The organism is Streptomyces sp. NPDC058646, assembly GCF_042716875.1.
Classification (GTDB): domain Bacteria; phylum Actinomycetota; class Actinomycetes; order Streptomycetales; family Streptomycetaceae; genus Streptomyces.
The window spans coordinates 1-55,507 of sequence record NZ_JBHXRK010000022.1 but is presented as its reverse complement, the minus strand read 5'-3'; the positions used below and the strand labels follow the sequence as shown (position 1 = coordinate 55,507).

The window sequence follows — 55,507 nt, the reverse complement described above, 5'->3', positions numbered from 1 at the left end:
TGCCGTACCGGCCGGCGTCCAGCCCGAGGACGCGCGCGGCACGGTCCGTCACCATCGAGAAGGCGGTGGGGAGATCGGCGGCGCCGGTGAGCTGGGCCGCGTACAGGCCGACGAGTGCGGTCTGGAGCGGGTTGCCGGTGCCGAGGGCGTTCCAGGGGTCCATCACGTCGTCGTGGCCGAAGGCCACGTTGACGCCCGCCGCCAGCATCTCCTTGACCTGGGTCAGACCGCGCCGCTTGGGGTAGGCGTCGAAGCGTCCCTGCAGGTTGAGGTTGGCGAAGGGGTTGGACACCAGGCTGATACCGGAACGGGCCAGCAGGCGCTGGAGTTTGAAGCTGTACGCGCCGTTGTAGGAGCCCATGGCCGTCGTGTGGGAGGCCGTCGCCCGCCCGCGCAGACCCGAACGCAGCGCGAGGGTGGCCAGCACCTCCACGAACCGGGACTGCTCGTCGTCGATCTCGTCGCAGTGCGCGTCCACGCGCAGCCCGAACTCCTCGGCCAGCGCGAAGGCGATGTGCAGCGAGGCGACGCCGTCCTCGCGGGTGTCCTCGAAGTGCGGGATCGCGCCGACGACGTCGGCGCCCCGCACGAGCGCCTCCCGCAACAGCGCCTTCCCGTCGGGGAAGGAGACGATGCCCTCCTGCGGGAAGGCCACGATCTGGAGGGTCATGAACTCCCGTACCCGGTCGCGCACTTCGAGCAGCGCGTCGAGCGCCGTGAGGGAGGGGTCGGTGATGTCGCAGTGCGTACGCACGTGCAGCACGCCCTGCGCCGCCTGCCAGCGCAGCACCTCGGTGGCCCGCGCGACCACGTCCTCGCGGGTCAGGGTCCGCTTGCGCTCGCTCCAGCAGGCGATGCCCTCCCAGAGCGTCCCGGAGGCGTTGGGCCGCGGCTGACCGGCGGTGAGGGCCGTGTCCAGGTGGATGTGCGGCTCGACGAAGGGCGGCGCGAGGAGGGAGCCGTGCGCCTCGATGAGGGTGCCGGTGGCGGGCGGCTCCTTCTGGTCGTCGTGCGGAAGGACCCGCGCGATGCGGCCGTCCTCCCCGACCTCGACGTCGGACAGGCCGTGCGCGTCGGCGGCGGCGTGCTGGTCGGTCGGCAGCCGGGCGCCCCGGACGATCATCCGCATGCCGTCCAGCGTAAGGGGTGCGGCGCCGGCCGGCCCGGATCGGACGGCGTGTCCGGTGCCGCGGTCAGCCGCGCTTCGCCTGGGCCTTCTGCTGCATGCCCCTGGCCTTCGCGGAGACCGGCTGGACGTCCCTGACCGCTGCCTCGGCGCGCACCTCGGCCGCCGTGTTCTTCGCGATCGCGCGCTCGGAGTCCTGGTGGCGGTGGTGACCGGTACGGGCCTTCTCGGCCATGACCCCTCCCTCCTGAGCACGGAAGGGGGTACGGGATCCCCTGTGCGCGCGTCCCGAGCGATCGGCATCCCGGTCCGTCCGGCAAGAATGGGGGAATGACCAGCGACAGCGATGTGAGCACCGGCGACACCCCCGAGATGCCCCAGTGGGAGAAGCGGTTCCGGGCGCCGCGCGTCGGGCTGCCCGAGTGGGCGCAGGACGCCCCGGACCGGTCGCTCTTCGTCTCCAACGCGACCGGCACCTACGAGATCTACGCCTGGGACCGTGCCACCGGCTCCCAGCGGCAGGCCACCGACCGCCCCAACGGCACCACCGACGGCACCCTCTCCCCGGACGGGGAGTGGATCTGGTGGTTCTCCGACACGGACGGCGACGAGTTCGGCACCTGGCTGCGGCAGCCCTTCGCGGGCGGGCCCGACGAGCCGGCCACCCCGGGCCTGGAGCCCTCGTACCCCGCCGGGCTGGCCATCGGCCGGGACGGGACGGCGGTCGTGGGGCGCTCCACCGACGAGGAGGGCTCGACGGTCCACGTGGTGCGGCCGGACGGATCCGCACCGACCGTGATCTACCGGCACCGGGAGTCTGCGGGCGTCGGCGACCTGTCCCGCGACGGGACGCTCGTCGCCGTCGAGCACACCGAGCACGGGGACGCCATGCACTCCGCGCTGCGCGTGCTGACCCTCGGCGGCGCCACGGTCGCCGAGCTGGACGACACCCGGGGCGGTACCGAGGAGCTGGGCCTGGCGGTCCTGGGCTTCGCGCCCGTCGCCGGTGACACCCGGCTGCTGGTCGGCCACCAGCGCCGGGGCCGCTGGGAGCCGATGGTGTGGGACGTGGCCACCGGGGCGCAGGAGGAGCTGGCCGTCGACCTGCCGGGCGACGTCAGCGCCGAGTGGTACCCGGACGGCTCCGCGCTGCTGATCGTGCACGGCTTCGAGGCGCGCAGCGAACTGTGGCGCTACGACCTGGCCGGGCGGGAGCTGGTCCGCGTGGACACCCCGCCCGGAACGGTCTCGGGGGCGACGGCGCGGCCCGACGGGACGGTGGAGTACCAGTGGTCCTCGGCCTCCGAGCCCTCCTCGGTACGGTCCACCGCGGGCGGGACCGTCCTGGACCCGCCCGGCTTCCGCCCGCCCGGCTCGGTTCCGGTGGAGGACGTGTGGGTGGAGGGCCCCGGCGGGCGGATCCACGCGCTCGCGCAGCGGCCGGCCGGCCACGGTGACGGCCCCTTCCCGACCGTCTTCGAGATCCACGGCGGGCCGACCTGGCACGACAGCGACGCCTTCGCGGCGGACCCGGCGGCCTGGCTGGACCACGGCTTCGCGGTCGTCCGGGTCAACTACCGCGGTTCGACGGGCTACGGCCGGGCCTGGACGGACGCCCTCAAGCACCGGGTCGGGCTGATCGAGCTGGAGGACATCGCGGCGGTCCGGGAGTGGGCGGTGGACTCCGGCCTCGCCGACCCGGCGCGGCTGGTCCTCTCGGGCGGCTCCTGGGGCGGGTACCTGACGCTGCTGGGCCTCGGGACCCAGCCGGACGCCTGGGCCGTGGGCCTGGCCGCCGTACCGGTCGCGGACTACGTGGCGGCCTACCACGACGAGATGGAGGCCCTGAAGGCCCTGGACCGGACGCTCTTCGGCGGTACCCCGGAGGAGGTTCCGGAGCGCTTCGAGGCGTCCTCGCCGCTGACGTACGTGGACGCGGTGACGGCGCCCGTGCACATCGCGGCGGGCGTCAACGACCCGCGCTGCCCGATCCGGCAGATCGAGAACTACGTGGACCGGCTCGCGGCGCGCGGCGCGGTGCACGAGGTGTACCGGTACGACGCCGGGCACGGCTCGCTGGTGGTGGAGGAGCGGATCAAGCAGGTCCGGATGGAGCTGGAGTTCGCGCTGAAGCACCTGCCCGCGCGGCTCTCCGGCTGACCCTGCGGGACACCGTCCGGTGCACCCCCCGTACCGTGGTGGGGTGCACCGGTTTCTCCTGACCCCGCGCTGGTGGGGGATCAACGTCTTCGTCGCGCTCGCCGTCCCCTTCTGCCTGTTCATGGGGTCCTGGCAGCTCGGCCGTTTCGAGGACCGCGTGGACAGCCACCGGGAGGCGAGCGCCGGGCGGCCCGCGGCCGAGGCGGCCGCTCCGCTGGACTCGCTCCTCCCGGTGGACAAGAAGACCTCCGGACGGCTGGCGTCCGCCTCCGGGGAGTACGGCGACCAGCTGCTGGTCCCCGAGCGGCGGCTGGACGGCGCGTCCGGCTTCTACGTCCTGACCCTGCTGAAGACCGACTCCGGCAAGGCCGTGCCGGTGGTCCGCGGCTGGCTGCCGGGGACCGCGGACCCGGCGAAGGCACCGGCCGCGCCGGCCGGCCGGGTCGAGGTCACGGGGGCCCTCCAGGCCTCGGAGAACTCCGGCACCAAGGGCGTGCACGCGGAAGGCGGCCTGCCGGCCGGGCAGCTCGGGGTGATCGGGGCGGCCTCGCTGGTCAACCTCGTCCCGTACGACCTGTACGACGCCTGGCTGACGGTGCAGACCCCGGCGGACGGCATGGTCCCGGTGCCCGCCCAGGCACCGGTCAACACCGGGCTGGACCTGAAGGCCTTCCAGAACCTCGGCTACACCGGCGAATGGTTCGTCTTCGTCGCCTTCGTGCTCTTCATGTGGTTCCGGCTCTACCGGCGCGAGGTCGAGATGATCCGCGACACGGAGGCCGGCCTGGTCCCGGCCGAAGCGGCCGGCGCGGCGGACACGGCTCCGGCGGACACGGCAGGTGCTGCGGGAACGGCCGGGGCGGCCGCTCCCCGCTCCTGAGCCGCCTGACCTGAGCCCGCCCCGAGGGCAGGACGGCTCCTACGGCCTCGGCTCGTCGACCGGGATCGCCCCCGTGCGGTACACGGTCCCGCCGCAGGCCTCGGGAATCGTGGCCTGTGTGGTCGGAGACCCCGTCTGAGGTGTGTGGGACACCGCGACACCGGCCGGCTCCGGGGTCGTCGCCGCGCTCTGCGGCTCCACGGCCGCCGCAGTCCCCTCCGCCCCGGCACCCGAGGTGCCTGCCGACCCGTCCTGCGGCGGTTCCGCCCCGCCGCCCGCGCTCTGCGCGGGACAGGGCTCCGCCGGCGGCACCCACGCGAAGCGGACCTCGTACGCCGTGTTGGGCTCCAGCGTCAGCACCCGCGCCTCCACCGACGGGTCGGGCAGCAGACCGCTCGCCGGATCGCCCGCGGTGTGGCCGACCACCGCGACGCCGGCGCCCTGCTGGGACGGGGCGCCGTCCAGGGCCGCGGCGCGCACCGTGTCCGGGCCGGTGACGGTACAGCCCTTCGCCGAGACGTTGGTGACCTTGAAACTCCCGTACACCCTGCCGTCGGCCTCCGGGGCGCGGGCCGAGCCCACCACCCCCAGCTGCTCGGCTCCGCACCCGGGCACCCCCGGGGCCGCCACCGGGGGCATCGGGCCCGAACCGGCGGCCGGGCCCGTTGCGGCTCCGGTGCCCGACGGGCCCGCGCTCGTGCCCCCGGACGGGGAACCGCCGGCCGTGGGCGTCGGCTGCCCGGTGGTGCCGCCCGCCTCCGGGGTGGCGCCCGCCGACCTGGAGGACCTCGGCTGCGCCCCGGCCCCGCTGCGGTGCGGCGCGGACTCCCCGCCGCCCGCCTCGGCCCGGGGCTGCTCGCCGTGGCCCGCCATGGCCGAGTGCGCGGTGCTCCCGCCCTCGGCGCCCGTGGCGCGCAGGGCCACCGGGATCGCGGCCCCGGCCAGCAGCACGACCGTCGCGGCGCCCACGTAGGCCTGCCGCTTGAGGGTCCGGCGCGCCGGGACCGCGCACCGCAGCCGCTCCAGCGCGTCCTGCGAGGGCTCCAGGCCCCCCACGGCTCCGTGCAGCAGGCCCCGCAGCTCCTGCTCCTCGTGCGTCCCGTTCGGCGGGGTGTGGTCGTCCATCATGACTGCGCAGCCTCCATCGCCACCCGCAGCGCGGCAATGCCCCGCGAACCGTACGCCTTCACCGAGCCGATCGATATGCCGAGCGTCTCGGCGACCTGGGCCTCGGTCATGTCCGCGAAGTAGCGCAGCACCAGTACCTCGCGCTGACGCCGCTGGAGCCCCCGCATCGCCTTGATCAGGTCGTCGCGCTCCAGCTGGTCGTACGCCCCCTCCTCGGCGCTCGCCATGTCCGGCATCGGCTTCGACAGCAGTTTGAGGCCGAGGATGCGGCGGCGCAGCGCGGAACGGGAGAGGTTGACCACGGTCTGGCGCAGGTACGCCAGGGTCTTGTCGCGGTCGCGGACCCGGCTCCGCGCCGAGTGGACGCGGATGAACGCCTCCTGGACCACGTCCTCGCAGGAGGCGGTGTCGTCGAGGAGCAGGGCCGCCAGTCCCAGCAGCGAGCGGTAGTGCGCCTGGTAGGTCTCGGTGAGGTGGTCGACGGTCGTACCGGCCACGACGGCCGCCTCCGCCCCGCTCCCGCCGGCCCGCTCCGTCCCGCCGGCTGCCGCCGCGTCCGCGCCGCCGCCCTCGCGGGGGGCGGGCACACGGCCGCCCCGCGGCGGTACGGAGGACCGTAGCAGCACCTCGGAGGGCCCGGCGGGCGGGACGGGAACGATCACCGGAAGACCGCCACCGGGCGTACGGGATCCCCGGCGCGACGGGACGGTGCCGGTGCGTGCCGGTACGACGGGGATATCGAGGAGTGCCTCAGCCACGCCTGTAGGACACGCGTGCCCCCGTCAGGGTTGTACGCGCGAGGCCGTCTCACCGGCACAGTCCCCGACGCCCTCATGCGTACCCGCTCTTCCCGAGTGCCCCGTCCATCGAGACGGCATCCGGGCCATCACCTTGATCAAGGGATCGGAACCGATCCTACAAAGCGAATTACGCAAATTCACCTGCGACCAGTTCGGCGATCCGTGTCGCGTTCAGGGCGGCGCCCGTACGGAGGTTGTCGGCGCACGCGAAGAACTCCAGCGAGCGGGGGTCGTCGAGCGAGGCCCGCACCCGCCCCACCCAGGCCGGATCCGTCCCGGCGGCGTCCACCGGCGTCGGGAACTCCCCGGCGGAGGGGTCGTCCACGAGCACCACGCCGGGCGCGGCCTCCAGGATCTCCCGGGCGTGCGCGGCGTCCACCTCGCGCTCGAACCGGGCCCGCACCGTCGCCGAATGCCCGGTCACCACCGGCACCTGGACACAGGTCACCGCCACCGGGAGCCGCTCCAGCTGGAGGATCCGGCGCGTCTGCGCCCGTACGGCCAGCTCGTGCGAGGACCAGCCGTCCTCGCGCAGCTCGCCGGACCACGGCACCACGTTGAGGGCCAGCGGGGCCGCGAAGGGACCGGTGTCCTCGCCCACGGCGCGGCGCACGTCTCCGGTCTGCTCCCCGAGGGAGGTCCCGGCGACCACCGACAGCTGGCGGCGCAGCGAGGTGGATCCGGCCCGGCCGGCGGCGCTCGCGGCCTGGTACGTGGAGACGGCCAGCTCGGCCAGGGAGTACTCGGCGTGCAGCGCGCCCAGGGCGGCGATCACCGCCGCGGTCACGCAGTCGGGGCCCGCGACGATGCCGCGCGGCCGGATCCGTACGGCGTGTCCGTTGACCTCGGGCACCACCAGCGGGACCTCGGGGTCCTCCCGGAAGGCGGCGGACTGGTCCACGACCACGGCCCCGCGGGCGGTCACGACTGGAGCCCACCGGGCCGAGACCCCGGCCGGGGTCAGGAAGACCACGACGTCCCCCGCCCCGATGCCCTCGAAGGCGTCCTCCGAGAGGGCGAGCACCTCGCTCTCCTGCCCGCGGACGGCCAGCATGCGGCCGGCCGACCGCGGGGAGGCGATCAGGCGTATGTCGCCCCAGACGTCCGCGCGCTGGGACAGGATCTGGAGCAGGACGGAGCCGACAGCTCCGGTCGCCCCGACCACGGCGAGCGCCGGGCCGGAGGACCGGGACGCGGTCATCGTCCGGTGCCTCCGTAGACGACCGCCTCGTCGCTGTCGGAGTCGAGGCCGAAGGCCGTGTGCACGGCGCGGACGGCCTCGTTGACGTCGTCCTGGCGGGTCACGACGGAGATGCGGATCTCGGAGGTGGAGATCAGCTCGATGTTGACGCCCGCGTCGGACAGCGCCTGGAAGAACGAGGCGGTGACGCCCGGGTTCGTCTTCATGCCGGCGCCGACCAGGGAGATCTTGCCGATCTGGTCGTCGTAGCGCAGGGAGTCGAAGCCGATCTGGCCCTTCGCCTTCTCCAGGGCGTCGATGGCCTTGTGGCCCTCGGTCTTGGGGAGGGTGAAGGAGATGTCGGTGAGGCCCGTGGAGGCCGCCGAGACGTTCTGCACGATCATGTCGATGTTGATCTCGGCGTCCGCGATGGCGCGGAAGATCGCCGCGGCCTCACCCGGCTTGTCCGGGACGCCGACGACCGTGATCTTGGCTTCGGAGACGTCGTGAGCGACTCCGGAGATGATGGCGTGCTCCACCTGCTCGTCCCCTTGCGGATTCTCGTTGCTGACCCAGGTGCCCGGCAGTCCCGAGAAGGACGAGCGGACGTGGATCGGAATGTTGTATCGGCGTGCGTACTCGACACAGCGGTGCAGCAGCACCTTGGAACCGGAGGCGGCCAGCTCCAGCATGTCCTCGGAGGAGATCCAGTCGATCTTCTTCGCCTTCTTCACGACGCGGGGGTCCGCGGTGAAGACGCCGTCGACGTCGGTGTAGATCTCGCAGACCTCGGCGTCGAGCGCCGCGGCGAGGGCGACGGCGGTCGTGTCCGAGCCGCCGCGGCCGAGCGTGGTGATGTCCTTGGAGTCCGCGGACACGCCCTGGAAACCGGCGACGATGGCGATGTTGCCCTCGTCCAGCGCGGTGCGGATACGGCCCGGCGTGACATCGATGATGCGCGCCTTGTTGTGGACCGAGTCGGTGATCACGCCCGCCTGGCTGCCGGTGAACGACTGGGCCTCGTGGCCCAGGTTTTTGATCGCCATGGCCAGCAGGGCCATGGAGATCCGCTCTCCGGCGGTCAGCAGCATGTCGAATTCGCGTCCGGCAGGCATCGGGGACACCTGCTCGGCGAGATCGATCAGCTCGTCCGTCGTGTCGCCCATCGCGGAAACCACGACGACCACCTGGTGGCCGTTCTTCTTGGCATCCACGATCCTCTTGGCGACGCGCTTGATGCCTTCGGCATCGGCTACGGAGGAGCCTCCGTACTTCTGCACGACAAGGCCCACGTGCGCTCCTCGCTCAGTCCGTCTCATTGCTGGTGCAGTCTAACGAGCGGCCGGGATCCGACCGCTTCGTACCACATCATGAGACGAAAAGATCACAGCGTACGTTCCCTCAGCGGCGGCCGAGACCACCCAGTTCCTCGGCCATCACCTGCCCGGCCTGCTCGGCCAGATCCTCCTCCGTCAGGTCCTCGTCCGTGTCCAGACCGTCCAGCGCGGCGAGCGGCTGGTCCAGGCGGACGTGGGCGATCAGCGACTGGAGGGCGCGCAGGGTCGCCGAGGCCGTCGGGCCCCAGTTGGTGAAGTACGAGAACTGCCACCACCACAGCGCCTCCGTGACCCGGCCCGCGTGGTGGTGGATGAGCCCGTGCCGCAGGTCGGCCACCACGTCGGCCAGGTCGTCGGAGATCCGGTGGGCGACCGGGGCCTTGCGCGGCTCGTACGGGTCGAAGACCTCGGAGTAGACGTCGACCGGCTCCAGCATGACCGCGAACCGCTCGCGCAGGTCGTCCACGTCGGGCTCCGGGCCCAGGTCCGGCTCGTAGCGCTCGTCCGGGAGGACGTCCTGGTACGCCCCGAGCCGGCCGCCCGCCAGCAGCAGCTGGGAGACCTCCAGCAGGAGGAAGGGCACCGCACTGTCCGGGTCCTCGCCCTTGGCCACCTCGGCGACCGCGACGATGAACGACTCGATCTGGTCCGCGATCGAGGCGGCGAAGTCGTCCGGGTCCTGTCCCAGGGCGTGCAGCGTTGCGTCAGACATCGAGAAGTCGCCTTCCTTCAAAGGCCCGCCCGAGCGTGACCTCGTCCGCGTACTCCAGATCTCCCCCGACGGGGAGCCCGCTGGCCAGGCGGGTGACCTTCAGGCCCATGGGCTTGATCATGCGGGCGAGGTAGGTGGCGGTCGCCTCGCCCTCCAGGTTCGGGTCGGTGGCCAGGATCAGCTCGGTCACCTCGCCGTCGGCCAGGCGCGCCAGCAGCTCGCGGATGCGCAGGTCGTCCGGACCGACGCCCTCGATCGGGCTGATCGCACCGCCCAGGACGTGGTACTTGCCCCGGAACTCGCGGGTCCGTTCGATGGCCACGACGTCCTTGGGCTCCTCCACGACACAGATGACGGTCGTGTCGCGGCGCGGGTCGCGGCAGATGCCGCACCGCTCCTCCTGCGCCACGTTCCCGCAGACCGCGCAGAACCGGACCTTGTCCTTCACCTCGAGCAGCGCGTGCGCGAGGCGGCGGACGTCGGTGGGCTCGGCCTGCAGGATGTGGAAGGCGATCCGCTGCGCGCTCTTGGGCCCGACGCCGGGCAGCCTGCCCAGTTCGTCGATCAGGTCCTGGACCACGCCTTCGTACAACGGACTGCCTTCTTTCGTTCTGGTCGGTCGAGCGGATCGGTCGTGACGGGGGGCTGCGGGTCGTGGCGGGCTGTCGGACTAGAAGGGGAGACCGGGGATCCCGGTACCCCCACCCAGGCCCTGGGCCAGCGGGCCCAGCTTCTGCTGCTGGAGCGCCTGCGCGTTATCGTTGGCCGCCTGGACCGCCGCGACCACCAGGTCGGCGAGGGTCTCGGTGTCCTCCGGGTCCACGGCCTTCGGGTCGATCACCAGCGCCCGCAGCTCACCGGAGCCGGTGACGGTCGCCTTGACCAGGCCGCCGCCGGCCTGGCCCTCCACCTCGGCCCGCGCGAGGTCCTCCTGGGCCGCTGCGAGGTCCTGCTGCATCTTCTGGGCCTGCTGGAGCAGCTGCTGCATGTTGGGCTGGCCACCACCGGGAATCACAGGGCACTCACTCCATACCTTCGGAAGCTCTTGGTCAATCCGAGCCTACGTGCTCCCCGCTCGCTGCGCCCTACGCCGTGAGGACCAACTCTTTCGAGTGAGAGACGGGGCGTGCGCGTACCTGCTGGAGACCTCCTTGCGGGCGGAAATCCCGGGATTCGTCGTCCACCGCACGTCATTCGAAGGTAGGAAGAGCATGCGCACCATTGCGCACACGCGCACCACCACACGTCAGCGCAGGCAGAGGGAGCGCCGGGTGAGCCAGCCGGAGATGCAGCCCGAGGGGCCACCCCGGGATCCCCGGGAAGAGGGCGGCGGGCCTATGGCGGCGGGCGACCTGACCGGGCGGCCCTTCCCCCTCGGGGACTGGGGCGAGCCCGCCGAGCGGCTCGACGAGCTCTACCGCAGGGTCGAGGCCGATGCGCTGCGCACCGCCGAGTGGTACCTGTCCGACCGGGCCCGCAAGCGCCGCGGCGCCCGCGTCCTGCGGGCCACGGCGGCCGCCGGCGCGGTCACGGGCGCCGCGCTGCCCCTGCTGGAACTGACCGGCTCGGTGCCCGGCGCGGCCGCGTACGGGTACCTCGCGCTGCTGCTCGGCGCGGCGGCGCTCGCCTGCGACCGGTTCTTCGGCCTGACCTCCGGGTGGATGCGGAACGTGGCGACCGCGCAGGCGGTGCAGCGCCGGCTCCAGACCCTGCAGTTCGACTGGGCCTCGGAGAACGTCCGCGAGGTGCTGGGGCCCACCGAGGGCACGGCGAGCGAGGCCGCCGAGCGCTGCCTGACCGTGCTGCGACGCTTCTCGGAGGACATCACCGAGCTGGTGCGTTCGGAGACCGCGGACTGGATGGTGGAGTTCCGCGCCGGGCCCGCGCCGTTGGTGATGCAGTCCCTGGGCGGCTCGGCGACCCGCGCCGACGCGGGCGTGCCGCCGGCCCGCTTCCCGCTCCCGCCCGGCACCCGCCCGAACATGCCCCGCCAGCGCCCGCCGGAGCAGCCTCGGTAGCCTCCGGCGGGCCCGGCGCGGTACGGATCGTACGGATCGTACGGATCGTACGGATCGTACGGAGGGGACGATCGTACGGTTCGTGCGATGCGCAGCGGATTCAGCTGAAGATGATCATCGAGCCCTGCCCGAGGCTCCGCGTCGCGGCCGCGTGCAGCCCGAGCCAGACGTGCCGCTCCCGGGCGAAGGGGCTGTCGTCGTACGGGGCCGGCCCGGCGGGCTCCTCCAGCGAGGTCGGCCGGCCCGGCGCCGCCGGGGCGGCCGGCGGGTTCCCCGGGTCGATCCCGATGGACGGGGCCACGAACGCCAGCTCCCGCAGCAGCCCCTGCGCGGACCCCAGCGGCCCGCCCCCGGCCAGCAGCTCCTCGTTCGCCAGCGGAGCCGGGAAGTCCAGCGGGACGTAAGCCCCGGCGTGGTCGTAGTGCCACACCAGGTGGGACTGCTGGGCCGTCGGTTCGAACATCTCCAGCAGCTGCTCGTAGTCCCCGCCCAGCTCGTCCACCGGGGTCACCGGCAGGCCGCAGATCTGGAGCAGGTACGCCCGCCGCAGGAAATGCAGGGCGTCGTAGTCGAAGCCGGCGACCGGGGCGACGTCCCCGCTCAGGCCCGGCATGTAGGCGAAGACGGGCACGGACGGCAGTCCGGCCTGGCCCAGCGCCTTGTCGTACGAGGCGATCTCTTCCGCGAAGGGGTTGTCGGGGCTGTGGCACAGCACGTCGACAAGGGGGACCAGCCACAGGTCACAGGCCATGCGGCCTCCGATCAGTCGTTGCCGCCGATCGGGCAAGCGTAATGCTCCGGACACGCTCCGCGAAGGGGTGCGCAGAACCCGGGGCCCGGGACGGTCCCGCGAACCCGGCCTGACCGGCCGTGCACCGCTTAGAGTGCGGCGGCCCAGTCCAGTCCGTGCTGGTTGTAGTCGTGCACGAGGCGGCGCACCTCGTCGGCGTCCGCCAGCGTCACGGCGTCCACCAGTTCGCCGTGGCGGTCCCACAGGGCCGCCCGCAGCTGCGGCTCGCGCTGGAGGTGCGGGACGGCGAAGACCCAGCACTGCACCCGGATGCGGTGCAGGAACTCCGAGATGTACGTGTTGCCGACCAGCCCGCTCAGCTCCCGCCAGAAGCGGAGGTCGTAGCCGATCAGCACTTCGAGCGAACCGCTGTGCGCGGCCCGCCGGGCCTCCTCGGCCCGGCGGCGCACCGACACCAGCATCTCGCCGGCCCCGGGCGCGGCACCGCGCTCGGCCAGCCGCCGGAAGATGCCGTCCACCACCAGCGAGCGGGCCTCGACCATGCCCCGGAAGTCGTCGACGGAGTAGACCTTCACCCGGAAGCCCCGGTGCTGGACCGATTCGAGCAGGCCCTGGGCGGAGAGGTCCACGAGTGCCTCGCGCACGGGGGTGGCGGAGACCTCGTACTGCTCGGCGATCTGCTTGACCGTGAATTCGGTGCCCGGTGGCAGACGTCCCGCGAGCACCTCGTCACGCAGCGCGTCCGCGATCTGCTGGCGAAGTGTGTTGCGGGTGACAGCTCCGCTGCCTGGCATAGGGGTCGGTCTCCTGTCGTAGGACTCCCGACACCTTAGGCCAGGGCGCAAGGCCGAAACCGAGCGGTTGGTGGCCGTTATGCGGATTAAACGCCCGTTATACGGACGAGAACCGGCCACCACCCGCTCTCCCTGCCCGGCTGCCCGGCCCGTCGGCTAACCGGCCGCGGTGTGCCGGTCGGCGACCGTCAGCGCCTCGTCCAGGAGGGCCAGCCCCTCCTTGGCCTCCGCCTCGGTGATGGTGCACGGCGGGACGACGTGGGTGCGGTTCATGTTGACGAAGGGCCACAGGCCGGACGCCTTGCAGGCCGCCGCGAATTCGGCCATCGGCGTGTTGTCGGCGCCGGAGGCGTTGTACGGCACCAGCGGCTCCCGCGTCTCCTTGTCCCGTACGAGTTCCAGGGCCCAGAAGGCACCCAGGCCCCGGACCTCGCCGACGGAGGGGTGCCGCTCGGCGATCTCGGCGAGCGCCGGGCCGATGACGTTCTCGCCGAGGTGGGCGGCGTGGTCGACGACGCCCTCCTCCTCCATGGTGGTGATCGTGGCGACGGCGGCGGCGCAGGCCAGGGGGTGGCCTGAGTACGTGAGCCCGCCGGGGTAGGGGCGCGTGGCGAAGGTCTCGGCCACGGCGCCCGAGATCGCGACGCCGCCGAGCGGCACGTACCCGCTGTTGACGCCCTTGGCGAAGGTGATCAGGTCGGGGGTGACCCCCCAGTGGTCGGCGGCGAACCACCTGCCGGTGCGCCCGAAGCCCGACATGACCTCGTCGAGGACGAAGACGATGCCGTGGCGGTCGCACAGCTCGCGGACGCCCGCGAGGTAGCCGGGGGGCGGGGTCATGATCCCGGCGGTGCCGGGCACGCTCTCCAGGATGATCGCCGCGATGGTCTGCGGCCCCTCGAAGGCGATGGTGTCGGCGAGGTGCGCGAGGGCGCGGTCGCACTCCTCGGCCTCGCTGGTGGCGTGGAAGGCGGAGCGGTAGAGGTACGGGCCCCAGAAGTGCACGACGCCGGCGGCGGCCGTGTCGGAGGGCCAGCGGCGCGGGTCACCGGTCAGGTTGATGGCCGCGGCGGTGGCGCCGTGGTACGAGCGGTAGGTGGACAGCACCTTCTGGCGGCCGGTGTGCAGCCGCGCCATGCGGACGGCGTTCTCGACGGCCTCGGCGCCGCCGTTGGTGAAGAAGATCTTGTCCAGGTCACCGGGGGTCCGCTCGGCGATGAGGCGTGCGGCCTCGGAGCGGACGTCGACGGCGAAGCCGGGCGCGAGGGTGCACAGCCGGCCGGCCTGCTCCTGGATCGCGGCGACGACCTTGGGGTGCTGGTGGCCGATGTTGGTGTTCACCAGCTGGGAGGAGAAGTCGAGGAAGCGCTTGCCTCCGTAGTCCCAGAAGTACGCCCCCTCGGCCCCGGCGACGGCGAGCGGATCGATCAGGGCCTGGGCGGACCAGGAGTGGAAGACGTGCTGTCGGTCGGCTTCTTTGACTGCGGCGCCGGCGAGCGGGTCGGCGTGCGGGGGGACATGAGGGGTCATGCCGCCACGCTAGAAGTGCGCAGGCGGGGCGGGACATCGGCGGACTGTCTGCGGCTGGGGCGCCGGTCTCGGCAGTCTGTCTCGCCGCCGGGACCGTGCCACGGCTCCGCGGCCCCATCCCTCCAGGCATTGACAGCACACTGTCGAAATGACAGTCTCTTGTCATAGGCGCTGGATGCTGGATCCGACCGCCGACCCCGGAGGCGAGCACCATGAGCGAGACCCTGCGGCACGAGACCCCGAGCAAGCCCGTTCACCTCGCCGTGTACGACACGTACGCGGACTGGGAGACCGGCCACACCACCGCGCACCTGACCCAGCGCGGCCACCGGATCCGCACGGTCGGGCCCACCGCGGATCAGCCCGTCACCACCATGGGCGGCGTCCGGATCCAGCCCGACCTGGCCCTCGCCGACCTGCGGCCCGAGGACTCCTCGCTGCTGATCCTCACCGGCGCCTCGCTGTGGGACAGCGGTGACGACCTCGCGCCCTTCGCGGCGAAGGCCCGCGAGTTCCTGGCCGCGGGGGTCCCGGTCGCGGCGATCTGCGGGGCGACCGCCGGGCTGGCCCGGGAGGGCCTCCTGGACGGCCGGGCCCACACCAGCGGCGCCTCCTTCTACCTCGCGGCGCAGCCGGGGTACGCGGGCGCCGGGGACTACGTCGAGACCGACGCCGTGACGGACGGCGACCTGATCACGGCGGGCCCGACGGAACCGGTGGCCTTCGCCCGCGAGGTCTTCGCCCGGCTCGGCGTCTACAAGCCGGACGTGCTGGACGCGTGGTACCGGCTGTTCCACGACTCGGACGCGAGCGCGTACCCGGTCCTCATGGCGGCCGCGGAGTCGGGCGATGCCTGAGCCCCGGCCACAGGGGGCGGAGACGGGCAGCGCCGGGGCGGGGGCGCCGGCTGGGGCGGAGGGCCTGGCCGGAGCGGGGGCAGGAGCCCGGGCCGAGGCCGGAGCGGGGGCAGGCCGGGCGGGCGTCCAGGCCGAGGCCGGAACGGCGGCGCCGGCTGGGGCGGGAACCGGGGCCGGAGCGGGGGCGCCGGCTCGGGCGGGAGCCGAGGCCGGAGCGGGGGCCGCAGCCGGGGCGGGGGCCGCGGTCGGTGCCGGTGGGGGCGGCGCCCCGGAAGGTGGCGGCGGGGGCGGGGCGGAGGCGGCGGGGTTGTCCGTGCGGGCCCGGCAGGACCTGCTGAGCCGTACCGCGCTCGGGGTCTTCCGGCTGAACGGCCAGTTCCTCTCCGTCTCGGAGGAGCTGGCCCGGCCGGCCGGGCTGACGGCCGCCTGGTGGCAGGTCCTGGGCGCGGTCCTGCGGGAGCCGCTGCCGGTGGCGGGCATCGCCCGTTCCATGGGCATCACCCGCCAGAGCGTCCAGCGCGTGGCGGACCTGCTGGCCGCCAAGGGCCTGGCGGAGTACGTCCCGAACCCGGCGCACCGCCGCGCGAAGCTGCTCCGCCCGACCGACGCCGGCCGCGCGGCCGTCGCCCGCATCGGCCCCGGCCACGCCTCGCTGGCCACCCGCCTCGCGGCGGAGCTGGGCGACGACGGCCTCGCCGAGACCGTCCGCGTCCTGGAACGCCTGGCCCGGGTCCTGGACACCCTGCCCCCGACGGAGCCCTGACCCGGGCACCCTGCCGCACACCCGCCCCGGCGGGCGCGCCGGGCCGGACGCGCCGGAGCAACCACCGGGGGCGGTGCCGTCCTCCCCCGCGGGGGCCGTGGGCCCCCAGGGGGAGGACCGCCCGGCATGGAACAGCTGCACCCGCGGGATCCATACCGCATCGGCCCGTACCGCCTGCTGTCCCGGCTCGGGGCGGGCGGCACGGGCCAGGCGTACCTGGCGCGTGCCGACCGCGGCCGCACCGTCGCCGTCAAGCTCGTCCACCACGACCTCGCCGCCCGCGAGGAGTTCCGCGTCCGCTTCCGCCAGGAGGTCGCCGCGGCCCGGCGCGTCACCGGTGCGTGGACCGCCCCGGTCCTCGACGCCGACACCGAGGCGGAGATCCCCTGGTTCGCGACCGGCTACGTGGCCGGTCCGCGCCAGCGCCAGGCCGTGGCCCGGGACTTCGGGCCGCTCCCGGCCCGCTCCGTACGGATCCTGGCCGCGGGCCTCGCGTACGCCCTCCGGGACATCCACCGCGCGGGCCTGGTCCACGGCGACCTGAAACCCTCCGGGGGCCTGCTCCACCCCGACGGCCCCCGCGTCATCGACTTCGGCATCGCCCGTGCCGCCGCCGGGCCCGACCCGGCCCCGGTCCGGCCCGGTGAACTCGCCGGCCCGCCCGGCGCCGCGGCCTCCGAGCAGGCCCGCGGCGAGCCGGTCACCGCCGCGTACGACGTCTTCCGCCTCGGCGAGGTCCTGGCGTACGCGGCCACCGGCCGGCTGCCCTTCGGCGACGGCGCCGGCAACGGCGACGAGGGACGGCCCGGCGGCCCGGCGGCGCTCCCGCTCCGCAGCACCGGAGCGGAACCCGACCTGGCCGGCGTACCGGACGGGCTGCGCGAGCTCGTCCGGGACTGCCTGCACACGGATCCCGCCGCGCGGCCGGAACCCGCCGAGGTGCTCGCGCGGGTCGGCGTGAGCGGGGCCGTGACCGGCGGAAGGACCCCGGAACCGTGGCTTCCGGCGGTACTGACGGCCCAGCTCGGGCGCCAGGCCGCACAGTTGCCGGACCGTGAGGACGAAGTCCCGGACCGCTTACCTCCCGAGGCGCGGGTGCCGCCCGCGCCTCCTGTGGCGCAGGCACCACCCCTGCCCCTGACGCCTCCCGCACCGCGCACGGCCCCGCCGGCGGCCTTCGCCCCGACCGCGGCCGTCCCCCCGGCGGAACGTGCGGACCGGACGCGGACCGCGTCCACCGTGTCCCTCCTCGCGGTGGCCGTGGTCGTCGCCGTCGCGGCGGGCGGCTCGGTGTACGCGGTGATGAACGGATCCTGGCAGCTCACCCTCGCCCCCGGCGCGGCCGGCGACCGGGTGATGACCCTCAGCGTCCGGGACCCCGCCTATGCCTGCACGGGGAAGGCCCCGCTGCGCAGCGCCCCCGACCCAGTGGAACTGGAGCCCTCCACGGTCACCTCCGGCAACCCGCCCACCTGCGGCCCGGGCAGCTGGAGCCGGCTGCGCCTGCTGCCCGCCGGCACCCTCCGGCGGGAGCCGGCGGGCGCCCCCGGAGCCGCGCTCACCTTCCGGAAGCAGTGACCGAGCCGTTTGTGTCGAAGTCAATAAGCCTGCAGGCAAAGCTTGTTGCGTGTCACGGCTCCGTCGGACACTGCGGCACATGGAGCCGTTGAAGCTAGTGGCACGACTGTGGGAGCGGATCGAGGCACGCGACTGGGACGGCGTGGCCGGGCTCATCGCCGAGGACGCGGTCATCGAATGGCCCGTGAGCGGTGAACGGATCGTGGGGCGGGCCAACTTCATCGCCGTGAACAGCAGCGACGACGGCTACTCGGACGAGAGGTCCGTGGAGCTCCTGCGCATCGTGGCGGACGGGGACCTCGTCGTGACCGAGGTGGAGATGCCCCAGGACCACGTCCTCTACCGGGCGGTCTCCCTGTGGACGGTGCGGGACGGGGAGGTCGTCGCGGCGCGGGAGTACTGGACCAGCCCGGGTCAGGACCCGGCGCCGCGCTGGCGGGCGGGCTACGTCGAGCCCCTGCCGGTGGACTGAACCCGCTCCGCATCCCGTAACTCTCGCGTATCCCCCGTCATACCTCAGAGCTACGCGCGAACACGGCTCCTCAGCGTGACGCCGACCACGGTCCCGGATTTCTAACTTCGGAGGCAGAGAAGAGCACCGACCGCTCTTCCGGCCGACCGGGGGACAGAGATGACGACGGGGACGACGGGGACGACGGGGACGACGGAGACGGCGAGGACCGGGGGCAGGCAGGGCAGGACGGGCACGAGGGGCACCCCGGACACGGCAAGGCCTGCGGGAGGGGCCGCCCGGTCCGCAGGTACGGCGCCGGGCACGGCCGGCACAGACGGCATCCCCGGGGCCGGCGGTGGCCGCCTGCGTCGCACCCTGCTGGCCGGGCTCGTCGCCGCGGCCGTCGTCGTCCCCGTGTCCGCCGCCGCCTCCCCCGCCGTCCCCGCCCCCGCGGCCGCGACGTTCGCCGAGGGCACCGGCGCCACCGGCCGGTACGCGGCCAACCTCGCGCATCTCGCCGAGGCGGCCCGGATGGCCCAGGACGCCGGGCGCACCGGCCGCGCCGCCAGGCTGCACGCCATGGAGGCGGACGGTACGGCGCAGTTCCTCGCCTTCGACGGACGCGGAAGGGGCCGGGCCGTCGAGGTGTTCGGCGATCTGGAGAGCGCCGACCGGGTCACCGTCCTCGTGCCCGGCTCCGACACCACCCTGGACACCTACCAGCGGTTCCGTGCCGGAGCCGTCGCCCTCCAGCAGCGGCTCCAGGCCGAACACCCGCGCTCCGCCGTGGTCGCCTGGCTCGGGTACGACACCCCCGGCACGATCAGCACGACCGTCCTGACCACCGCCCGCGGGGCGGAGGGCGCCGCCGAACTGGGGCCCTTCCTGGACCGGCTGGCGGCCTGGGCAGCGCCGGGCGCCCGCCTGTCCCTGCTGTGCCACTCCTACGGCTCCGTGGTCTGCGCCCGCACCGCCACCGGCTCCGCGGTCACCGACATGGTCCTCTACGGCAGCCCCGGCACGGGATCCGGCTCCGTCCGCGAGCTGCCGACCGCCGCCCGCGTCTGGGCCGGGCGCGGCAGCGGCGACTGGATATCCGGGGTCCCGCACGTCCGGGTCGGCGGCGTCGGCCTGGGCGCCGACCCCGTCGACCCCGCCTTCGGTGCCCGGGCCTTCGACGCGGGCACCGCCGGGCACAGCGGCTACCTCGACCCGGGCAGCGATTCCCTCGACAGCCTGGCCGCCGTCGTCCTCGGCACCACGCCCGCCCGGGAGGTCCCCCGTGTCTGAGCCCCGCCTGCGCTGGGCCGCCCTCGCGGACCGCATCGACTCGGCCACCCCGGCCGGCCGGGACCGGGCCGTGGACGGCCTGCGGGCCGCGGCGATCCTCGGTGTCGTACTCGGCCACTGGCTGGTCACCGCCCTGACCACCGCGGACGGCGGGCTGAGCGGCAGCAGCCCGCTGACGCACATGCCCTGGCTGGCCCCGGTGTCCTGGGTGTTCCAGACGCTGGCCGTGTTCTTCCTCGTCGGCGGCCACGTCGCCGCCCAGGGGTACGCCTCGGCGCGGGCCCGCGGGGTCACGTACGGCACGTGGGTCGGACGGCGGCTGCACCGGTTGTTCCGGCCGGTCGCCGCGATCCTCACCCTCTGGGCGCTCGTGGCCGCAGGGATGCTGCTGGGCGGAGTGGGGACGGACACCGTCCGGACACTGGTCCAGCTGGTGCTCTCGCCTCTGTGGTTCCTGCTGGTGTACGCCGCGCTCACCGCCGCGACGCCGCTCGTGGCCCGCCTCTCGCCCTGGTGGCCCCTGGCGGTGGTCGCAGGCGTCGACTTCGGGCGCTTCGTCCTCGGCTGGCCCGAGTGGACCGGCTGGGTCGATGTGGCCGCCGGCTGGCTCGTCCCCTTCACCCTGGGCGCCGCCTGGTCGCGTGGGGCGTTCGCCCGGCGGGGACCGGCCCTCCTGCTGCTCGGCGCGGGCTCCGTCGCCACCGCCGCACTGATCCTCTGGGCCGGGTACCCGGCCTCCATGGTGGGTGTCCCCGGGGCCTCCGTGTCGAACCTGAACCCGCCGACGCTCGCCGCGGTCGCCTTCGGCCTGGCCCAGTGCGGGCTGGCCCTGACCCTGCGGGATCCGCTGGCCCGGGCCCTGCGCCGGCCGGCCGCCTGGGCGGCGGTGGCCCTGGTGAACCTGTCCGCGATGACGCTCTTCCTCTGGCACCAGACCGCGATGATGGCCGTCACCGCCCTCGGCCTGCTGGCCCCCGCCGATCTGCCCGGGCTGCACACCGTGCCCGATTCGGTGGGCTGGACGGCCGCCCGGCTGCTGTGGCTGCCGGTGTTCGCCGCGGCGCTCGCGGTCTGCTGGGCCGCCTTCCGGACCTACGAGCAGGGCGGGCGCGCCGAGCGCTCCCGCACGACCGCGGGCCCTGCCGCACTGCCCCGGGCGCGGAGGGCACCCGCCCAGGAGATCACCCATGTCTAGCCTTGAGCACGTGAACGAGCAGAGCCGACTCCCCGACCGGGCCCCCGCGAGCCGGGGGCAGGTGCTGCGCGCCACGGCCAGGGAGCTGCTCACCCTGCGGAAGGATCCGCTGCCTCCGATGTCCCGGCCGCGGTGGCTGGCCCGGCTGCCGCACGTGTTCGTCGTGTACGCCGCCGCGTTCTTCGGCTTCCTCACCGCGGAGCAGCTCGGCGACCACTACCACGTCAGCGGTGCGGGCACATGGCCGCCGGCCGCGCTGACGGGGGTGTCCATCACGCTCGCGATGTTCCGTCCGATCGCCGCCTGGTGGCTGGGGCTGTTCGCGGCGGGCCTCGGCGCCTGGGAGATGTACGACCACGTCGGCCACGGCCAGACCTGGCCGTGGACCCCCGGCGGGATCTTCGGCTTCGCCGTCGTGATCCTGCTGCTGGCCCTGCGGGTGCCGCCCCGGGTCACCGTCGCGGTCGTCTCCGTCTCCCTCGCCTGCACCGGCCTGGCCGAGGCGCTGTTCCGGCCGGACCGCAGCGCCAGCACCGTGACCGGGGCCGTCCTCCTCTACGGCTTCGTCGGCCTCCTCGGCTACGCACTGCGCGCCCTGCGCCTGGCCCGCGGCGAACTGGTCGAGCAGGAGACCCTCACCGAGGAGGAGCGGGCCCGGCGCACCCTGCTGGAGGAGCGCAGCCGGATCGCCCGCGAGCTCCACGACGTGGTCGCGCACCACATGTCGGTGATCTCCATCCAGGCGCAGGTCGCCCCGCACCTGGCGGTGGAGCCGTCGGAGGAGCTGCTGGAGAACCTGGCGGGCATCCGCGCCAACGCCCTGGAGGCGCTCACGGAACTGCGCCGGGTGCTGGGCGTGCTGCGCTCCGAGCAGCCGGACGATCCGGCGGCTCCGCAGCATCCCCAGCCCACCCTCGCCGAGCTGGACGGTCTCGTGGACAACGTCCGGGGGGCCGGGCTGGCGGTCACCGTGGAGGTGGCCGGCATCCGGCGGCCGCTGACCCCGGGCGTGGAGCTCACCGCGTACCGCATCGTCCAGGAGGCGTTGAGCAACTGCCTGCGCCATGCGCCCGGTTCACGGGTGGAGGTCGGCATCGCCTACGGTCCCAGGGACCTGCACCTGTGCGTCGCCAACACCGCGCCGACCCGCCCCGTCACGCCTTCCCAGGGCGCCGGGCACGGGCTGCTGGGGATGCGGGAGCGGGCGGGCATGCTGGGGGGCGAACTGGCCGCCGGCCCCGTCCCCGGCGGCGGGTACGAGGTGAGCGCCGTCCTCCCCATGGACCCGCCGGTGCTGTCCGGCAGTACCTCCACCGAACCGAAGAAGGACCGATGAGCGCCAGCGCCACCCCCGTCAAAGTCGTGATCGCCGACGACCAGATGATGGTGCGGCAGGGTTTCACCGTGCTGCTCAACGCCCAGCCCGACATCGAGGTGGTCGGCCAGGCGGTGGACGGCGCCGACGCCGTGGCGAAGGTGGCCGAGCTGGAACCGGACGTGGTGCTGATGGACATCCGCATGCCCGGCATGGGCGGGATCGAGGCCACGTCCCTCATCACGGCGGCCCCCGACGCCGCGGTGAAGGTGCTGGTGCTCACCACCTTCGACCTCGACGAGTACGTGTACGAGGCACTGCGCGCCGGAGCTTCCGGCTTCCTCCTCAAGGACGCCTCGGCCGATCAGCTCGCGGAGGCGGTGCGGGTGGTGGCGGCCGGGGAGGCGCTGCTCTCGCCGAACATCACCAAGCGGCTGATCACGGAGTTCTCCCGGATGGGAGCGCCGCGGCCGCCTTCGCGGGCGCGCATCGACCTGCTGACCGAGCGGGAGACCGAGGTCCTGTCGCTGATCGCCCAGGGCCTGTCGAACGCGGAGATCTCGCAGCACCTGGTGCTGGCCGAGCAGACGGTGAAGACCCATGTGAGCCGGATCCTGGTGAAGCTGGGCCTGCGGGACCGCACGCAGGCGGCGGTGTTCGCGTACGAGACGGGTCTGATCCGCCCGACGGGCTACTGATCCCCCTGCGTAGTACTTGAGGGGGACCCCGGGAGATCCCCATCAGCGGCGACGCGGGTGAGGGGGCGGCGGACCTACGGTTCTCCGTATGACCGAGACAACCACCGGGGGCACAGCCCGGCCGCCCGAGCTCCGCATCGCCTCGGGCTTCTTCCAGGACCTCCGCGCCGACCTGATCACCGATGCCTTCGCCTACCGGCCGCTGCCGCCGGTCCGGGTGACCGGGCGGCTCGCCCGGTGGATCCCCGGAGGGAACAGGCCGGAGGCGGGGTACTTCCCGCACTTCGTCGTGGTCCTGCTGGCCCTGCTGACGCTGTTCTCCGGCATGACGATCAGTGAGGGCGTCTCTCACAGCCTGTCCTTGCTGCTGGCGCTGATGGCCGCGGCGCCCGTCCTGATGACCCTGGTCCGGCCGGTGGGGGCGTTCTGGGTCATGCTGGCGGTGACGCTGCCGCCGGCCGTGGTGCAGAGCAGCGGCATGAACTGGCCCTGGGTGCCCAGCACGTTCGTGGCCCATCTCTCCGTCGTGACCATCGTGGCCATGCGGAGCCGGCCCCGGGTCGCCGCGTGGCTGTGGCTGGTCACCGTCCTCACCGGGACGGTGCTGCCGGTCATGATCGGCCGGGACGTCGAGCTCGCCCCGATGGCCTTCCTGACGGCGGTGTCGCTGCTGGCGGTCACGGTCCGCAACACGCGCAAGCAGGCGCGGCAGGAGGTCACGGCCCTGCAGGAGGTCACGGTCGTCGAGCGCGACAGGCGGACGCTGCTGGAGGAGCGGACCACCATCGCCCGGGAGCTGCACGACGTGGTGGCGCACCACATGTCGGTGGTCGCGATCCAGGCGGAGGCGGCCCCGTACCGGGTGAAGAACCCGCCGCCGGAGCTGGAGGCGGCCTTCGCCACCATCCGGGAGAACGCGGTGGCGGCCCTGACGGAGCTGCGCCGGGTGCTGGGCGTGGTCCGCTCCGCGGACTACGAGGCCCCGGAGGCCCCGCAGCCGACGCTGGCCTCGCTGGACGGGCTGCTGGCCAATGTGCGCGAGGCCGGGCTGCAGGTGGACAAGACGGTCACCGGGGCGGTGCGGGAGCTGCCGCCGGGCGTTGAGCTGTCGGCGTACCGGATCATCCAGGAGGCCCTCAGCAACACGCTGCGGCACGCACCCGGCTCCGCGGCCGCGGTGGAAGTGTCGTACGTGCTCGGCGGCCTGGGGATACGCGTCGTCAACGAGGCGGCGACCGGGGACGTGCGGCCCTCGCCGGGGGCGGGACACGGGATCACCGGCATGCGGGAGCGGGTGGCCATGCTGGAGGGGGAGATGACGGCCGGGGAGACCGCGGCGGGGGGCTACGAGGTGGCGGTGTTCATACCGGTGGCCGTCCGTCCGCAGCGGACGGCCGAGGAGGAACCGGCATGACGATCAGAGTGCTGATCGTCGACGATCAGATGATGGTCCGGGAGGGTTTCTCCGTCCTGCTGAACGCGATGGACGGCATCGAGGTGGTGGGCGAGGCGGTCGACGGACGGGCAGCCGTCGCGCAGGTGGCGGCGCTGCGGCCGGACGTGGTGCTGATGGACATCCGGATGCCGGTGATGAACGGCCTGGAGGCGACGCGGGAGATCGTGGCCGCCGACACGGACGCGAAGGTGCTGGTCCTGACGACCTTCGACCTCGACGAGTACGTGTACCAGGCGCTGCGGGCCGGGGCCTCCGGCTTCCTGCTCAAGGACGCCTCGGCCCGTCAGCTCGCCGACGGGGTGCGGGTGGTGGCGGCCGGGGAGGCGTTGCTGGCCCCCTCGGTGACCAAGCGGCTGATCGTGGAGTTCTCCAAGCTCTCCGAGGCGCCGAGGCCGGCCGATCCGGCGGTCGTGGGGGAACTGACGGAGCGGGAGACGGAGGTGCTGGTGCTGATCGCCCAGGGCCTGTCCAATGCGGAGATGGCCGACCGGCTGATCGTCGCGGAGTCCACGATCAAGACCCATGTGAGCCGGATCCTGGTCAAGTTGGGCCTGCGCGACCGCACCCAGGCGGCGGTGTTCGCCTACGAGACCCGCCTGGTGACCCCGGCCTGAACCCGGTCTGAACCCGGCCTGGTCGGCGAGACACCGCCTAGAGTTCCGGGATGGGCTTTGATCCGTGGGATGCCTCGTTCGTCGCCGATCCGTATCCGGCGTACCGGGAGTTGCGCGAGCGGGGGCGGGCGGTGTGGTGGGAGGCGACCGGCCAGTGGCTGGTGCCGCATTACGCCGACGTGAGTGCGCTGCTGCGGGACCGGAGGCTGGGCCGGACGTATCTGCACCGGTTCTCGCACGAGGAGTTCGGACGGGAGGCTCCGCCGAAGGAGCACGAGCCCTTCCACCTGCTCAACGGCAACGGCCTGCTGGACCTGGAGGACCCCGCCCACGCGCGGGTGCGGCGACTGGTGGCGAAGGCTTTCACGCCCCGGACGGTGGAGCGGCTCGTGCCGGCCGTGGAGCGGCTGGCCCGTCAGCTGGTGGGGCGGCTGCGCGCGGACGGCGGCGGGGATCTGCTGACGGCCGTCGCCGAGCCCCTGCCGGTGGCCGTGATCGCGGAGCTGCTGGGGGTGCCGGAGGCGGACCGGGGCCTGCTGCGTCCCTGGTCCGCCGACATCTGCGGCATGTTCGAGCTCCGGCCGGACGAGGAGACGGCGCGGCGCGCGGTACGGGCGAGCGTCGAGTTCAGCGCCTACCTGAGGGGGCTGATCACCGAACGGCGCAGCCGCCCCGGCGAGGACCTGATCTCCGCGCTGATCGCCGCGCACGACGAGGACGGCCGCCTCAGCGAGCAGGAGATGATCTCCACCTGCGTCCTGCTGCTGAACGCCGGACACGAGGCCACGGTCAACACCACCGTCAACGGATGGTGGGCCCTGTTCCGCAATCCCGGGCAGCTCGCGGCCCTGCGCGCGCACCCCGGAGGGCCGCCTCCGGAAAAGTTGTCCACAGCTGTGGATGAACTCATGCGTTACGACACGCCGCTGCAGATGTTCGAGCGCTGGGTGCTCGACGACATCCGGATCGGGGACACGCTCGTCCCGCGCGGGGCGGAGGTCGCGCTGCTCTTCGGCTCCGCGAACCGGGACCCCGCACGGTTCCCGGACCCCGACACGCTGGAGCTGGGGCGGACCGACAATCCGCATCTGAGCTTCGGCGCCGGGATCCACTACTGCCTGGGCGCTCCGCTGGCGCGACGGGAGCTGGAGGCGTCCTTCGGGGCCCTGCTGGCGGACGGCGTCCCCCCGCTGCGGCTCGTCGAGGAACCCCGCTGGCAGGAGGGCTACGTCATCCGGGGCCTGGAGCGGCTGCTCGTCGAGTTCTGACCCGCCAGGACACCCCCCGGGGGTGTCCTGGTCCGCCCCGCCGCCGACCGCGGCCCAGGCGTCGGAGGCCCGGGAGCCACAGGACGGCGCCCGTCGGACCGGCCGGGTCAGCACGGCCGCCACGACCGCAGCCCGGCAGAACGCCGCAGCAGGCACAGCGGCAGCCCGCAGTGCCGCCCGTCATCCGGTGCCGTGCCCGGAAAGGCGCACCGGGTCCGGGCCCCGGCACGGCACCTCGCCGCGTGGGCGGCCCACGTACGTCCAGTACGGGCCGCGGCCCTCCGCCGTGCGATGCACCGCACCGGACGCCGCGGCCCGGCAAGCCCTTCCGGACACGGCACCCGCGCGAGGCCCTCAGGGCGCCCCGGGCCCGGTCCCTCCTGTGGCGCCGTCGCCGCGGCCGGGCCTCACCGCGGCAGGGTGAGCGTCCACGCGCCCGGGCGCAGGGTCCACGTACGCCGCCGGACCGGGCCCGTCATCGCGGCGTCGGCCCGGTAGCGGAAGTCCGCCCCCGACACCGTCACCGACCTGGCCCGGGCCCGGACGGCCGAGCCGGTCCCGCCGGGCCGCACCACGACCTCGGCCAGTCCACCGGTGTCCCGCGCGGTCACCGAGACGTCCTCCACCGGCCGGTCCACGTCCGCCAGCACCACCCCGTCCGCCTCCACCCGCAGCCGGTGGCCGCCGCCGCCCGGCCCCGGCGGGCGGACGAGCGTACGGACCAGCGAGCGGTAGGCGCTCCACACCGACGGCCCCGGACGCCCGTCCGGCCGCCCCGCCCCCCGCACCGGCGGGATCCGCAGCGCCCCCAGCACGACCCCGTCGCTGTCGTCGACCAGCAGGTCGCAGGCGCGGACCGTCCCGTCCAGCACCGCCCGCGCCGCCGCCACCGCCGACAGCGGCACGCCCAGGGAGCACGCCAGCCCCAGCGAGCCCGCGGACCCGACCGGGATCAGCGCCAGGGGCCCCTCGGCGAGCCCCCGCTCCCGGTGCAGCAGCCCGACGGCCCGCACCAGGGCCCGGTCGTCGCCCACGATCACCAGCCGCCGATGACCCCGGCGGGCGAGGGCCCGCGCGAATTCCTCCTGCGAGTCCGGGAGGCAGATTTTCGCCGCCGCTCCCGCTGACAACACATCCTTCGCGATCCGCACGGACTCGCCGTCAAGACGGCGGGCGACCGGGTCGACGAGCACGAGAAGGCCGCCTACCGGCGCGCCCGCATGGCTCATGGTGGGCTCTGGAGCCGACACCTCGGTCCTTCCTCGGGTAGCATCTTTGTGCAAGAGGCCCTTGCGCTATTGCGCCAGGGCCTTCGTCTATTCCGGGGTACCGGTCCGACGGCTCAGCCTGCGGTGTACATCGTCGTACGCCCCCTGACCTTGGACATGCCCCATCCGGAAGAGGTGTACGCCTGTGCCCGCTCTTGTGCTGCTCGGAGCTCAGTGGGGTGACGAGGGCAAGGGAAAGGCCACCGACCTGCTCGGTGGATCCGTTGATTATGTGGTGCGCTACCAGGGCGGCAACAACGCCGGCCACACGGTCGTCGTAGGCGACCAGAAGTACGCGCTGCACCTTCTCCCCTCCGGCATCCTCTCCCCCGGATGCACCCCGGTCATCGGTAACGGCGTCGTCGTCGACCCGGCTGTCCTGCTCTCCGAGCTGCGCGGCCTGAACGAGCGCGGCATCGACACCTCCAAGCTGCTCATCAGCGGCAACGCGCACTTGATCACGCCGTACAACGTCACCCTCGACAAGGTCGGCGAGCGTTTCCTCGGCAAGCGCAAGATCGGTACGACCGGCCGCGGCATCGGCCCGACGTACGCGGACAAGATCAACCGCGTCGGCATCCGCGTCCAGGACCTCTACGACGAGTCGATCCTCACCCAGAAGGTCGAAGCGGCGCTGGAGGGCAAGAACCAGCTCCTCGCGAAGCTGTACAACCGCCGCGCGATCGAGGCCTCCGCGATCGTCGAGGAGATGCTCCAGTACGCGGACCAGATCAAGGGCTACGTCGCCGACACCACCCTGATCCTCAACAACGCGCTCGACGAGGACAAGGTCGTGCTCTTCGAGGGCGGCCAGGGCACCCTGCTCGACGTCGACCACGGCACGTACCCCTTCGTCACCTCCTCGAACCCGACCGCCGGCGGCGCCTGCACCGGCACCGGCGTGGGCCCGACGAAGATCAGCCGCGTCATCGGCATCCTCAAGGCCTACACGACCCGCGTCGGCGCCGGCCCGTTCCCGACGGAGCTGTTCGACGAGGACGGCGAGGCCCTGCGCCGCATCGGTGGCGAGCGCGGTGTCACCACCGGCCGCGACCGCCGCTGCGGCTGGTTCGACGCCCCGATCGCCCGCTACGCGACCCGCGTGAACGGCCTGACGGACTTCTTCCTCACCAAGCTGGACGTGCTGACCGGCTGGGAGGAGATCCCGGTCTGCGTCGCGTACGAGATCGACGGCAAGCGCGTCGAGGAGCTCCCCTACTCGCAGTCGGACTTCCACCACGCGAAGCCAATCTACGAGACCCTCCCCGGCTGGTCCGAGGACATCACCAAGGCCAAGACCTTCGCGGACCTCCCGAAGAACGCCCAGGCGTACGTCAAGGCCCTCGAGGAGATGTCGGGCGCCCCGATCTCGGCGATCGGCGTCGGCCCCGGCCGCACCGAGACGATCGAGATCAACTCGTTCCTCTAGGAACCGGCGGTGCACCGGTGGGGCGGCGGACGAACCGCCGCCCCACCGGCGTACCCGGGCCGATCCGGCCGGGCCTGCCTAAGCCTGCCGCGTCCAGCGCTGCGAGGCCTTTCCGGCGCAGGTCATCGTGTAGAGGCCGGTGCCCATGTACGGGTCGAGGCAGCCGCCGCCGAACTCGCTCCGCAGGCTGCCGTCCCCGCCCGCGCGCCACAGCCTGCCGATGTCCTGGGCGCAGTCGCCGACGAACACGGCCTGGCCGAGCCCGTTGGAGTACAGGCACTGGCCGGACTGCTGGTTGACGAGCTTGAAGCTGCCGTCGGACCTGCCCTGGACCGTCCATCGGGTGGAGGCGTCCCCGCACGCCCCGTGGCTCGCGGCGCCGAAGACCTGGCTGACGCACTGGCCGTTGTCGCCGTTGCGGTAGCGGTACGTGCCGGAGGCCGGGGGCGGGGTGGCCGGGGGCTTGCCCGGAGCGGGTGTGGTGGCCGGGCGGCTCGGGGCGCCTGAGGTGCCGGGCCCAGGGCCGGCGGAGCCGCCGCCCGCGCCCGCGCCGGGCTGCGTACCGGTCCCGGTCCCGCCCCCGCCGACGGCACCCGGCCCGGCCGCGGCGCCGCCGGCCGCCGGGCCGGACCCGTCCTGGCCGCCGCTCGCCGCGGCTCCGCCGTCCTGCACGGGCTGCTCCCCGGCCGGCGGCGGGCTCGCCGGGGCCGAGGAGGCCGAGGGGCTCCCGCCCGCCGTCACCGGAGCCGGCGCGCCGGGCGAGGCTGGCGAGGCGGACGGGTCGGCCTTCGCCTCGGCCCGGGGCGGTGGCACGAACGGCAGGTGCTGGATGGCCAGGGTCGTGCCCCCGCCGACCACCACGACGGGGACGACGGCGAGGAAGATCCGGGTACGGCGCCGCCGCTCCGGCCGGCCCGGCCCGTCGGGGCGGGACGCGGCCCCGGCCTCCGGCGCCGTCACCGCGGCCGGTCCGGGAGCCACCGGTCCGGAAGCCGCCGCCGGGACGGAGGCCGCGGACGGGACGGAAGCCGCGGACGGTCCGGGAGTCTCCTCCGCTTCTGTTGCCGCCCCCGCGAGGGGGAGCGTCGGCACGTCGACCTCCTGCACCCGCGCGGCGAAGGCGGCCCGCTCCGCCAGCCTCTCGGATATCGCGCCGGGCCACAGCGGAGCGGTGAACGGGCCTCGCTCCGTGACCCGTTCGACGAGTTCGGCAGCGGTGGGACGGCCCTCGGGGTCCTTGTCGAGGCAGGCCGAGACGAGCTCGGCGAGGTCCGGGTCCAGCTCCCGCAGCGGCGCCAGGTCGGCCTCTTCGTGGACGATGCGGTACAGCACGCCGTGCCCCGACTCGTCGCCGAAGGGCGGCCGGCCGCAGGCCGCGTACGCAAGGACCGAACCCAGTGCGAAGACGTCGGTGGCGCCGCTCAGCCCTTTGGTCCCCGAGGCCTGTTCGGGCGCCATGTAGGCGGGGGTGCCGACGACCATGCCGGTCCTGGTCAGCCGGCTCTGCTCGGCGGCCCGGGCGACGCCGAAGTCGATCAGGGTGAGACCGTCGAGGGTCAGCATGGCGTTGGACGGCTTCAGGTCCCGGTGCACCATGTCCAGCGCGTGCACCGCCACCAGACCGGCCGCCGCCTCGCGCAGCAGCAGCCACAGCGCGTCCGCGGGCAGGGGTCCGCCGTGCAGTTCGACGGCTTCCTTCAGCGTGATCCCGGGAACGTACGCGGTGGCGAACCACGGCGGCCGGGCGGCACGGTCGCCGGCGAGCAGCGGCGCGGTCGCGCCCTCGGGCAGCCGGGCCAGATTGTCCAGCTCGTGCCCGAAGCGCCGCAGGAAGTCCTTGTCCTCGCCGACCACGGAGGCCAGCAGCTGCTTGACGGCGACGTACCGGCCGTCCTGCACCCCGAGGTACACCCGCCCCATGCCGCCTGCCCCGAGCCGCCCGGCCAGCGGTATCGGCCCGACCTGACGCGGATCCTCCGCCTCCAGCGGCTCGGCCCCGCTCCCCCTCAGCTCCCACACGTCAGCCCCGTCAGCGTCGGAAGTATTCCCCGGAAATCCACCCGATGCCCCTGACACGACAACGCGGCCCCGCAGCCGTCCCGTTGGGCCTCGGCAGGCGGCTACCAGGCGAGCTGCGCGATCTCCTCCGCGACCACCGCGCACGCGTCCGCCGCCGGGTCGATGAGGGGGAAGTGCCCCACCCCGTCCAGCAGCGTCAGGCCGACCGTCTCCCCCGCCTTGGCGGCTGCGGCCACGTACGACTCCGCCACCCGCGGCGGGACCACGATGTCCTCGCGGCCGTGCACCACCGCGGTGGCGATGCCCGTCGGGAGCAGGGCCGCCGGGTCCGCGTACGGGAGCCGGTCCTGCCAGTGCGCGGCCCCGCCCAGCAGCTGTTCGCAGGCGCCCCCGCAGACGTCCAGTTCCTGGGCCACCGCGAAGTCCGCGATGGGGGCCAGCGCCACGACGCCGCGCAGCGGAGGCGGGGAGGCCAGCCGCCACGGGGAGCCGTACGGGAGCACGTGCCGGGCGGCCGCCCACAGCGCGAGCTGGCCGCCGGCCGAGTGGCCGGTCACGACGAGGCGTCGGACGTCGGCCTGCGGCAGTACCGAGGCGGCCAGCTCGGGCAGCGCGTCCAGCGCGGCGGCGACGTCGTCCAGGGTCTCCGGCCAGCGCCCGGCGACCGGCCCCCCGGCGTCCTGGTGCGGGAGCGAACTGCCGCGCCGGTACTCGACGTTGGCGACGGCAAAACCTTGCCGCGCCAGGAATCCGGCCAGCGGGGTGGCGTGCTGCCGGTCGTACGGGGCCCGCCAGGCGCCGCCGTGCAGGAGCACCACCAGGGGCGCCTGCCCCGGGGTTTCGCCGCACGGGGCGTAGAAGTCGACGAGCTGGTCGGGGTGTTCTCCGTAGGCGGCGCTCGCGTCCGGGGCGACGGCCGGATGGGAGAAGGCCGATGCGGCCTCGGCGGCGTCCCGTTCCACTGCGGCGGGGTCCGTCATCGGCTCAACCTCTCGGTAACGCGTGGGACAGCGGGGGCAGATGTTCCGGTGTTTCAGCAGAGCGGGACCGTATCAGTCCGGAACGGGCCGTTCCGTGCGAGCCCCCGGATATACCGGAGCGGGCGGAGCCTCAGCCCCGCCCGCCCGGTGATGTGACGTTTCGCTACCGGGTCACCCGAAAACGTGACCCAGGGTGCGCGCGGCACGCTCCGCGTCGGCGAATCCGACGTACAGCGGGGTGAAGCCGAAGCGCAGGACGTCAGGTGCCCGGAAGTCGCCGACGACACCGCGGGAGATCAGCTCCCGCATGACCTCGCGGGCGTTCTCCGTGCGCAGCGAGACCTGGCTGCCGCGCCGGGCGTGCTCGGCCGGGGTGACCGACTCGACGAGGCCCTGCGGGACGTACGCCGCCACGCAGTCGAGGAAGAAGTCGGTCAGGGCGAGCGACTTGGCCCGCACCGCCTCGACCCGGACCCCGTCCCAGGCGTCGAGTGCCGCCTCCAGGGCCAGCATGGACAGGATGTCGGGGGTGCCGACCCGGCCCCGCCGCGCCCCGTCGGCCGGGTGGTAGTCCGGGGTCATGGCGAAGGGGTCGGCGTGGCCGTTCCACCCCGGCAGGGGGGAGTCGAAGGCCGCCTGGTGGCGTTCGGCGATGTACAGGTACGCCGGGGAGCCGGGTCCGCCGTTCAGGTACTTGTACGTGCAGCCGACCGCCAGGTCCACGGCGTGCGCGTCGAGTCCGACGGGCAGTGCCCCCGCCGAGTGGCAGAGGTCCCAGACGATCACGGCGCCCGCCGCGCGGGCGGCGGCGGTGAGGCCCGGCAGGTCGTGGAGGCGGCCGGTGCGGTAGTCGACGTGGTTCAGGAGCACGACGGCCGTGTCCGGGCCGAGGGCCGCGAGGACGTCCGCCGGATCGGTGGGAACCGCCGTCAGGCCGGTCATCCGGGCCGCCGAGCGGGCGATGTAGCCGTCGGTCGGGAAGGTGGCGGCGTCGACCAGCAGCCGGGTACGGCCGGGCCCGGCCAGCCGGGCGGCGCCGACCAGGGCCTTGAACAGGTTGACGCTGGTGGAGTCGCCGACCACCACCTGGCCGGGGGCCGCGCCGAGCAGCGGGGCGATCTTGTCGCCGATCCGCTCGGGGGCGGTCCACCACTCGCTCTCGTCCCAGGAGCGGATGAGCAGCTCGCCCCACTGGCGCGTGACCACGTCGGCGGTGGCGGCGGCGACGCCGGCCGGGAGTGCGCCGAGGGAGTTGCCGTCCAGGTAGACGACGCCGTCGGGCAGGGTGAAGCGCTCGCGGAGCTTGCCGAGCTCGTCGGCGGCGTCGAGCGCGGCGGCGCGCGCCGCCAGGTCGGGTATCGCGGTCGACTCAGACATGGCTGCGCGCCGTCCAGAGCTCCGGGAAGACGTTCTTCGTCGCGCGCTTCTCCAGCCACGCCACCCCGGCGGAGCCTCCGGTGCCGGTCTTCGCGCCCATCGCACGGCGGGTGGCCACCAGGTGGTCGTTGCGCCAGCGCCAGACGAGCTCGGCGACGTCCGTGAGGACCTCGCCGAGGCGGTGCAGGTCGGCCTCGGCGTCCGGGTCGGCGTACAGGGCCGTCCAGACGGCCTCGACCTCCGGGGAGGGCTCGTAGCGCTGGGCGAGGTCGCGGTCCAGGACGGCGGCCGGGACCGCGAGGCCGCGGCGCGCGAGCAGGCGCAGGACCTCGTCGTAGAGGCTGGGCTCGTGGAGGGCCTTCTCCAGTTCCGCGTGGACGCGCGGGGCGCCGCGGTGCGGGACCAGCATGGAGGCCGACTTGTCGCCGAGCAGGAACTCCATCCGCCGGTACATGGCCGACTGGAACCCGGACCCCTCGCCGAGGGCGGCGCGGTAGGAGTTGAACTGTCCGGGGGTGAGCTGCGCCAGCGGGCGCCAGGAGGCGTTGAGGGCCTCCAGTTCACGGAGGGATCGTTTCAGCGCGTCCATCGCCACCGGGATGCGGTCCTCGCGCAGTGCGCGGGCGGCGGTCTCCCACTCGTGGACGATGACGGTGAACCACAGCTCCATGACCTGGGTCGTGACCAGGAAGACCATCTCGCCCGGGTCGTCCGAGCGCAGCTGCTGGAGGTGGGTGAGGACGTCCGCCTGGACGTAGTCCTCGTACGGGGTGGTGCCGGCGAAGTCGAGGTTCGGGGTGGCCGAACCGTCTCCGGAGGCATCAAGGGCGTGCGACATCGCTGTCTCCTCGACACGTGCTTCCGGGTAGCGGTCCGCTCCTTCCGGTGAGGTGAGTGGAGCCCCGGTCCCCTGCCCGCATCATAGGACCCCGGTGCGCCGGCGCTCCAGCGGGGAGTGGGGCAGGTCACATACCGGCCGCGCACCCCCCGCCGGGCGGCTCAGGCGTTCAGCGCGTCCGCGGCGGTCTCGGACGAGTCGCGCAGGAAGGTCGAGCAGCGCTCGTACTCCTCCTTCTCGCCGATGGCCCCGGCAGCGCGGGCCAGGGCGTGCAGGGCGCGCAGGAAACCGCGGTTCGGCTCGTGCTCCCACGGCACCGGGCCGTGCCCCTTCCAGCCGGCGCGGCGCAGCGCGTCCAGACCGCGGTGGTAGCCGGTGCGCGCGTAGGCGTAGGACTCGACGGTGCGTCCGCCCGCGAAGGCCTCGTCGGCGAGCGTGGCCCAGGCGAGCGAGGAGGTGGGGTGCGCGGCGGCCACCTCGGCGGCGGGGGTGCCCGCGGCGAGCGCCTCGCGGCCCGGCTCGTCGGGCAGATGGGTGGGGGCGGGGCCCCCGAGCAGGTTCTGGTGAATGGACATGCACCCAGTCTGGGGTATCGCGGGACCTGCCGGAGGGCGCCCCGGCACCCTCGCCGGGGCGGGAGCCACGACGACTGCATGCGGGAAAGGCCGCAGGGCCCGGTCCGCCGTCGTGGGACGGGGACCGGGCCCTGCGGGGACGCGCCCGGCTGACTACTTCAGCTTCGTACCGGTCGAGCGCAGGTTCGCGCACGCCTCGGTGACGCGCGCGGCCATGCCGGCCTCGGCCGCCTTGCCCCAGGTGCGGGGGTCGTACTTGGACTTGGTGCCGACCTCTCCGTCGACCTTCAGCACCGCGTCGTAGTTGCGGAACATGTGGTCCACGACCGGGCGGGTGAAGGCGTACTGGGTGTCGGTGTCGAGGTTCATCTTCACGACGCCGTTCTCCAGCGCGGTGGCGATCTCCTCGGCCGTGGAGCCCGACCCGCCGTGGAAGACGAAGTCGAACGGGGAGACCTTGCCGAACTTCTCGGCGACACCGGCCTGGAGGTCCTTGAGGAGCTCGGGGCGCAGGACGACGTTGCCCGGCTTGTAGACGCCGTGGACGTTGCCGAAGGAGGCGGCCAGCAGGTAGCGGCCCTTCTCGCCCAGGCCCAGGGCCTCGGCGGTACGGATCGCGTCCTCGACGGTGGTGTACAGCTCGTCGTTGATCTCGTGGCTGACGCCGTCCTCCTCGCCGCCGGTCGGGGTGATCTCGACCTCAAGGATGATCTTCGCGGCGGCGGCCTTGGCGAGCAGCTCCTGGCCGATGGCCAGGTTGTCGGCCAGGGTCTCGGCGGAGCCGTCCCACATGTGCGACTGGAAGAGCGGGTTCAGACCGCGGCCCACACGCTCGGCCGAGATGTCCAGGAGCGGACGTACGTAACCGTCCAGCTTGTCCTTGGGGCAGTGGTCCGTGTGCAGGGCGACCGTGATGTCGTACTTGGCGGCCACGACGTGCGCGAACTCGGCCAGGGCGACGGCGCCGGTGACCATGTCCTTGTTGTACTGGCCACCCAGGAACTCCGCACCGCCGGTGGAAATCTGGATGATGCCGTCGCTCTCGGCCTCCGCGAAGCCGCGCAGGGCAGCGTGCAGGGTCTGGGAGGAGGTCACGTTGATGGCCGGGTAGGCGAACTTACCTGCCTTCGCCCGGTCGAGCATCTCGTTGTAGACCTCGGGGGTTGCGATGGGCATGTCCGCTCCTTGGATGTGCGGGAGTGTGCTTATTGCGGGCCCTGACCTGGGGGCGACGTCATCGTCGCGCCTATCTTTCCAGACTCCGCGCGACACTCCACCCCTCCCGTCACCGGTAAGGCCGGATCGCGTCGGGATGTTTCACGTGAAACATCCCGACGCCCAGGAAACGGGCAGGTCAGGACTGGGTCCGCGCCCCCGGGGGACCTTGGTCACCAGGTGCGCACGGGCCGGGCGCACCCACCCGGTCCGGCCGCCTAGGAGAGGCCGAGGTCCTCGAGGCGGTAGCCGGTGAGGTAGGGCAGGCCCGCCTCGGCGATGGCCCCGGCCGCCCCGCGGTCCACGATCGTGGCGACGGCGACGACCTCGCCACCCGCCTCACGGACCGCCTCCACGGCGGTCAGCGGGGACCCGCCGGTGGTCGAGGTGTCCTCGACGACCAGGCAGCGCTTGCCCCGCACGTCGGTGCCCTCGATGCGCCGCTGCATGCCGTGGGCCTTCTGCGCCTTGCGGACGACGAAGGCGTCGAGGCGCTCGCCGCGCGCGGCGGAGGCGTGCAGCATCGAGGTGGCGACCGGGTCGGCGCCCAGGGTCAGACCCCCGACGCAGTCGAAGTCGAGATCGGCGGTGAGGTCGAGCATGACCTGGCCGACCAGGGGGGCCGCCTCGCCGTCGAGGGTGATCCTGCGGAGGTCGATGTAGTAGTCGGCCTCACGGCCGGAGGAGAGGGTCACCTTGCCGTGCACGACGGCCTTGTCCTTGATCTGCTGCAGAAGCGCATCGCGTACGTCACTCATGCCCCCGAGCTTAGGGGGTGTCCGGTGGATCGGACCGGGCGACTCCGGCCCCCGGACACCCCTGCGGGGCCTTATCCGAGCCGCCGCCAGGTCCAGGTGCTGGAGACCTCCAGCGGGTCGACCGGGGTGACCAGGCGGGGCAGGGTGTTCAGTCCGTTCGGCGGTCCCGACTGGGGCTCCACGCAGACGGCCTCGGGCTCCTCGTCGTAGACGACCACCCATTCGGCGCGGCTGGTGACCCGCAGCTCCAGGGCGCCGGGCCAGGTCAGGGTGACGTCCACGCCGTCCGGCATGCCGAAGCAGTCGTCCCACGGGCCCGGCAGGGGCTCGATGCGGCGGCCGGTGGGGATGTGGTCGGCGCCGCGCTCCTCCTGCCAGGCGGCGTCGAAGGCCACCTTCACCTCCTCGCCGCCGGGATCGAGGCTGCGCCGGAACCAGGGGTGCCAGCCCGCCTGGGCCGGGAAGGAGTCCCCGTACGTCTCGACGCCCATGGTCAGGGTCAGCGCGTTCTCGCTCAGCTCGAAGACCTGGGTGACCCGTCCCGGGTACGGCCAGGGGTCGGCGAGGTCGTAGGTGAAGACCGCCCCGTTCGCCGTGGCCCCGGCCGGGCGCCAGGCCGCCTCGCGCCCGAAGCCGTGGAGGGCGTGGGGCGGGTGGTTGAGCGGCATCTGGTGCTCGGTCGCCCCGTCCCGGAACCGGCCGTTCGCCGTGCGCCCGCACCACGGGACCATCGGGAAGGCCCCGTACCTCGGGCCCTGGCGCAACAGCTCCGTCCCGTCGATGCGCAGACTGCTGATCCGGCAGCCGTTCTCCTGGTCGACGGTCACCTCGGCGCCGCCGGCGGTCAGTTGCGTAGTCATACGGTCGACCCTAGGGGGTGTCCCGTCGATCAGGACGGATCAGCCCGGGGCGCGGGACCGGGCGGGGCTCAGCGGCGACGGCGCAGCGCCCGTCCCAGCACCACGGCCGAGGCGACGGCGAGGGCGGCGGCCGGGGCGATCCACCGCAGGCTGTCCGCCGCGGTGGTGGCCGCGGGCGCGGGAACGGGGGCGTACCGGCCGCGGGGGGGCGCGTGGTCCACCTCCTCGGCGCTGCGGCCGATCATGGTGCGCCGGGCGTGGGCGGCCTCGGCCGGGGGCCGCACGGCCCCCAGGTCGCCCAGATCGGTGAACTCCGACTCCAGGAAAGGGTCGAGGGAGGGCGGCGGCACGTCGGTGTCGAACACGGACGCGGTGACCTCGGTGGCCTCGTCCCCGGAGTCGTCGGAGTCCCGCCCGGTGGCCCCGGCGGCTTCGGCCGCCTCGGCGTCCGCCACCGGGTCGCTCTCCTCGGGCCCGGCCGGCTCCGCCGCCGCCGTGGCGGGCGCGGCCGCCAGCGCGGCGAGCTGTTCGGCGGCCCGGTCCAGCAGCCGCCGCACGGCGGTGGTCGTGGCCTGCGGGGTGAAGGCCACGGCGCGTCCGTCGGCCGCGCCGCCGGTGGTGAAGTCCAGCCGGGTGCCGCCCGTCGCCGGGGTCAGCCGGAGCACGACGGAGAGCTTGACGGCCCCGTTGCCCCGCACCTCCGTCCCCTCGCCCTCGAGGGCGAACCGGCCGGGCTCCTGTTCGGTCAGGGACAGGGACCCCCGGTAGGTCACGGTGTGCCCGCCGACCCTGACCTTCAGCCGGCCCGAGAGCGGGCCGGAGCCGGTGTCGGCGTCCTGCTGGAGACCCGGCACGCAGCGGGCCACCCGGTCGGGGTCGCGCAGCACGGCGCGGAGGTCGTCGGCCGGTACCGGGACGAACACCTGATGCTCCATGTGGTCGAGCCTACCGAGCGGACTCCGTCCCGTCCCCGGTGCGGCACCGACACCCGGTCACGAATACCTCGGGTGCGGCAGGGTCGACGGCGGCAGTCCGGGCATCCGGGTCCGTTCCGCGTCCCGTGCGGCGTCCTCCAGGGAGCGGGTCGACAGGCAGCTGAGCGGCGGTGTGTCACCGTCCACGCGCAACTGGGGGACCTGGTCGCGGGCGGCCAGCACCAGGCCCCAGTCCTGCGGCGGCGCGGAGGCCATGCCGAACGGGGTGCGGTCGGGGCCGGCGGCGAAGCCCGAGAGGCGGCCGCCCGCACTGTAGGGGGCAGTCAGCAGGCCCGCGGCGCGGAGGGTGGAGTCCACCGTCCAGTACGTGCGCAGCCGCGTGGCCAGCGGCCCGGCGTGCACCGCGATCCGGCCGCCAAGGCTCAGGGCCCGCGCGGCGAGCCCGTAGAACTCCTGCGAGTACAGCTTGGTGCTGGAGGTGATGCCGGGGTCGGGGAGGTCGGAGACGATCACGTCGAACCGGTCCCGGGCGGCCGCGCCGCGCAGCCAGCCGAAGGCGTCCTGGGTGACGACCTCCAGGCGCGGATCCTCGTAGGCCCCGGCGTTGAGCACGGAGAGCATCGGGTCGGTGCGCGCGAGGCGGACCACTCCGGGGTCGAGCTCGACGACGGTGACGGAGGCGACGTCGCGGTAGCGGAGCACCTCGCGGGCGGCGAGCCCGTCGCCGCCGCCGAGGACCAGGACGCGGCGGTGCGGGCCGGTCATCGCGGGGTGCACCAGGGCCTCGTGGTAGCGGTACTCGTCGTAGCCGCTGACCCGCAGCCGCCCGTCGAGGTACAGGTCGAGGGAGCGCGGGGAACCGGTGCGGGGGCCGGTGAGCACCAGCTCCTGCACCCCCGTCCGGACGGCGACCCGCACCTCCCCGCCGTACACGGCGCGCCGGGCGAGCCGTTCGAAGTCGTCGGCGAGGACGGTCGCGGAGGCGAGTACGGCCAGGACGGTCACGTTGGCGGCGATCAGCGTCCAGCGGCAGCGGCGGCTCAGGTCGCGGCGGAACAGCCACAGCACCAGCCCCGCTCCGGCGACCGCGTTGACGGTGCCGGTGAACATGGCGCCGGTGAGCTGCCCGAGCAGCGGGAGCAGCAGGAAGGGGAAGGCGAGGCCGCCGACCAGGGCTCCGACGTAGTCCGCGGCGAACAGGTCGGCGACGGCCCCGCCCGCGTCCTGTCTGCGGATGCGCTGGATGAGGACCATCAGCAGGGGGATCTCCGCGCCGATGAGCACCCCGATGGCGAAGGAGAAGGCGACGAGCGCGGGCCGGGACTCGCCCAGCCAGGCGAAGCTCGCGTACAGCGCGGTGGCGGAGAGTCCGCCGAGCAGGGCGAGGCCGGCCTCGATCATGCCGAAGCCGAAGGCGGGGCGCTTGCGGAGGCGTTTGGCGAGGAGGGAGCCGACGCCCATGGCGAAGACCATGACGGACAGCACGACCGACGCCTGGGTGACGGAATCGCCGATGAGATAGGAGCCCAGGGCGAGCAGCTCCAGTTCGTACACGAGCCCGCAGGCGGCGCAGACGAAGACGGTGGCCAGGACGAGGAGTCGGCCGGTCCGGGGCCGTACGGGCAGGGCGGCCGGGACGGCCGCCGCGTCCCTCGGCTCCGGAGCCGGAAGCACCCGGCGCGGGACGGAACGGTCGATCATGAAGCGAACCGTACGTCACCGCCCACCTCGACCCGGTCACCCACATGGGTGCAAGTCACCCACTGTTCCAGCCAGTTGGCGTAATGGGGAGCCGGTCGCCGCACCCGGGGCCGCCCCGGCGCCGGGCCGGCGGGTTTCACAGCAGCGCGGGGGCCTCCGCGGCCGTCCCGGCGGTGGCACCGACGCGCACCCCGACCCGCGTCCTGGTGGCCACGAGCTGCCCTTCCTGCGGATACGCGTGCCAGGTCCGCCAGCGCACCTGGCCTTCGTAGCGCTGGGCCAGCATGGCGGTGAAGGCGTGCGGACTGCCCGGGAAGGTGCCCGCTAGTCCGTTCGGGTGGTCGGCGACCAGCGCGAGCAGTTCCTGCGCCCGCCCCGCGAAGGAGCCGCGGGACAGGGTCTCGACCCGCGCGGCGAACTCGTACTCCCAGTCACCCACCCGCTTGGCCACGCCGAGCGGCAGCGGCGTACTGCTGCCGGGCATGCAGGCGACCGTCTCCGAGCAGAGCACCTCCCCCTCCTCCAGGAGCACCTGGTGGGAGGCCCCGAGCAGGCGCAACTCCACTTTTGCGCCCACCAGTTCGAGGTTCAGTACGGCCAGGGCGGGCAGCCGGTCCCGCCCCAGAGCCCAGGCGAGGTCGGCGGCACGCGTGTCGGTGTAGGTGGTCTGGAGGGTCGTGAGCATGAGTCGGCTCCGCAAACGCGCGAGGGAGATGGGCCGGGGCCCGCCAGCGGTAGTCAACGGGTGGGGGGACACCGGCACGGGTCCACAGGAAGTCCCGGGAGGTCCGGGGACTGGTCTACTCAACCGAGGGAATCATGAAAGGCACGGCACTCACAGCGCTTTTACCCAACTTGACGTGGTTTACATCCCCCCGGGGGCTACCCAGTTCACGTGTTCAACGAGTTGCGTCCCGCGCGTCGTGATGCATGGGAGAACAAGAAGACGCCCGGCGGAAGTCAAGCCGCCGGGCACCCCCTTCCCCGCAGCCCCGTGTCAGCTGGAACCGCCGCAACCCCCGCCCCCGCAGGACGAGGAGGAGCCGCAGGACGACGACCCGCCCGCACAGCCGGCGGAACCGTCGCCCGACCACCCCCTCGACCCGGACGACGACCTGCCGCCCGCGGTGCGGACCGCCACGACCACGACGACGGCGACGACGATCAGGAACCCGATCACAACGAAGACGAACCCCATGTCCGCCCCCTCTCTGCCACCCCGGTCTTCCCGGGGAGCGGGATCCCCTCGTCCCGCGTGACCGGGGGATGCCCGCAGGCCACACGGGCCAAAGCACACTTGAGCAAGTCCAGAGGTTGCCCGCAGGATGACGCCCATGACCGCACCCGTGAGCAGCAACCGCCCCTTCCTGAACCGCCGGCTGGCGGCCTTCGGCACCACGATCTTCGCGGAGATGTCGATGCTGGCCGCCCGTACCGGGTCGATCAACCTCGGCCAGGGCTTCCCCGACACCGACGGCCCGCGCGAGATCGCCGAGGCGGCCTCCCGCGCGGTCCTCACGGGCCTCGGCAACCAGTACCCGCCCGGCCCCGGCGTCCCCGAGCTGCGCACCGCGATCGCCGCACACCAGCAGCGCTTCTACGGCCTGTCCTACGACCCCGACACGGAGGTCCTGGTCACGGCGGGCGCCACGGAGGCCATCGCCGCCTCCCTGCTCGCCCTGCTGGAACCGGGTGACGAGGTCATCGCCCTCGAACCGTTCTACGACTCGTACGCGGCCTGCATCGCCATGGCCGGGGCCGTACGGGTCCCCGTCACCCTGCGTCCGCACGCCGGGGCCTTCGTCCTCGACCTGGACGAGCTGCGCGCCGCGGTCACCCCGCGCACCCGCCTGCTCCTGCTGAACACCCCGCACAACCCGACGGGCACCGTCCTCACCCCGGCCGAGCTGGCGGCCGTCGCCGAGCTGGCGGTGGAGCGCGACCTGCTGGTCGTCACGGACGAGGTGTACGAGCACCTGGTCTTCGAAGGCTCCCACACCCCCCTGGCGGGCCTGCCCGGCATGCGCGGGCGCACGGTCACCATCTCCTCGGCCGGCAAGACCTACTCCTTCACCGGCTGGAAGGTCGGCTGGGTGACCGGCACCCAGGAACTCGTGACCGCCGTCCGGACGGCCAAGCAATACCTGACCTACGTGAGCGCGGGCCCGTTCCAGTACGCGATCGCCGAGGCGCTCCGCCTGCCGGACTCGTACTTCGACAGCTTCTGCGCCGACCTGCAGCGCAAGCGCGACCTGCTCGGCGACGGCCTGCGGGCGGCCGGGTTCGAGGTCTACCAGCCCCAGGGCACGTACTTCATCACCACCGACATCACCCCCTTCGGCGAGACGGACGGCCAGGCCTTCTGCCGCGCCCTCCCCGAACGCTGCGGCGTCGCTGCCATCCCCAACTCCGTCTTCTACGACGACCCCGCCGCCGGGCGCAGCCAGGTCCGCTTCACCTTCTGCAAGAGGGACGACGTCCTCGCCGAGGCCGTCAGCCGCCTTCGACGCCTCACCTCCTGAACTCACGCGCCTGAGGGCCGCCTCCGAGGCGGGCCACCGGGCCCGGCGCCCCTGCGGTTCACGGCCCGGATACCGGGGAGTCCTTGCGGGGGACGTGAAGCGGTGTGAAGCTGGCCGCCGCGCAAGGGCCCGGAGCTCCCGTCGCCCGCTGGGTGTGCAGATGCAGATCGGGAGAGTCGGGACACATGGCTACGGGCAGCAGAACCCCTGCCTCAGCGCTGCCGCCGGAGCTCCGGGCGGTACGAGCGGCCGCCCCCGCTGCGGTGGTCGCGCTCGGGGTGTTCGCCGCCGTGCGGGGCGCCGGGGTCCTCGTGGTCACCGCCGGCTCCTGGTGGGCCGGGCGGGATCCGCTGCGGGTCCTCGGCCGGTCCTGGGACTCCGCCTGGTACCTCGGGATCGCCGCCGACGGGTACGGGCGCACCGTGATGTCGCCCGACCCGCTGACCGGCACCGGGGCCGTGCAGAGCGACCACGCCTTCTTCCCGCTCTACCCGGTGCTCGTGCGGCTCGTCTCCGCCGTGCTGCCCGGCGGCACGGTGCCCGCCGGGCTGCTCGTCGCCTGGGTGTCGGCCGCCGTGGCCGCCGTCGGGGTGTACCGGATCGGGGAGCGGCTGCTCGGGCCGCGTGCCGGGGTGCTGCTCGTGGGGCTCTGGGCGGCCCTGCCGCACGCCGTGGTGCTGACCCTCGCCTACACCGAGGCGCTGCTGGCCGCGCTCGCCGCCTGGTCGCTCCACGCCCTGCTGCGCGGCCGCTGGCTGTGGGCCGCGGGCCTGGCGGCGCTCGCCGGACTGACCCGGCCGACCGGGATCGCCGTCGCGGCCGCCGTGTGCGCCGTGGCCGTGCACGCGCTGGTCGTCCGCCGGGCCCGGGCACCCGAGGTGTGGGCGGCGGCACTGCTGGCGCCCGCGGGCTGGGCGGCGTACGTGCTCAGCGTCGGAGTGCGGGGGCGGGATCCGCTCGGCGGGTACTTCACCGTGCAGCGGCGCTGGGGCTCGCGCTTCGACTTCGGCGCCGGGGCGCTGCGCACCGCGGAACGGGTCCTGACCGGCGGGCACGTGCCGCTCGCCACGACCGTGACGGTCGTCCTGCTCGCCGCGGCCGGGCTGCTTGCGGCCCTGCTGGTGCTCGACCGCACCGCGCTGCCGCTGCTCGTGTACACCGGGGTCCTGCTGGTGATGGCGCTCGGCGGGGCCGGGTTCTTCGAGTCGAAGCCGCGGTTCCTGCTGCCGGCGTTCCCGCTGCTGCTGCCGCTGGCCGCCGCCATGGCCAGAGCCCGGCCGCGCACCGCGGTCGTGGTGACCGCGGGGCTGGCCGGGCTCTCGTACGGCTACGGGCTGTACCTGCTGCTCGTGGCGCGCGTACCGCTGTGACGGGGGCGTCCGTCAGTTCGCGTCCCCGTCGGTCTCGTCGCCGCCCGTGGAGTCGATGTCCTTCTCCAGGCCGAGCTGCTCGACGAGCCACTTGTCGAACTCGATGGACGCGCGGACCCAGCTGACCGTGGAGGACACGAAGTGCTCCAGGCTGACGCCGGTGCCGATCAGCATCTGCGCCTCACCGATCAGGCGGACCGAGCCGTCGTCGTGGGTGTGGCTGTAGACCTTCGGCCACAGGGTGCGGCGGTTCCAGTCGTCGATCGACTCGAGGAGCTGGGGCTTCTCGTCGATCTTGTGCGGACGGTCGTAGAAGGTCCGCACGGAGAAGACCTGCTGCTCGTCCTCGCCGCGGAACATGAAGTACGTGCGGAACTCCTCCCACGGCGCCGCGAGGTCGCCCTCGTCGTCGACGACGTACTTGAGCTCCATCTGATCCAGCAGCTGCTTGACCAGGTCCTGGTCGGGGACGACGGGGCCCGCCGGTCCTGTGGCCTGCGGATCGGGCTGCTGCCCTCCGAAGTTCGGAATCGAGGCCGGGTCGATGCTCACCGTGTACTTCCCTTCGTGCGGATACCTTCATCCTCCCCCATCGCGCCTACCCCGTGTCCACCCCCGGACGCCCGATCCGCTCCGGGCGGACACCGGGGTCCGCCCGGGGCCTCAGACCGCCTTGCCGACCAGCAGGTCCTCGCCGGCCACGTCCACCCGTACGGTGTCGCCGTCCTTGACGCCGCCGGAGAGGATCTCCCTGGCCAGCCGGTCGCCGATCGCCGTCTGGATCAGGCGCCGCAGCGGGCGGGCGCCGTACGCCGGGTCGTTGCCCTTGTCCGCCAGCCAGGCCAGGGCCTCCGGCGTGACGTCCAGGGTCAGGCGCCGGTCGGCGAGGCGCTTGGCGAGCCGCGCGATCTGGAGCTCCGCGATGTGCGCCAGCTCGTCCCGGGACAGGGCCGAGAAGACCACCAGGTCGTCCAGCCGGTTGAGGAACTCCGGCTTGAAGGAGGCCCTGACCACGTCCAGGACCTGCTGTTTCTTCTGCTCCGCCGGGGTGGTGGGGTCGACCAGGAACTGGCTGCCCAGGTTCGAGGTCAGGACCAGGATGGCGTTGCGGAAGTCCACGGTCCGGCCCTGGCCGTCGGTGAGCCGCCCGTCGTCCAGGACCTGGAGCAGGACGTCGAAGACCTCGGGATGGGCCTTCTCCACCTCGTCGAGCAGGACCACGCTGTACGGGCGCCGGCGCACGGCCTCGGTGAGCTGGCCGCCCTCCTCGTAGCCCACGTACCCGGGCGGGGCGCCGACCAGCCGGGCCACGCTGTGCTTCTCGCCGTACTCGGACATGTCGATGCGGACCATGGCCCGCTCGTCGTCGAAGAGGAAGTCCGCGAGCGCCTTGGCCAGCTCCGTCTTGCCCACGCCCGTCGGGCCGAGGAAGAGGAAGGAGCCGGTCGGACGGTCGGGGTCGGCGATGCCGGCGCGGGTGCGGCGCACGGCGTCCGACACGGCCCGCACGGCCTCGCCCTGGCCGATCAGGCGGCGGCCCAGCTCCTCCTCCATCCGGAGCAGCTTCTGCGTCTCGCCCTCCAGCAGCCGGCCCGCCGGGATGCCGGTCCAGGCGCCGACCACGTCGGCGATGTCGTCCGGCCCGACCTCGTCCTTGACCATCGTCCCCTTGGAGGCCTCCGCCTCGGCCTCCGTGGCCTCCGCCAGCTCGCGCTCCAGGGTCGGGATCTCCCCGTACAGCAGCTTGGACGCGGAGTCGAAGTCCCCGTCGCGCTGTGCGCGCTCGGCCTGGCCGCGCAGGTCGTCCAGGCGCTCCTTGAGCTCGCCCACCCGGTTGAGGGACTGCTTCTCCTTCTCCCAGCGGGCGGTGAGGCCCCGCAGGTCCTCCTCCTTGTCCGCGAGGTCCTTGCGGATCTTCTCCAGGCGTTCCAGCGAGGCCGGGTCGGACTCGTTGCGCAGTGCCAGCTCCTCCATCCGCAGCCGGTCCGCCGCGCGCTGCAGCTCGTCGATCTCCAGGGGGGAGGAGTCGATCTCCATGCGCAGTCGCGACGCCGCCTCGTCGACCAGGTCGATGGCCTTGTCGGGCAGGAAGCGGGAGGTGATGTACCGGTCGGAGAGGGTCGCGGCCGCGACCAGCGCGCTGTCGTTGATGACGACCTTGTGGTGGGCCTCGTAGCGGCCCTTGAGTCCGCGCAGGATCGCGATGGTGTCCTCCACGGACGGCTCGGCGACCAGCACCTGCTGGAAGCGCCGCTCCAGCGCCGGGTCCTTCTCGATGCGCTCGCGGTACTCGTCGAGGGTGGTCGCGCCGACCATGCGCAGCTCGCCGCGGGCGAGCATGGGCTTGAGCATGTTGCCCGCGTCCATGGCCGAGTCGCCGCCGGCGCCCGCGCCGACGACCGTGTGCAGTTCGTCGATGAAGGTGATGATCTGGCCGTCGCTCGACTTGATCTCGGCGAGGACGGTCTTCAGCCGCTCCTCGAACTCGCCGCGGTACTTCGCGCCGGCCACCATCGCGCCGAGGTCCAGGGAGACCAGGCGCTTGTTCTTCAGGGACTCGGGGACGTCGCCCTTGACGATGCGCTGGGCCAGGCCCTCGACGACGGCCGTCTTGCCGACGCCGGGCTCACCGATGAGCACCGGGTTGTTCTTCGTACGGCGCGACAGCACCTGCACGACGCGCCGGATCTCCTGGTCGCGGCCGATGACCGGGTCGAGCTTGCCCTCGCGGGCGGCTGCCGTGAAGTCCGTGCCGAACTTCTCCAGGGCCTTGTACTGGCCCTCGGGGTCGGGGGTGGTCACCCGCCGTCCTCCTCGTGCGTTCTCGAAGGCGGCCAGCAGCTTCTTCGCCGTCGCGCCCTGTGCGGAAAGGAGCTCGCCGGCCGCGCCGCCCTTGGCGGCGAGGGCGATGAGCAGGTGTTCGGTGGAGAGGTACTCGTCGCCGAGCTTCCCGGCCTGTCCGTCCGCCTCGGCGAGGACGGCGAGCAGCTCCCGGGTGGGCTGCGGGGGCGCCACGGTGGAGCCGGTGACGCTGGGCAGCCCCGCGAGCAGCCGCTCGGCGCCCGCGCGGACGGCGGCCTGGTCGGAGTCGGCGGCCACCAGCAGGTCGGTGACGTTCTCGTTGTCCTCGCCGGCGAGCAGGGCCAGCAGCAGGTGCGCGGGGGTCAGGTCCGCGTGGCCGTCCTTGACGGCCCGGCTGGTGGCTGCGTTCAGCGCGTCCCGGCTCTTGTTGGTCAGCTCGGCATCCACAGGTGACTTCTCCTCTCCGGAGGGGGGACAGAACTCTGACATGGTCAGCGTATGCAAAGTTGAGTCTATTCCACTCAAGGCGGTCCTGGGGCCGGACCCGGTCCCGGTCCGGGCGCGGCCGGCCGTACCCTCGGGGCCATGTCCCCTGACGTACTCAACCCGACGCCCGAGTACCTCGCCTTCTGGCGGGAGCGGCACGTCTGCACACTGACCACCCCCCGCCCGGACGGCACGCCCCACGTGGTGCCGGTGGGCGTGACGTACGACCCGGAGACCGGACTGGCCCGGGTGATCAGCAACAAGCACAGCAAGAAGGTCCGCAACGTCCTGGCGGCGCAGGCCGCGCAGCCGGGCGGGGCCCGGGTCGCGGTCTGCCAGATGGAGGGGCGCCGCTGGGCCACCCTGGAGGGGCGCGCGGTGGTCCGTACGGACGAGGCGTCGGTCGCCGATGCGGTGGCGCGCTACGCGGAGCGGTACGGGCGCATGCCTTCGCCCAATCCGGACCGGGTGGTCGTGGAGATCACCCTGGACCGGGCGATGGGCCGCGCCTGAGGCGGCCGGGGCAGCCGTCCCCGGCCCCGCGGGGCCGAAAACGGTTCAGCTTTCATCCCGCCCGGTTCGGCTACTGGACGCGGACATCACAACGGCGCCATCGTGGTCAGGTCCACGATGGCGCCGTTGTGTGGGGGAAGCACCTGAGCGATCTGCGACGACGGGGGGAATCGCTTCAGGCACTGCGGGGGGTGGCGGTGGTGATATCGGGTTCGAAGAGCTGGTGGTCCCGCTGATCGAGATTGACGAAGACCATTCCGTAGCGCACCTCGCAGCGGACGGGCTGCGGCGCGCCCCGCGGGCGGCGCAGGCACCGGTAGGCACGTACGTCCTCGTCCTCCTCGCGCACCACGATGATCGGCTGGCCGAACAGGGTGACCATCAGGGAGTCGCCCGGGTGGGGGATGGCCGTGGCGAGGTCGATGAACTGCCAGCCGGACCGGTAGGCGGAGGCCATTTCGCGGCGGAAGCCGCGGTCGTCGGGGGTCACGCGGACACCGTCGCGGGCGCCGTCGTCCAGCCGGTGTCGTCGGAATTGCCGCCCTGTGGGGCACTGGTCCAGCCGGTGTCGTCGGACTGGCCCCTGAGCGGGGCACTGGTCCAGCCGGTGTCGGCGTACTTGGTGGGCCCGACGGTCCAGCCGGTGTCGGCGGCACTGCCCGTCACATCGGTGCCCTGATTGTGCCTAGCGCTCCCCGCGTCACTTTCGACGGCGCTGACTGCCCAAAAAACCGCAACGGCGGAGAAAACTATGGCAAGCACCGAGCGAAGCATTCTCTTGTACATGGTCGGCTTCGTCCTCACTTGATGGAATCCTCTCCCCCGCGTGTCAGACGATGGCTCATTCAGGCACGTCAATGCCACAGGGACGATGCATCATGTTCTTGCATGTTCAGGACCCTGGGGGGTGGAGATTTGACGCGAACCGACACAAAACCGACACATCCCCACCCCGTCACGTCCATGTGTGACGAGGGGACGCGGCTGTACGCGGCAGCACTGAGCACCGGCAGGATCGCCCGGGGGGAGATCCAGAATGCCCCCTGCCTGCTTGAATTCGCTCTTCTGCAGCCCGACCCGGATGACGCGAACCAACTGCGTCCGGTTCCCCCATCCGTCGCATTGGCCCAACGGCTGCATCCGATTGAACGCGAGATCCAGGACCGCCGGCGCAGCGCTGTAGATCTCACCGATACTTTCGAGCCGTTCCTGGCCATCAGTGCGCAGAACCCGGCCAACACCCACGCCATCACGGTGCTGGAAGGTTTCGAACGGATCAACGCCGCCCTGAACCTCGCGACGGCCGAGTGCCACACCGAGGTCCTGACGGTCCAGCCAGGAGGGGCCCGCCCCTCGGTCGCCCTCACCCAGGCCCTGGAACGGGACGAGCCGCTGATCGACCGCGGCGTCAGCATACGGACCCTCTACCAGCACACGGCGCGCCACAGCCAGGGCACCCTCGCCTACGTGGACCGGATCTCCATGGGCAAGGTGGAGATCCGCACCCTGGAGGAGCTGATCGAGCGCCTCATCATCTTCGACCGCACCGTGGCCTTCATCCCGGCGAGCGACGACCGCCGGGTGGCGCTGGAACTGCGCCACCCCGGGCTGGTCGACTACCTCATCAAGGTGTTCGAGCAGCTGTGGCACCGCGCCGTGCCCCTCCAGGAGGAAGTGACCTACCGCAGCACCCCGGGCGGCATCTCGGGCGTGCAGCGCAGCATCGCGCAGCTCCTCATCGAGGGCCACGTCGACGAGGCCATCGCCCGCCGCCTCGGCATGAACGTGCGCACCTGCCGGGCCCACATCGCCAAGCTCGCCACCACCCTGGGCAGCGGCAGCCGCGCCCAGCTCGGCTACCTCATCGCCCAGTCCGGCATCCTCGGCCGCCCTTCGGACCCGGCCCCGGAACGGCACCTCTGAGCGCCCCGCGCACCGCGGCCGACCGAGAACCCGCCCGCGCACCGGGAGGCCGCCCGGAGGCCGTCCGCGCACCGCGAAAGGCCCCGCCCGGACGTGCCGGGCGGGGCCTTCTCGCGTTCTGCGGGGCGGTTCAGTCCATCGGGCGCTTGGGACGCCAGACGACCAGCGCATTGCCCGGCTGCGGCGGCGCGTACGGGACCAGGTCCCGCCGGTACGACGCGTGCACCTGGGCCTCTCGGGCCCGAAGGGTGGCGGCCGCACCGTCCACCGCCGCGGAGAGTTCGGCGACGCGCTGCTGGAGCGCGGCGACCTGGTTCTCCAGTTCGATGATCCGCTTGATGCCCGCCAGGTTGATGCCCTCGTCCTGGGACAGCGCCTGCACCGTGCGGAGCAGCTCGATGTCACGGGCCGAGTACCGCCGGCCGCGCCCGGCCGTACGGTCCGGGGAGACCAGGCCGAGGCGGTCGTACTGGCGGAGGGTCTGCGGGTGCAGACCCGAGAGCTGGGCGGCCACCGAGATCACGTAGACCGGGGTCTCGTCGGTGAGTTGGTAAGCCCCGTTGCCGAAACGGGGCTGGTTGCGGCGGCCGTCCATCTCATGCTCCCTTCGCGGACTCGAACAGCGCGGAGCGCGGGTCTTCCGACTCCGTCGCCTCGCGGTACATCTCCAGCGCCTCGCGGGCCTTGTCCGACAGCTCCGCGGGGACGGTCACCTCGACCGTCACCAGCAGGTCGCCGCGGGTGCCGTCCTTGCGGACCGCGCCCTTGCCGCGGGCCCGCATGGTCCGGCCGCCGGGCGTGCCCGGCGGGAGCTTCAGCGTCACCGAGGGGCCGTTCAGGGTCGGGACCTTGATCTCGGCGCCCAGCGCCGCCTCCGCGAAGGTCACCGGAACGGTCACCGTGAGGTTGTCGTCCTTGCGCCCGAACACCGGGTGCGGATCCACGTGCACCACGACGTAGAGGTCACCGGCCGGACCGCCGCGCTCGCCCGGCGCACCCTTGCCGCGCAGCCGGATCCGCTGGCCGTTGGAGACGCCCGCCGGGATCCGGACCTGCATGGTGCGGGAGCTGCGCGCCCGGCCGCTGCCCTTGCAGACGTCGCAGGGGGTCTCCGCGATCAGGCCGCGGCCCTTGCAGTCGGCACAGGGATCGGTCAGCGAGAATCCGCCGCCGCTGCCCCGCGAGACCTGGCCGGTGCCGACGCAGGTCGGGCACACCCGGGGGGTGCCGTTCTTGTCGCCGGTGCCCGAACAGGCCTTGCAGGGCGCCTGTGAGGACATCCGGAGCGGGACCGTGGCCCCGTCCACCGCCTCCGTGAAGGAGAGGGTGACCTCCGACTCGACGTCCTGGCCGCGGCGCGGCTGGGCCCGGGTACCCGGGCCGCCGGCAGCGCCGCGGTTGAACAGGCCGCCGAAGACGTCGCCCAGACCGCCGCCGAAGCCGCCGGCCGGGCCGCCCTGCTGGGTGCCGCCGAAGAGGTCGCCCAGGTCGAAGTTGAAGGACCCGCCGCCCCCGCCCGGCCCGGGGCGGAAGCCCCCGTTGCCGAACAGGGCGCGGGCCTCGTCGTACTCCTTGCGCCGCTTCGGGTCGCCGATGACGTCGTTCGCCTCGGAGATCTCCTTGAAGCGCTCCTCGGCGGAGGCGTCGCCCTTGTTGGCGTCCGGGTGGAACTCGCGGGCGAGCTTGCGGTACGCCTTCTTGATCTCGGCCTCGGTGGCGTCCTTCGGGACACCGAGGACCTTGTAGTAGTCCTTCTCGACGAAGTCCTTCGTGCTCATCCCCGGTGTCCCTCCTCCCGTGCCTCTACGTGGGGTGCGTCAGCCCTTGTCGGGGGCATCCGCGTCCTTGTCCGACGGCGTTTCGCCTTCCGCGGACTCGGACTTGGGGGCCGTGCCCGGCTGGGGCTCGGCCACCGCGACCCGCGCGGGGCGGATCGTACGCTCGCCGATCCGGTACCCCGGCTGCAGGATCGCCACGCAGGTCGTCTCGGTGACGTCCGGCGCGTACGAGTGCATCAGGGCCTCGTGGATCGTCGGGTCGAAGGGCTCGCCCTCCTTGCCGAACTGCTGCAGGCCCATCTTGGCGGCGACCGTCTCCAGGGATTCGGCCACCGACTTGAAACCGCCCACCAGCTCGCCATGCTCCCGCGCCCGGCCGATGTCGTCCAGAGTCGGAAGCAGTTCGCTCAGCAGGGACGCGACGGCGATCTCCTTGACGGTGACCCGGTCGCGCTCCACCCGGCGGCGGTAGTTCTGGTACTCCGCCTGGAGCCGCTGGAGGTCCGCGGTGCGCTCGCTGAGCGCGGTGCGGGCCTGGTCCAGCTGCGCCAGCAGAGCCGTCTCCTGGCCGATGGCTTCAGTGGCTGCGGAGTCCCCGGCCGGGGCCGCCTCCCCCTCCTGGGAGGAATCGGCGGCCTTCGGCTCAGCGGCGTCGTCGGGCGTGGCGCCGGTGGGGACGTCGGGCTTCTCCTCGAAGCCCGGGGTCTCCTCCGACATCAGGCAGCGCCACCCTTCGGCTTCTCGTCGTCGACGATCTCGGCGTCGACGACGTCGTCGTCGGCCTTGGGCTGGCCCTGACCCGCGTCACCGGCAGCGGCGCCCTGGGCGGCCTGCGCGTCGGCGTAGATCGCCTGGCCCAGCTTCTGGCTGACCGCGGCGAGCTTCTCCGTCGCGGTGCGGATCTCGGCGGTGTCCTCGCCCTTGAGCTTCTCCTGGAGCTCCGAGACGGCCGCCTCGACCTCGGTGCGGACCTCGGCCGGGACCTTGTCCTCGTTGTCCTTGACGAACTTCTCCGTCTGGTAGACGAGCTGCTCGCCCTGGTTGCGGGACTCGGCGGCCTCCTTGCGGCGCAGGTCCTCGTCCGCGTACTGCTCCGCCTCCTGGCGCATGCGGTCGACCTCGTCCTTGCCGAGCGAAGAGCCGCCGGTGACGGTCATCTTCTGCTCCTTGCCCGTGCCGAGGTCCTTCGCGGTCACGTGCATGATGCCGTTCGCGTCGATGTCGAAGGAGACCTCGATCTGCGGGACGCCACGCGGGGCCGGCGGCAGGCCGGTCAGCTCGAACATGCCGAGCTTCTTGTTGTACGCCGCGATCTCGCGCTCGCCCTGGTAGACCTGGATCTGCACGGACGGCTGGTTGTCCTCGGCCGTGGTGAAGATCTCGGACCGCTTGGTCGGGATCGTGGTGTTGCGCTCGATGAGCTTGGTCATGATGCCGCCCTTGGTCTCGATACCGAGGGACAGCGGGGTCACGTCGAGGAGCAGGACGTCCTTGACCTCACCCTTGAGGACACCGGCCTGGAGGGTGGCGCCGATGGCGACGACCTCGTCCGGGTTGACGCCCTTGTTGGCGTCCTGGCCGCCGGTCAGCTCCTTGACGAGTTCCGCGACGGCCGGCATGCGGGTCGAGCCGCCGACCAGGACCACGTGGTCGATCTCGGACAGCTGGATGCGCGCGTCCTTGATGACGTTGTGGAACGGGGCCTTGCAGCGGTCGAGCAGGTCCGCGGTGAGCTGCTGGAACTGGGCGCGCGTGAGCTTCTCGTCCAGGTGCAGCGGGCCCTCGGCGGAGGCCGTGATGTACGGCAGGTTGATCGTGGTCTCCGTGGAGGAGGAGAGCTCGATCTTCGCCTTCTCGGCCGCCTCGCGCAGACGCTGGAGCGCCATCTTGTCCTTGGACAGGTCGACGCCGTGGCCGTTCTGGAACTGCTTCACCAGGTAGTCGACGACGCGCTGGTCCCAGTCGTCGCCACCGAGGTGGTTGTCACCGTTGGTGGCCTTGACCTCGACGACGCCCTCGCCGATCTCCAGCAGCGACACGTCGAAGGTGCCGCCACCGAGGTCGAAGACGAGAATGGTCTGGTCGTCCTTGTCGAGACCGTAGGCCAGGGCGGCGGCCGTCGGCTCGTTGACGATGCGCAGGACGTTCAGACCGGCGATCTCGCCGGCCTCCTTCGTCGCCTGGCGCTCGGAGTCGTTGAAGTAGGCCGGGACGGTGATGACCGCGTCCGTGACCTTCTCGCCCAGGTAGGCCTCGGCGTCGCGCTTCAGCTTCTGCAGGATGAAGGCGCTCATCTGCTGCGGGTTGAAGTCCTTGCCGTCCAGGTTGATCTTCCAGTCGGTGCCCATGTGGCGCTTCACCGAGCGGATGGTCCGGTCCACGTTCGTGACCGCCTGGCGCTTGGCCACCTCGCCGACGAGGACCTCGCCGTTCTTGGCGAAGGCGACGACGGACGGCGTGGTCCTGGCGCCTTCGGCGTTGGTGATGACGGTGGGCTCTCCGCCTTCCAGAACGCTGACGACGGAGTTAGTGGTGCCCAGGTCGATGCCGACCGCACGTGCCATTTCGATTCCTCCAGCTGACTTGAGTGGAACAGGCTCAAGGATGCCGCACCTCCGCTCCCCCGTCAACAGAGCTGAGTCGAGTCGGCTCAACCTTTAGGTTGCGCTTACGCTCATGATCCGCCGATCCAGTCCCCACCGGCACGTGAGACGCGGGGGTCGAGGCGGGATCCCGGGGGCGGGCCTGCAGCGCGAGGCCGCACCCGAACGGGTCACCACGGCCGCGCGGCACCCGGGGACCGCCGGGGGCATGCGGCACCGTGCTGGCATGCCTCTGCTGACCCTCCCCACCCGGCCAGGGCAACGGCCTCCGGCCAAGCGGGTGCTCGACCTCCTCGCCTCGCTGACCCTGCTCGCCCTGTGCGCGGCGCCGCTCCTGCTGGTCGCCGCACTGCTGTACGTGGCCGGGGGCGGCCGGGTCCTCGTACGGAAGCAGGCCGCCGGACTGGCCGGCCGGCCGTTCCGGACCTACCGCTTCCGCACGGACGGCGCCGGGCGGACCGGGGCCGCCGTGGAACGCTGCGCCCTCGACGGCCTGCCCCAGCTGCTCAACGTGGTGCGGGGCGAGATGTCGCTGGTCGGACCCTGTCCGGGGGCCCGTACGGACCGGCCGGAGCGGCTCCTCGTACGCCCCGGGATGACCGGGCTGTGGCAGGTCAGCTCGCGCTCGGACCTACCGTGGGAGGAGATGGCCCTGCTGGACCGGCATTATGTGGAGAACCACTGGCTCGGGATGGACCTCGCGATCCTGGCGCAGACCCCACGGGCGGCCTATCGGCAAAGGCATGCCTGAGCGACACAGATCACCGCATGCTCAGCTACATTGCGGCGTCGGGAATGGGTAACCTCAAGCCTTGAACTCATAAGTTACCGATTAGTAAGCCCCGCTCGAGGAGCCAGCCCATGCAACTCGCCGCGATCATCGTGTCGCTGGTCCTGACCGTGGTCGGCGTCGCGCTGTTCACCCGAGCCGTGGCCCAGATCTACCGGTTCGTCAAGATCGGCCAGCCCGTCCCGGCGGGCAGCCGCACGGACAGCCCCAAGGCCCGCACCATCACCCTGACCAGGGAATTCCTCGGCCACAGCCGGATGAACCGCTGGGGCATCGTCGGATTCGCGCACTGGTTCGTCGCCATCGGCTTCCTGACGCTGCCGCCCACGCTGGCCCAGGCGTACGGGCAGCTCTTCCAGGCGGACTACCTGCTGCCGCTCGTCGGGGAGTGGCTGCCCTTCGAGTTCTACACCGAGTTCATCGGCCTGATGACCGTCGTGGGCATCCTCGTCCTGATGGCGATCCGGCTCCTCAACCTGCCGTCCCGCCCGGGCCGCAAGTCCCGCTTCGCGGGCTCGAAGTCCCGGCAGGCGTACTTCGTCGAGTACGTCATCCTCACCATCGGCCTGGTGATCCTGACCCTGCGCGGCCTCGAAGGCGCGATCCACCACGTGGACGGCTACGAGGCCGCGTACTTCGCCTCGTACCCCCTGGTGCTGGCCTTCGACGGGCTCTCGCTCGGCACCCTGCAGAACGTCATCTACGTCACCGCCATGATCAAGATCAGCGTCTCGATGATCTGGATGATCGTGGTCGGCCTGAACACCAACATGGGTGTGGCCTGGCACCGTTTCCTGGGTTTCCCGAACATCTGGTTCAAGCGGAACGCCGACGGTGCTTCGGCGCTGGGTGCGCTGCTGC

The 55,507-nt window shown here is 72.9% G+C and carries 52 protein-coding genes and 1 pseudogene (1 of these 53 cut by a window edge); 21 read left to right on the top strand and 32 right to left on the bottom strand.

All coding sequences use genetic code 11. From position 1 onward, the window contains the following. Positions 1–1,129 carry the 5' portion of a cytosine deaminase gene (gene codA / locus ACFWUZ_RS25310; protein WP_384377150.1) on the bottom strand. It extends 194 nt beyond the left edge of the window, so 1,129 of the gene's 1,323 nt are visible here — the first part of the coding sequence; it begins with the start codon at positions 1,127–1,129; the stop codon falls past the left edge of the window. 64 nt (positions 1,130–1,193) lie between these two features. After that, positions 1,194–1,361: a hypothetical protein gene (locus tag ACFWUZ_RS25305; RefSeq protein WP_384377147.1), complete on the bottom strand. Its 168-nt coding sequence runs from the start codon at positions 1,359–1,361 to the stop codon at positions 1,194–1,196. Positions 1,362–1,456: 95 nt separating this feature from the next. On the opposite strand from ACFWUZ_RS25305, the gene ACFWUZ_RS25300 reads away from it, so the two are divergent. Next, positions 1,457–3,286, top strand: a complete 1,830-nt coding sequence (locus tag ACFWUZ_RS25300; RefSeq protein ID WP_384377144.1) for a S9 family peptidase — start codon at positions 1,457–1,459, stop codon at positions 3,284–3,286. A gap of 43 nt (positions 3,287–3,329) precedes the next feature. Continuing rightward, positions 3,330–4,166 (top strand): SURF1 family protein, encoded by an 837-nt coding sequence (locus tag ACFWUZ_RS25295; protein ID WP_384377141.1) that lies wholly within the window; start codon positions 3,330–3,332, stop codon positions 4,164–4,166. Positions 4,167–4,205: 39 nt separating this feature from the next. On the opposite strand, the gene ACFWUZ_RS25290 is transcribed toward ACFWUZ_RS25295, so the two are convergent. From ACFWUZ_RS25290 to ACFWUZ_RS25260, 7 genes are all read right to left on the bottom strand, one after another. Then, positions 4,206–5,294 carry a hypothetical protein gene (locus ACFWUZ_RS25290; protein WP_384377138.1) on the bottom strand — a complete coding sequence of 363 codons (1,089 nt, stop codon included), beginning with the start codon at positions 5,292–5,294 and terminating at the stop codon, positions 4,206–4,208. Beyond that, complete coding sequence (locus ACFWUZ_RS25285; protein WP_384377135.1) at positions 5,291–6,052, bottom strand: SigE family RNA polymerase sigma factor; 762 nt, start codon at positions 6,050–6,052, stop codon at positions 5,291–5,293. The genes ACFWUZ_RS25290 and ACFWUZ_RS25285 overlap by 4 nt, the downstream gene beginning before the upstream one ends. A 169-nt stretch (positions 6,053–6,221) precedes the next feature. Further along, a complete protein-coding gene (locus ACFWUZ_RS25280) occupies positions 6,222–7,295 on the bottom strand; it encodes an aspartate-semialdehyde dehydrogenase (protein ID WP_384377132.1) in 1,074 nt (357 codons plus the stop codon). Next, positions 7,292–8,566 (bottom strand): aspartate kinase, encoded by a 1,275-nt coding sequence (locus ACFWUZ_RS25275; protein WP_030709298.1) that lies wholly within the window; start codon positions 8,564–8,566, stop codon positions 7,292–7,294. The genes ACFWUZ_RS25280 and ACFWUZ_RS25275 overlap by 4 nt, the downstream gene beginning before the upstream one ends. Positions 8,567–8,675: 109 nt before the next feature. Then, complete coding sequence (locus ACFWUZ_RS25270) at positions 8,676–9,323, bottom strand: DUF5063 domain-containing protein (protein WP_384377128.1); 648 nt, start codon at positions 9,321–9,323, stop codon at positions 8,676–8,678. Continuing rightward, a complete protein-coding gene (gene recR / locus ACFWUZ_RS25265; RefSeq protein ID WP_030010802.1) occupies positions 9,316–9,915 on the bottom strand; it encodes a recombination mediator RecR in 600 nt (199 codons plus the stop codon). Before recR ends, ACFWUZ_RS25270 begins: the two co-directional genes overlap by 8 nt. Before the next feature lie 78 nt (positions 9,916–9,993). Then, complete coding sequence (locus ACFWUZ_RS25260; RefSeq protein ID WP_384377124.1) at positions 9,994–10,338, bottom strand: YbaB/EbfC family nucleoid-associated protein; 345 nt, start codon at positions 10,336–10,338, stop codon at positions 9,994–9,996. Positions 10,339–10,594: 256 nt separating this feature from the next. Here ACFWUZ_RS25260 and ACFWUZ_RS25255 point away from each other — a divergent pair, with 256 nt between their 5' ends. Next, positions 10,595–11,341 (top strand): SLATT domain-containing protein, encoded by a 747-nt coding sequence (locus ACFWUZ_RS25255; protein ID WP_384377121.1) that lies wholly within the window; start codon positions 10,595–10,597, stop codon positions 11,339–11,341. 100 nt (positions 11,342–11,441) lie between these two features. Here the strand turns inward: ACFWUZ_RS25255 and ACFWUZ_RS25250 are convergent, their stop codons facing one another. From ACFWUZ_RS25250 to ACFWUZ_RS25240, 3 genes are all read right to left on the bottom strand, one after another. After that, positions 11,442–12,092, bottom strand: a complete 651-nt coding sequence (locus ACFWUZ_RS25250) for a hypothetical protein (RefSeq protein ID WP_384377118.1) — start codon at positions 12,090–12,092, stop codon at positions 11,442–11,444. A 128-nt stretch (positions 12,093–12,220) separates the two neighbouring features. After that, complete coding sequence (locus ACFWUZ_RS25245; protein WP_384377115.1) at positions 12,221–12,886, bottom strand: GntR family transcriptional regulator; 666 nt, start codon at positions 12,884–12,886, stop codon at positions 12,221–12,223. A 156-nt stretch (positions 12,887–13,042) separates the two neighbouring features. Next, complete coding sequence (locus tag ACFWUZ_RS25240; RefSeq protein ID WP_384377112.1) at positions 13,043–14,416, bottom strand: aspartate aminotransferase family protein; 1,374 nt, start codon at positions 14,414–14,416, stop codon at positions 13,043–13,045. A gap of 212 nt (positions 14,417–14,628) precedes the next feature. On the opposite strand from ACFWUZ_RS25240, the gene ACFWUZ_RS25235 reads away from it, so the two are divergent. The 11 genes from ACFWUZ_RS25235 (at position 14,629) to ACFWUZ_RS25185 (ending at position 25,904) form a co-directional block, all read left to right on the top strand. Further along, a complete protein-coding gene (locus ACFWUZ_RS25235; protein WP_384377109.1) occupies positions 14,629–15,273 on the top strand; it encodes a DJ-1/PfpI family protein in 645 nt (214 codons plus the stop codon). Between the two features lie 307 nt (positions 15,274–15,580). Next, entirely contained in the window at positions 15,581–16,036 is a 456-nt protein-coding gene (locus tag ACFWUZ_RS25230; RefSeq protein WP_384377106.1) for a MarR family winged helix-turn-helix transcriptional regulator, read from the top strand. Between the two features lie 126 nt (positions 16,037–16,162). Next, positions 16,163–17,614, top strand: coding sequence for a serine/threonine-protein kinase (locus ACFWUZ_RS25225; RefSeq protein ID WP_384377103.1), 1,452 nt, complete (start codon positions 16,163–16,165; stop codon positions 17,612–17,614). 79 nt (positions 17,615–17,693) lie between these two features. Continuing rightward, positions 17,694–18,086, top strand: a complete 393-nt coding sequence (locus tag ACFWUZ_RS25220; protein ID WP_384377100.1) for a nuclear transport factor 2 family protein — start codon at positions 17,694–17,696, stop codon at positions 18,084–18,086. A 396-nt stretch (positions 18,087–18,482) separates the two neighbouring features. Beyond that, entirely contained in the window at positions 18,483–19,358 is an 876-nt protein-coding gene (locus ACFWUZ_RS25215) for an alpha/beta hydrolase (protein WP_384377097.1), read from the top strand. Then, a complete protein-coding gene (locus tag ACFWUZ_RS25210) occupies positions 19,351–20,553 on the top strand; it encodes an acyltransferase (protein ID WP_384377094.1) in 1,203 nt (400 codons plus the stop codon). Before ACFWUZ_RS25215 ends, ACFWUZ_RS25210 begins: the two co-directional genes overlap by 8 nt. Then, the gene (locus ACFWUZ_RS25205; protein ID WP_384377091.1) at positions 20,546–21,889 is read left to right on the top strand and encodes a sensor histidine kinase; all 1,344 of its coding nucleotides are present in this window, start codon (positions 20,546–20,548) and stop codon (positions 21,887–21,889) included. The genes ACFWUZ_RS25210 and ACFWUZ_RS25205 overlap by 8 nt, the downstream gene beginning before the upstream one ends. Continuing rightward, positions 21,886–22,566, top strand: a complete 681-nt coding sequence (locus tag ACFWUZ_RS25200) for a response regulator (protein ID WP_384377088.1) — start codon at positions 21,886–21,888, stop codon at positions 22,564–22,566. Before ACFWUZ_RS25205 ends, ACFWUZ_RS25200 begins: the two co-directional genes overlap by 4 nt. A gap of 88 nt (positions 22,567–22,654) precedes the next feature. Further along, entirely contained in the window at positions 22,655–23,980 is a 1,326-nt protein-coding gene (locus tag ACFWUZ_RS25195) for a sensor histidine kinase (RefSeq protein ID WP_384377085.1), read from the top strand. Continuing rightward, positions 23,977–24,636 (top strand): response regulator, encoded by a 660-nt coding sequence (locus tag ACFWUZ_RS25190; protein ID WP_384377082.1) that lies wholly within the window; start codon positions 23,977–23,979, stop codon positions 24,634–24,636. The genes ACFWUZ_RS25195 and ACFWUZ_RS25190 overlap by 4 nt, the downstream gene beginning before the upstream one ends. 50 nt (positions 24,637–24,686) lie before the next feature. Continuing rightward, entirely contained in the window at positions 24,687–25,904 is a 1,218-nt protein-coding gene (locus ACFWUZ_RS25185) for a cytochrome P450 (RefSeq protein ID WP_384377079.1), read from the top strand. Positions 25,905–26,311: 407 nt separating this feature from the next. Here the strand turns inward: ACFWUZ_RS25185 and ACFWUZ_RS25180 are convergent, their stop codons facing one another. Then, a complete protein-coding gene (locus tag ACFWUZ_RS25180) occupies positions 26,312–27,133 on the bottom strand; it encodes a diacylglycerol kinase family protein (RefSeq protein WP_384377332.1) in 822 nt (273 codons plus the stop codon). A gap of 184 nt (positions 27,134–27,317) precedes the next feature. On the opposite strand from ACFWUZ_RS25180, the gene ACFWUZ_RS25175 reads away from it, so the two are divergent. Beyond that, positions 27,318–28,601, top strand: a complete 1,284-nt coding sequence (locus tag ACFWUZ_RS25175) for an adenylosuccinate synthase (protein ID WP_384377076.1) — start codon at positions 27,318–27,320, stop codon at positions 28,599–28,601. A 78-nt stretch (positions 28,602–28,679) separates the two neighbouring features. On the opposite strand, the gene ACFWUZ_RS25170 is transcribed toward ACFWUZ_RS25175, so the two are convergent. From ACFWUZ_RS25170 to ACFWUZ_RS25120, 11 genes are all read right to left on the bottom strand, one after another. Beyond that, entirely contained in the window at positions 28,680–30,620 is a 1,941-nt protein-coding gene (locus tag ACFWUZ_RS25170; RefSeq protein WP_384377073.1) for a protein kinase, read from the bottom strand. A 101-nt stretch (positions 30,621–30,721) separates the two neighbouring features. Further along, positions 30,722–31,600, bottom strand: coding sequence for an alpha/beta hydrolase family protein (locus ACFWUZ_RS25165; RefSeq protein WP_384377070.1), 879 nt, complete (start codon positions 31,598–31,600; stop codon positions 30,722–30,724). Positions 31,601–31,771: 171 nt separating this feature from the next. Beyond that, positions 31,772–32,977, bottom strand: coding sequence for a kynureninase (gene kynU, locus ACFWUZ_RS25160; protein WP_384377067.1), 1,206 nt, complete (start codon positions 32,975–32,977; stop codon positions 31,772–31,774). Continuing rightward, complete coding sequence (locus ACFWUZ_RS25155; RefSeq protein ID WP_384377064.1) at positions 32,970–33,815, bottom strand: tryptophan 2,3-dioxygenase family protein; 846 nt, start codon at positions 33,813–33,815, stop codon at positions 32,970–32,972. The genes kynU and ACFWUZ_RS25155 overlap by 8 nt, the downstream gene beginning before the upstream one ends. Positions 33,816–33,976: 161 nt before the next feature. Then, positions 33,977–34,390 carry a DUF3151 domain-containing protein gene (locus ACFWUZ_RS25150; RefSeq protein WP_384377061.1) on the bottom strand — a complete coding sequence of 138 codons (414 nt, stop codon included), beginning with the start codon at positions 34,388–34,390 and terminating at the stop codon, positions 33,977–33,979. A gap of 153 nt (positions 34,391–34,543) precedes the next feature. After that, the gene (gene fbaA, locus ACFWUZ_RS25145; protein WP_384377058.1) at positions 34,544–35,566 is read right to left on the bottom strand and encodes a class II fructose-bisphosphate aldolase; all 1,023 of its coding nucleotides are present in this window, start codon (positions 35,564–35,566) and stop codon (positions 34,544–34,546) included. A 257-nt stretch (positions 35,567–35,823) separates the two neighbouring features. After that, positions 35,824–36,363: an orotate phosphoribosyltransferase gene (pyrE, locus tag ACFWUZ_RS25140; protein WP_384377055.1), complete on the bottom strand. Its 540-nt coding sequence runs from the start codon at positions 36,361–36,363 to the stop codon at positions 35,824–35,826. A gap of 71 nt (positions 36,364–36,434) precedes the next feature. Next, complete coding sequence (locus tag ACFWUZ_RS25135; RefSeq protein ID WP_384377052.1) at positions 36,435–37,223, bottom strand: aldose 1-epimerase; 789 nt, start codon at positions 37,221–37,223, stop codon at positions 36,435–36,437. Between the two features lie 68 nt (positions 37,224–37,291). Then, on the bottom strand, positions 37,292–38,158 hold the full coding sequence (locus tag ACFWUZ_RS25130; RefSeq protein WP_384377049.1) for an SRPBCC domain-containing protein: 867 nt from the start codon (positions 38,156–38,158) through the stop codon (positions 37,292–37,294). 57 nt (positions 38,159–38,215) lie between these two features. After that, positions 38,216–39,859, bottom strand: a complete 1,644-nt coding sequence (locus ACFWUZ_RS25125; RefSeq protein WP_384377046.1) for a polyamine aminopropyltransferase — start codon at positions 39,857–39,859, stop codon at positions 38,216–38,218. 136 nt (positions 39,860–39,995) lie between these two features. Further along, on the bottom strand, positions 39,996–40,544 hold the full coding sequence (locus ACFWUZ_RS25120; protein ID WP_384377044.1) for a DUF2617 family protein: 549 nt from the start codon (positions 40,542–40,544) through the stop codon (positions 39,996–39,998). Between the two features lie 640 nt (positions 40,545–41,184). Here ACFWUZ_RS25120 and ACFWUZ_RS25115 point away from each other — a divergent pair. Together ACFWUZ_RS25115 and ACFWUZ_RS25110 are read left to right on the top strand one after the other, a co-directional pair. Continuing rightward, positions 41,185–42,381 carry a pyridoxal phosphate-dependent aminotransferase gene (locus tag ACFWUZ_RS25115; RefSeq protein WP_384377041.1) on the top strand — a complete coding sequence of 399 codons (1,197 nt, stop codon included), beginning with the start codon at positions 41,185–41,187 and terminating at the stop codon, positions 42,379–42,381. Between the two features lie 185 nt (positions 42,382–42,566). Beyond that, a complete protein-coding gene (locus ACFWUZ_RS25110; protein WP_384377039.1) occupies positions 42,567–43,751 on the top strand; it encodes a glycosyltransferase family 39 protein in 1,185 nt (394 codons plus the stop codon). A gap of 12 nt (positions 43,752–43,763) precedes the next feature. Here the strand turns inward: ACFWUZ_RS25110 and ACFWUZ_RS25105 are convergent, their stop codons facing one another. Then, complete coding sequence (locus ACFWUZ_RS25105) at positions 43,764–44,303, bottom strand: YbjN domain-containing protein (RefSeq protein ID WP_384377036.1); 540 nt, start codon at positions 44,301–44,303, stop codon at positions 43,764–43,766. A 111-nt stretch (positions 44,304–44,414) separates the two neighbouring features. Further along, complete coding sequence (gene clpB, locus ACFWUZ_RS25100; protein WP_384377033.1) at positions 44,415–47,000, bottom strand: ATP-dependent chaperone ClpB; 2,586 nt, start codon at positions 46,998–47,000, stop codon at positions 44,415–44,417. A 138-nt stretch (positions 47,001–47,138) separates the two neighbouring features. Here clpB and ACFWUZ_RS25095 point away from each other — a divergent pair, with 138 nt between their 5' ends. Next, positions 47,139–47,552 (top strand): pyridoxamine 5'-phosphate oxidase family protein, encoded by a 414-nt coding sequence (locus ACFWUZ_RS25095; RefSeq protein ID WP_384377030.1) that lies wholly within the window; start codon positions 47,139–47,141, stop codon positions 47,550–47,552. 175 nt (positions 47,553–47,727) lie between these two features. Here ACFWUZ_RS25095 and ACFWUZ_RS25090 read toward each other — a convergent pair whose 3' ends face one another. Beyond that, positions 47,728–48,009, bottom strand: a complete 282-nt coding sequence (locus ACFWUZ_RS25090) for a (2Fe-2S)-binding protein (protein ID WP_384377330.1) — start codon at positions 48,007–48,009, stop codon at positions 47,728–47,730. 29 nt (positions 48,010–48,038) lie between these two features. Next, positions 48,039–48,218, bottom strand: coding sequence for a hypothetical protein (locus ACFWUZ_RS25085; protein ID WP_384377027.1), 180 nt, complete (start codon positions 48,216–48,218; stop codon positions 48,039–48,041). A gap of 222 nt (positions 48,219–48,440) precedes the next feature. Between ACFWUZ_RS25085 and ACFWUZ_RS25080 the strand changes: the two genes are divergently transcribed. After that, positions 48,441–49,475, top strand: a complete 1,035-nt coding sequence (locus ACFWUZ_RS25080) for a helix-turn-helix transcriptional regulator (protein WP_384377024.1) — start codon at positions 48,441–48,443, stop codon at positions 49,473–49,475. Positions 49,476–49,605: 130 nt separating this feature from the next. On the opposite strand, the gene ACFWUZ_RS25075 is transcribed toward ACFWUZ_RS25080, so the two are convergent. From ACFWUZ_RS25075 to dnaK, 4 genes are read right to left on the bottom strand one after another with little or no spacing between them, the layout of a single operon-like run. Beyond that, the gene (locus ACFWUZ_RS25075) at positions 49,606–50,070 is read right to left on the bottom strand and encodes a heat shock protein transcriptional repressor HspR (RefSeq protein WP_384377021.1); all 465 of its coding nucleotides are present in this window, start codon (positions 50,068–50,070) and stop codon (positions 49,606–49,608) included. A 1-nt stretch (position 50,071) separates the two neighbouring features. Next, positions 50,072–51,253 (bottom strand): molecular chaperone DnaJ, encoded by a 1,182-nt coding sequence (dnaJ, locus tag ACFWUZ_RS25070; RefSeq protein WP_384377018.1) that lies wholly within the window; start codon positions 51,251–51,253, stop codon positions 50,072–50,074. A gap of 39 nt (positions 51,254–51,292) precedes the next feature. Further along, positions 51,293–51,970 (bottom strand): nucleotide exchange factor GrpE, encoded by a 678-nt coding sequence (grpE, locus tag ACFWUZ_RS25065; protein WP_384377015.1) that lies wholly within the window; start codon positions 51,968–51,970, stop codon positions 51,293–51,295. Continuing rightward, complete coding sequence (gene dnaK, locus ACFWUZ_RS25060) at positions 51,970–53,817, bottom strand: molecular chaperone DnaK (protein WP_384377012.1); 1,848 nt, start codon at positions 53,815–53,817, stop codon at positions 51,970–51,972. Before dnaK ends, grpE begins: the two co-directional genes overlap by 1 nt. Positions 53,818–54,082: 265 nt before the next feature. Between dnaK and ACFWUZ_RS25055 the strand changes: the two genes are divergently transcribed. Further along, positions 54,083–54,607: a sugar transferase gene (locus ACFWUZ_RS25055; RefSeq protein WP_384377009.1), complete on the top strand. Its 525-nt coding sequence runs from the start codon at positions 54,083–54,085 to the stop codon at positions 54,605–54,607. Between the two features lie 110 nt (positions 54,608–54,717). After that, a pseudogene (locus tag ACFWUZ_RS25050) lies at positions 54,718–55,507 on the top strand (Fe-S oxidoreductase); the annotation flags it as partial.

Coding starts and splice junctions, on each gene's coding strand:
- ACFWUZ_RS25305 (WP_384377147.1), bottom strand. CDS start 1,361: ATGGCCGAGAAGGCCCGTACCGGTCACCACCGCCACCAGGACTCCGAG.
- ACFWUZ_RS25300 (WP_384377144.1), top strand. CDS start 1,457: ATGACCAGCGACAGCGATGTGAGCACCGGCGACACCCCCGAGATGCCC.
- ACFWUZ_RS25290 (WP_384377138.1), bottom strand. CDS start 5,294: ATGATGGACGACCACACCCCGCCGAACGGGACGCACGAGGAGCAGGAG.
- ACFWUZ_RS25280 (WP_384377132.1), bottom strand. CDS start 7,295: ATGACCGCGTCCCGGTCCTCCGGCCCGGCGCTCGCCGTGGTCGGGGCG.
- ACFWUZ_RS25270 (WP_384377128.1), bottom strand. CDS start 9,323: ATGTCTGACGCAACGCTGCACGCCCTGGGACAGGACCCGGACGACTTC.
- ACFWUZ_RS25250 (WP_384377118.1), bottom strand. CDS start 12,092: ATGGCCTGTGACCTGTGGCTGGTCCCCCTTGTCGACGTGCTGTGCCAC.
- ACFWUZ_RS25245 (WP_384377115.1), bottom strand. CDS start 12,886: ATGCCAGGCAGCGGAGCTGTCACCCGCAACACACTTCGCCAGCAGATC.
- ACFWUZ_RS25240 (WP_384377112.1), bottom strand. CDS start 14,416: ATGACCCCTCATGTCCCCCCGCACGCCGACCCGCTCGCCGGCGCCGCA.
- ACFWUZ_RS25235 (WP_384377109.1), top strand. CDS start 14,629: ATGAGCGAGACCCTGCGGCACGAGACCCCGAGCAAGCCCGTTCACCTC.
- ACFWUZ_RS25225 (WP_384377103.1), top strand. CDS start 16,163: ATGGAACAGCTGCACCCGCGGGATCCATACCGCATCGGCCCGTACCGC.
- ACFWUZ_RS25220 (WP_384377100.1), top strand. CDS start 17,694: ATGGAGCCGTTGAAGCTAGTGGCACGACTGTGGGAGCGGATCGAGGCA.
- ACFWUZ_RS25205 (WP_384377091.1), top strand. CDS start 20,546: ATGTCTAGCCTTGAGCACGTGAACGAGCAGAGCCGACTCCCCGACCGG.
- ACFWUZ_RS25200 (WP_384377088.1), top strand. CDS start 21,886: ATGAGCGCCAGCGCCACCCCCGTCAAAGTCGTGATCGCCGACGACCAG.
- ACFWUZ_RS25195 (WP_384377085.1), top strand. CDS start 22,655: ATGACCGAGACAACCACCGGGGGCACAGCCCGGCCGCCCGAGCTCCGC.
- ACFWUZ_RS25190 (WP_384377082.1), top strand. CDS start 23,977: ATGACGATCAGAGTGCTGATCGTCGACGATCAGATGATGGTCCGGGAG.
- ACFWUZ_RS25185 (WP_384377079.1), top strand. CDS start 24,687: ATGGGCTTTGATCCGTGGGATGCCTCGTTCGTCGCCGATCCGTATCCG.
- ACFWUZ_RS25180 (WP_384377332.1), bottom strand. CDS start 27,133: ATGAGCCATGCGGGCGCGCCGGTAGGCGGCCTTCTCGTGCTCGTCGAC.
- ACFWUZ_RS25165 (WP_384377070.1), bottom strand. CDS start 31,600: ATGACGGACCCCGCCGCAGTGGAACGGGACGCCGCCGAGGCCGCATCG.
- kynU (WP_384377067.1), bottom strand. CDS start 32,977: ATGTCTGAGTCGACCGCGATACCCGACCTGGCGGCGCGCGCCGCCGCG.
- ACFWUZ_RS25155 (WP_384377064.1), bottom strand. CDS start 33,815: ATGTCGCACGCCCTTGATGCCTCCGGAGACGGTTCGGCCACCCCGAAC.
- ACFWUZ_RS25150 (WP_384377061.1), bottom strand. CDS start 34,390: ATGTCCATTCACCAGAACCTGCTCGGGGGCCCCGCCCCCACCCATCTG.
- fbaA (WP_384377058.1), bottom strand. CDS start 35,566: ATGCCCATCGCAACCCCCGAGGTCTACAACGAGATGCTCGACCGGGCG.
- pyrE (WP_384377055.1), bottom strand. CDS start 36,363: ATGAGTGACGTACGCGATGCGCTTCTGCAGCAGATCAAGGACAAGGCC.
- ACFWUZ_RS25135 (WP_384377052.1), bottom strand. CDS start 37,223: ATGACTACGCAACTGACCGCCGGCGGCGCCGAGGTGACCGTCGACCAG.
- ACFWUZ_RS25130 (WP_384377049.1), bottom strand. CDS start 38,158: ATGGAGCATCAGGTGTTCGTCCCGGTACCGGCCGACGACCTCCGCGCC.
- ACFWUZ_RS25125 (WP_384377046.1), bottom strand. CDS start 39,859: ATGATCGACCGTTCCGTCCCGCGCCGGGTGCTTCCGGCTCCGGAGCCG.
- ACFWUZ_RS25120 (WP_384377044.1), bottom strand. CDS start 40,544: ATGCTCACGACCCTCCAGACCACCTACACCGACACGCGTGCCGCCGAC.
- ACFWUZ_RS25115 (WP_384377041.1), top strand. CDS start 41,185: ATGACGCCCATGACCGCACCCGTGAGCAGCAACCGCCCCTTCCTGAAC.
- ACFWUZ_RS25110 (WP_384377039.1), top strand. CDS start 42,567: ATGGCTACGGGCAGCAGAACCCCTGCCTCAGCGCTGCCGCCGGAGCTC.
- ACFWUZ_RS25095 (WP_384377030.1), top strand. CDS start 47,139: ATGTCCCCTGACGTACTCAACCCGACGCCCGAGTACCTCGCCTTCTGG.
- ACFWUZ_RS25090 (WP_384377330.1), bottom strand. CDS start 48,009: ATGGCCTCCGCCTACCGGTCCGGCTGGCAGTTCATCGACCTCGCCACG.
- ACFWUZ_RS25080 (WP_384377024.1), top strand. CDS start 48,441: ATGTTCAGGACCCTGGGGGGTGGAGATTTGACGCGAACCGACACAAAA.
- ACFWUZ_RS25075 (WP_384377021.1), bottom strand. CDS start 50,070: ATGGACGGCCGCCGCAACCAGCCCCGTTTCGGCAACGGGGCTTACCAA.
- dnaJ (WP_384377018.1), bottom strand. CDS start 51,253: ATGAGCACGAAGGACTTCGTCGAGAAGGACTACTACAAGGTCCTCGGT.
- grpE (WP_384377015.1), bottom strand. CDS start 51,970: ATGTCGGAGGAGACCCCGGGCTTCGAGGAGAAGCCCGACGTCCCCACC.
- dnaK (WP_384377012.1), bottom strand. CDS start 53,817: ATGGCACGTGCGGTCGGCATCGACCTGGGCACCACTAACTCCGTCGTC.
- ACFWUZ_RS25055 (WP_384377009.1), top strand. CDS start 54,083: ATGCCTCTGCTGACCCTCCCCACCCGGCCAGGGCAACGGCCTCCGGCC.